57 protein-coding genes (1 of these 57 cut by a window edge) are annotated in these 55063 nt (G+C 73.3%); 26 read left to right on the top strand and 31 right to left on the bottom strand.

All coding sequences use genetic code 11. From position 1 onward, the window contains the following. The 3 genes from IE329_RS28100 to IE329_RS28090 all read left to right on the top strand — a co-directional run. Positions 1-186 carry the 3' end of an RICIN domain-containing protein gene (locus IE329_RS28100; RefSeq protein ID WP_190213795.1) on the top strand. The gene continues 1749 nt to the left of window position 1, outside the view, so 186 of the gene's 1935 nt are visible here — the last part of the coding sequence; its start codon lies beyond the left edge, outside the window; its stop codon occupies positions 184-186. Positions 187-690: 504 nt separating this feature from the next. Beyond that, entirely contained in the window at positions 691-2232 is a 1542-nt protein-coding gene (locus IE329_RS28095) for an alkaline phosphatase D family protein (RefSeq protein WP_190213794.1), read from the top strand. After that, positions 2225-3487, top strand: a complete 1263-nt coding sequence (locus IE329_RS28090; RefSeq protein WP_190213793.1) for a hypothetical protein — start codon at positions 2225-2227, stop codon at positions 3485-3487. Before IE329_RS28095 ends, IE329_RS28090 begins: the two co-directional genes overlap by 8 nt. Before the next feature lie 188 nt (positions 3488-3675). Here IE329_RS28090 and IE329_RS28085 read toward each other — a convergent pair whose 3' ends face one another. Then, on the bottom strand, positions 3676-4212 hold the full coding sequence (locus tag IE329_RS28085; protein WP_190213792.1) for a hypothetical protein: 537 nt from the start codon (positions 4210-4212) through the stop codon (positions 3676-3678). A 670-nt stretch (positions 4213-4882) separates the two neighbouring features. On the opposite strand from IE329_RS28085, the gene IE329_RS28080 reads away from it, so the two are divergent. Genes IE329_RS28080 through IE329_RS28070 form a run of 3 tightly spaced genes read left to right on the top strand, consistent with a single transcriptional unit; the run spans position 4883 to position 6992 of the window. Next, positions 4883-5662 (top strand): DUF2071 domain-containing protein, encoded by a 780-nt coding sequence (locus tag IE329_RS28080; protein WP_229927822.1) that lies wholly within the window; start codon positions 4883-4885, stop codon positions 5660-5662. After that, positions 5659-6528, top strand: coding sequence for a class I SAM-dependent methyltransferase (locus IE329_RS28075; RefSeq protein ID WP_190213791.1), 870 nt, complete (start codon positions 5659-5661; stop codon positions 6526-6528). Before IE329_RS28080 ends, IE329_RS28075 begins: the two co-directional genes overlap by 4 nt. After that, complete coding sequence (locus IE329_RS28070) at positions 6525-6992, top strand: hypothetical protein (RefSeq protein WP_229927821.1); 468 nt, start codon at positions 6525-6527, stop codon at positions 6990-6992. The genes IE329_RS28075 and IE329_RS28070 overlap by 4 nt, the downstream gene beginning before the upstream one ends. A gap of 159 nt (positions 6993-7151) precedes the next feature. Here the strand turns inward: IE329_RS28070 and IE329_RS28065 are convergent, their stop codons facing one another. Further along, on the bottom strand, positions 7152-8474 hold the full coding sequence (locus IE329_RS28065) for a helix-turn-helix domain-containing protein (protein WP_229927820.1): 1323 nt from the start codon (positions 8472-8474) through the stop codon (positions 7152-7154). A gap of 325 nt (positions 8475-8799) precedes the next feature. Between IE329_RS28065 and IE329_RS28060 the strand changes: the two genes are divergently transcribed. Continuing rightward, the gene (locus IE329_RS28060) at positions 8800-10080 is read left to right on the top strand and encodes a L,D-transpeptidase (RefSeq protein WP_229927819.1); all 1281 of its coding nucleotides are present in this window, start codon (positions 8800-8802) and stop codon (positions 10078-10080) included. Between the two features lie 178 nt (positions 10081-10258). Here IE329_RS28060 and IE329_RS28055 read toward each other — a convergent pair whose 3' ends face one another. After that, the gene (locus tag IE329_RS28055; protein WP_190213789.1) at positions 10259-10714 is read right to left on the bottom strand and encodes a MarR family winged helix-turn-helix transcriptional regulator; all 456 of its coding nucleotides are present in this window, start codon (positions 10712-10714) and stop codon (positions 10259-10261) included. 115 nt (positions 10715-10829) lie between these two features. Between IE329_RS28055 and IE329_RS28050 the strand changes: the two genes are divergently transcribed. Continuing rightward, positions 10830-11222: a nuclear transport factor 2 family protein gene (locus IE329_RS28050; protein ID WP_190213788.1), complete on the top strand. Its 393-nt coding sequence runs from the start codon at positions 10830-10832 to the stop codon at positions 11220-11222. A 169-nt stretch (positions 11223-11391) separates the two neighbouring features. On the opposite strand, the gene IE329_RS28045 is transcribed toward IE329_RS28050, so the two are convergent. Continuing rightward, positions 11392-11892 (bottom strand): DinB family protein, encoded by a 501-nt coding sequence (locus IE329_RS28045; RefSeq protein ID WP_190213787.1) that lies wholly within the window; start codon positions 11890-11892, stop codon positions 11392-11394. 125 nt (positions 11893-12017) lie between these two features. On the opposite strand from IE329_RS28045, the gene IE329_RS28040 reads away from it, so the two are divergent. Further along, positions 12018-12779 carry a hypothetical protein gene (locus IE329_RS28040; protein ID WP_190213786.1) on the top strand — a complete coding sequence of 254 codons (762 nt, stop codon included), beginning with the start codon at positions 12018-12020 and terminating at the stop codon, positions 12777-12779. Positions 12780-12839: 60 nt separating this feature from the next. Here the strand turns inward: IE329_RS28040 and IE329_RS28035 are convergent, their stop codons facing one another. Together IE329_RS28035 and IE329_RS28030 are read right to left on the bottom strand one after the other, a co-directional pair. Further along, a complete protein-coding gene (locus IE329_RS28035; protein WP_190213785.1) occupies positions 12840-13664 on the bottom strand; it encodes a hypothetical protein in 825 nt (274 codons plus the stop codon). 214 nt (positions 13665-13878) lie between these two features. Beyond that, positions 13879-14328, bottom strand: a complete 450-nt coding sequence (locus IE329_RS28030; RefSeq protein ID WP_190213784.1) for a hypothetical protein — start codon at positions 14326-14328, stop codon at positions 13879-13881. Between the two features lie 224 nt (positions 14329-14552). On the opposite strand from IE329_RS28030, the gene IE329_RS28025 reads away from it, so the two are divergent. Continuing rightward, the gene (locus IE329_RS28025; protein ID WP_229927818.1) at positions 14553-14957 is read left to right on the top strand and encodes a hypothetical protein; all 405 of its coding nucleotides are present in this window, start codon (positions 14553-14555) and stop codon (positions 14955-14957) included. Between the two features lie 216 nt (positions 14958-15173). On the opposite strand, the gene IE329_RS28020 is transcribed toward IE329_RS28025, so the two are convergent. After that, positions 15174-16595, bottom strand: coding sequence for an MFS transporter (locus tag IE329_RS28020; RefSeq protein ID WP_229927817.1), 1422 nt, complete (start codon positions 16593-16595; stop codon positions 15174-15176). Positions 16596-16696: 101 nt separating this feature from the next. Here IE329_RS28020 and IE329_RS28015 point away from each other — a divergent pair, with 101 nt between their 5' ends. Both IE329_RS28015 and IE329_RS28010 read left to right on the top strand, forming a co-directional pair. Beyond that, positions 16697-17260 (top strand): winged helix-turn-helix transcriptional regulator, encoded by a 564-nt coding sequence (locus tag IE329_RS28015; protein WP_190213781.1) that lies wholly within the window; start codon positions 16697-16699, stop codon positions 17258-17260. Between the two features lie 361 nt (positions 17261-17621). After that, a complete protein-coding gene (locus IE329_RS28010; protein WP_229927816.1) occupies positions 17622-18272 on the top strand; it encodes a LysE family translocator in 651 nt (216 codons plus the stop codon). Between the two features lie 122 nt (positions 18273-18394). Here IE329_RS28010 and IE329_RS28005 read toward each other — a convergent pair whose 3' ends face one another. Further along, positions 18395-19378, bottom strand: coding sequence for an aldo/keto reductase (locus tag IE329_RS28005; protein WP_190213780.1), 984 nt, complete (start codon positions 19376-19378; stop codon positions 18395-18397). Then, positions 19375-19761: a MerR family transcriptional regulator gene (locus IE329_RS28000; RefSeq protein WP_190213779.1), complete on the bottom strand. Its 387-nt coding sequence runs from the start codon at positions 19759-19761 to the stop codon at positions 19375-19377. The genes IE329_RS28005 and IE329_RS28000 overlap by 4 nt, the downstream gene beginning before the upstream one ends. A 108-nt stretch (positions 19762-19869) precedes the next feature. On the opposite strand from IE329_RS28000, the gene IE329_RS27995 reads away from it, so the two are divergent. Next, entirely contained in the window at positions 19870-20337 is a 468-nt protein-coding gene (locus IE329_RS27995) for a GNAT family N-acetyltransferase (RefSeq protein WP_190213778.1), read from the top strand. A 421-nt stretch (positions 20338-20758) separates the two neighbouring features. On the opposite strand, the gene IE329_RS27990 is transcribed toward IE329_RS27995, so the two are convergent. Both IE329_RS27990 and IE329_RS27985 read right to left on the bottom strand, forming a co-directional pair. Next, positions 20759-21646, bottom strand: coding sequence for a hypothetical protein (locus tag IE329_RS27990; protein WP_190213777.1), 888 nt, complete (start codon positions 21644-21646; stop codon positions 20759-20761). A gap of 606 nt (positions 21647-22252) precedes the next feature. Beyond that, complete coding sequence (locus IE329_RS27985) at positions 22253-23191, bottom strand: GlxA family transcriptional regulator (protein ID WP_190213776.1); 939 nt, start codon at positions 23189-23191, stop codon at positions 22253-22255. Positions 23192-23404: 213 nt separating this feature from the next. Here IE329_RS27985 and IE329_RS27980 point away from each other — a divergent pair, with 213 nt between their 5' ends. From IE329_RS27980 to IE329_RS27955, 6 genes are all read left to right on the top strand, one after another. Beyond that, on the top strand, positions 23405-24094 hold the full coding sequence (locus IE329_RS27980) for a DJ-1/PfpI family protein (RefSeq protein ID WP_190213775.1): 690 nt from the start codon (positions 23405-23407) through the stop codon (positions 24092-24094). A gap of 55 nt (positions 24095-24149) precedes the next feature. Further along, positions 24150-24476 (top strand): hypothetical protein, encoded by a 327-nt coding sequence (locus tag IE329_RS27975; protein WP_190213774.1) that lies wholly within the window; start codon positions 24150-24152, stop codon positions 24474-24476. Then, positions 24473-24928 (top strand): hypothetical protein, encoded by a 456-nt coding sequence (locus IE329_RS27970; protein WP_190213773.1) that lies wholly within the window; start codon positions 24473-24475, stop codon positions 24926-24928. The genes IE329_RS27975 and IE329_RS27970 overlap by 4 nt, the downstream gene beginning before the upstream one ends. Then, a complete protein-coding gene (locus IE329_RS27965) occupies positions 24925-25257 on the top strand; it encodes a hypothetical protein (RefSeq protein WP_229927815.1) in 333 nt (110 codons plus the stop codon). Before IE329_RS27970 ends, IE329_RS27965 begins: the two co-directional genes overlap by 4 nt. A gap of 360 nt (positions 25258-25617) precedes the next feature. Next, positions 25618-26115 carry a YfbM family protein gene (locus tag IE329_RS27960; RefSeq protein ID WP_229927814.1) on the top strand — a complete coding sequence of 166 codons (498 nt, stop codon included), beginning with the start codon at positions 25618-25620 and terminating at the stop codon, positions 26113-26115. A gap of 127 nt (positions 26116-26242) precedes the next feature. Continuing rightward, positions 26243-26656 (top strand): DUF6086 family protein, encoded by a 414-nt coding sequence (locus IE329_RS27955; RefSeq protein WP_190213772.1) that lies wholly within the window; start codon positions 26243-26245, stop codon positions 26654-26656. 131 nt (positions 26657-26787) lie between these two features. Here IE329_RS27955 and IE329_RS27950 read toward each other — a convergent pair whose 3' ends face one another. After that, entirely contained in the window at positions 26788-27210 is a 423-nt protein-coding gene (locus IE329_RS27950; RefSeq protein ID WP_190213771.1) for a DUF6188 family protein, read from the bottom strand. A 551-nt stretch (positions 27211-27761) separates the two neighbouring features. Here IE329_RS27950 and IE329_RS27945 point away from each other — a divergent pair. Next, positions 27762-28697: a hypothetical protein gene (locus IE329_RS27945; protein ID WP_190213770.1), complete on the top strand. Its 936-nt coding sequence runs from the start codon at positions 27762-27764 to the stop codon at positions 28695-28697. 276 nt (positions 28698-28973) lie between these two features. Next, on the top strand, positions 28974-29972 hold the full coding sequence (locus IE329_RS27940) for a HEAT repeat domain-containing protein (RefSeq protein WP_190213769.1): 999 nt from the start codon (positions 28974-28976) through the stop codon (positions 29970-29972). Between the two features lie 33 nt (positions 29973-30005). Here IE329_RS27940 and IE329_RS27935 read toward each other — a convergent pair whose 3' ends face one another. The 4 genes from IE329_RS27935 to fdxA form a co-directional block, all read right to left on the bottom strand. Further along, entirely contained in the window at positions 30006-30704 is a 699-nt protein-coding gene (locus IE329_RS27935) for a DUF6193 family natural product biosynthesis protein (protein ID WP_190213768.1), read from the bottom strand. Between the two features lie 166 nt (positions 30705-30870). After that, positions 30871-31056 carry a hypothetical protein gene (locus IE329_RS27930; RefSeq protein ID WP_190213767.1) on the bottom strand — a complete coding sequence of 62 codons (186 nt, stop codon included), beginning with the start codon at positions 31054-31056 and terminating at the stop codon, positions 30871-30873. A 193-nt stretch (positions 31057-31249) separates the two neighbouring features. Further along, the gene (locus IE329_RS27925) at positions 31250-32212 is read right to left on the bottom strand and encodes an SCO2583/SCO2584 N-terminal domain-containing protein (RefSeq protein ID WP_190213766.1); all 963 of its coding nucleotides are present in this window, start codon (positions 32210-32212) and stop codon (positions 31250-31252) included. 106 nt (positions 32213-32318) lie between these two features. Further along, positions 32319-32642: a ferredoxin gene (fdxA, locus tag IE329_RS27920; RefSeq protein ID WP_190213765.1), complete on the bottom strand. Its 324-nt coding sequence runs from the start codon at positions 32640-32642 to the stop codon at positions 32319-32321. A 94-nt stretch (positions 32643-32736) separates the two neighbouring features. On the opposite strand from fdxA, the gene soxR reads away from it, so the two are divergent. Next, complete coding sequence (soxR, locus tag IE329_RS27915; protein WP_190213764.1) at positions 32737-33201, top strand: redox-sensitive transcriptional activator SoxR; 465 nt, start codon at positions 32737-32739, stop codon at positions 33199-33201. 77 nt (positions 33202-33278) lie between these two features. Here the strand turns inward: soxR and IE329_RS27910 are convergent, their stop codons facing one another. Continuing rightward, a complete protein-coding gene (locus tag IE329_RS27910) occupies positions 33279-33782 on the bottom strand; it encodes a pyridoxamine 5'-phosphate oxidase family protein (protein ID WP_229927813.1) in 504 nt (167 codons plus the stop codon). 260 nt (positions 33783-34042) lie between these two features. Next, a complete protein-coding gene (locus IE329_RS27905; protein WP_190213763.1) occupies positions 34043-34417 on the bottom strand; it encodes a winged helix-turn-helix transcriptional regulator in 375 nt (124 codons plus the stop codon). 139 nt (positions 34418-34556) lie between these two features. On the opposite strand from IE329_RS27905, the gene IE329_RS27900 reads away from it, so the two are divergent. After that, positions 34557-35126: a carboxymuconolactone decarboxylase family protein gene (locus tag IE329_RS27900; RefSeq protein ID WP_190213762.1), complete on the top strand. Its 570-nt coding sequence runs from the start codon at positions 34557-34559 to the stop codon at positions 35124-35126. 126 nt (positions 35127-35252) lie between these two features. Here IE329_RS27900 and IE329_RS27895 read toward each other — a convergent pair whose 3' ends face one another. The 11 genes from IE329_RS27895 to IE329_RS27845 form a co-directional block, all read right to left on the bottom strand. Then, entirely contained in the window at positions 35253-36470 is a 1218-nt protein-coding gene (locus IE329_RS27895) for an aminotransferase class V-fold PLP-dependent enzyme (protein ID WP_229927812.1), read from the bottom strand. A gap of 324 nt (positions 36471-36794) precedes the next feature. Next, a complete protein-coding gene (locus IE329_RS27890; RefSeq protein WP_190213761.1) occupies positions 36795-37772 on the bottom strand; it encodes an ROK family protein in 978 nt (325 codons plus the stop codon). A 271-nt stretch (positions 37773-38043) separates the two neighbouring features. Further along, a complete protein-coding gene (locus IE329_RS27885) occupies positions 38044-38946 on the bottom strand; it encodes a carbohydrate ABC transporter permease (protein WP_190213760.1) in 903 nt (300 codons plus the stop codon). Beyond that, on the bottom strand, positions 38943-39824 hold the full coding sequence (locus IE329_RS27880; RefSeq protein WP_229927826.1) for a carbohydrate ABC transporter permease: 882 nt from the start codon (positions 39822-39824) through the stop codon (positions 38943-38945). Before IE329_RS27880 ends, IE329_RS27885 begins: the two co-directional genes overlap by 4 nt. A gap of 189 nt (positions 39825-40013) precedes the next feature. Next, entirely contained in the window at positions 40014-41282 is a 1269-nt protein-coding gene (locus IE329_RS27875) for an extracellular solute-binding protein (protein ID WP_190213758.1), read from the bottom strand. A 226-nt stretch (positions 41283-41508) separates the two neighbouring features. Continuing rightward, entirely contained in the window at positions 41509-42372 is an 864-nt protein-coding gene (locus IE329_RS27870) for a class II fructose-bisphosphate aldolase (protein WP_190213757.1), read from the bottom strand. 30 nt (positions 42373-42402) lie between these two features. Next, positions 42403-43320 carry a 1-phosphofructokinase family hexose kinase gene (locus tag IE329_RS27865; RefSeq protein ID WP_190213756.1) on the bottom strand — a complete coding sequence of 306 codons (918 nt, stop codon included), beginning with the start codon at positions 43318-43320 and terminating at the stop codon, positions 42403-42405. Between the two features lie 136 nt (positions 43321-43456). Continuing rightward, entirely contained in the window at positions 43457-44341 is an 885-nt protein-coding gene (locus IE329_RS27860) for an SIS domain-containing protein (RefSeq protein WP_190213755.1), read from the bottom strand. Between the two features lie 273 nt (positions 44342-44614). Beyond that, positions 44615-47161, bottom strand: coding sequence for a phosphocholine-specific phospholipase C (locus tag IE329_RS27855; RefSeq protein WP_190213754.1), 2547 nt, complete (start codon positions 47159-47161; stop codon positions 44615-44617). A 176-nt stretch (positions 47162-47337) separates the two neighbouring features. Then, positions 47338-49143 carry a ricin-type beta-trefoil lectin domain protein gene (locus IE329_RS27850; RefSeq protein WP_190213753.1) on the bottom strand — a complete coding sequence of 602 codons (1806 nt, stop codon included), beginning with the start codon at positions 49141-49143 and terminating at the stop codon, positions 47338-47340. 366 nt (positions 49144-49509) lie between these two features. Further along, positions 49510-50613, bottom strand: coding sequence for an ROK family protein (locus IE329_RS27845; RefSeq protein WP_229927811.1), 1104 nt, complete (start codon positions 50611-50613; stop codon positions 49510-49512). 126 nt (positions 50614-50739) lie between these two features. On the opposite strand from IE329_RS27845, the gene IE329_RS27840 reads away from it, so the two are divergent. Next, on the top strand, positions 50740-51525 hold the full coding sequence (locus IE329_RS27840; protein WP_190213752.1) for a DeoR/GlpR family DNA-binding transcription regulator: 786 nt from the start codon (positions 50740-50742) through the stop codon (positions 51523-51525). Between the two features lie 133 nt (positions 51526-51658). Here the strand turns inward: IE329_RS27840 and IE329_RS27835 are convergent, their stop codons facing one another. Then, positions 51659-52312 carry a TetR/AcrR family transcriptional regulator gene (locus tag IE329_RS27835; RefSeq protein ID WP_190213751.1) on the bottom strand — a complete coding sequence of 218 codons (654 nt, stop codon included), beginning with the start codon at positions 52310-52312 and terminating at the stop codon, positions 51659-51661. 144 nt (positions 52313-52456) lie between these two features. Here IE329_RS27835 and IE329_RS27830 point away from each other — a divergent pair, with 144 nt between their 5' ends. After that, complete coding sequence (locus IE329_RS27830) at positions 52457-53083, top strand: SRPBCC family protein (protein ID WP_190213750.1); 627 nt, start codon at positions 52457-52459, stop codon at positions 53081-53083. 79 nt (positions 53084-53162) lie between these two features. Here IE329_RS27830 and IE329_RS27825 read toward each other — a convergent pair whose 3' ends face one another. Next, on the bottom strand, positions 53163-53771 hold the full coding sequence (locus IE329_RS27825) for a TetR/AcrR family transcriptional regulator (protein ID WP_190213749.1): 609 nt from the start codon (positions 53769-53771) through the stop codon (positions 53163-53165). A gap of 68 nt (positions 53772-53839) precedes the next feature. Here IE329_RS27825 and IE329_RS27820 point away from each other — a divergent pair, with 68 nt between their 5' ends. Then, complete coding sequence (locus tag IE329_RS27820; RefSeq protein WP_190213748.1) at positions 53840-55012, top strand: FAD-dependent monooxygenase; 1173 nt, start codon at positions 53840-53842, stop codon at positions 55010-55012. The last annotated feature ends 51 nt before the right edge of the window (positions 55013-55063 follow it).

Here is a 55063-nt window from a genome sequence, read left to right as displayed (position 1 = left end):
GGCGGCGGCGCCAACCAGCAGTTCAGGCCCACCCGGCAGGCCGACGGCAGCTACACCCTCGTCGCCCGCAACAGCGGCAAGTGCCTCGACGTGACGGACGTGTCCACCGCCGACGGCGCCCGCCTCCAGCAGTGGACCTGCACCGGCGGCCCCGCCCAGTCCTTCCGCCTCACCGTCACCGGCTGAGTGCGGACGCGCGCGGTGGCCGGTCCCCGGTCGGCCGGCCGGCCACCGGCGGCCGCTGCTGCCGGGCACGACACGACGGAGGAGGGGGCCGTGCAGACGAACCCGTCGATCCGGCGCGCGTCGCCGTGCTCGGCTTCGGGGACGGCGGGCACCTCGCGCCACCACGGGTGGGGGCGCCGGGTCCGTCCGCCCTGCGCGGTGCGCCCTGACGGGCCCGCCGGCTCCGGGTGAGCGGCCCGCCCGTCGGCCCGCCGCCGGGGTGCCGTGCGGGTGCTGTCGGGGTGCTGTCGGGGTGCTGTCGGCGGCGGCGGGCGGGACCAGGATCCCCCGGGTGCGGCCCGCCTCCGGTGACGCGACCTTCACCGTCTCCTCCGTCGACCTCCTCGACATCACCACGAGGTGGACGGTTGCACCAACACTCAGCAACTCGCGCCGTTCACCCGTCACTTGACGGTCCCTGCGGCAGGGGCGGCAGTTCACCTGGGCCCGCGAGCATGAGCGGCCATGAGAAACCTCAGTCGCCGCATCTTCATCTTAGGCGGGCTCACCACCGCGGGCGCCGCCGTGCTCCAGGTCGGGGCGCTGGCCCAGTCGTCGGCCGCCGCCACCACTCCCTTCCCCTTCACGCTCGGCGTCGCCTCCGGGGAGCCGGACGACACCAGCGTGGTGCTCTGGACGCGTCTGGCCCCCAGCCCGACCAACGCGGACGGCCAGGGCGGCATGCCCAACTCGGACGTCGTCGTCGACTGGCAGGTGTCGACCAGCCAGAGCTTCACCACCCTCGTCAGCTCCGGCACGTTCACCGCCCGCTACGCGCAGGCCCACTCGGTGCACGTGCTCGCCGGCGGACTCGCGCCGGACGCGGAGTACTACTACCGTTTCCGGGCCCAGGGATTCATCTCCCCGGTGGGCCGGACCCGCACCGCGCCCGCGCCGGGCACCGTCGGGCGCGACTTCACGATGGCCTTCGCCTCGTGCGCCCACTACGAGAGCGGCTACTACACCGCCTACCGGCGGATGGCCGACGACCGCCCCGACCTGATCCTGCACCTGGGCGACTACATCTACGAGGGCGGCGCCGGCACCGGCGGGGTGCGCCAGCACCTCGGCAGCGAGATCGTGTCGCTGGCCGACTACCGCCGCCGCTACGCGCTCTACCGCACCGACCCGGACCTCCAGGCCGCGCACGCGATCGCGCCGTGGCTGGTGGTGCCGGACGACCACGAGGTGGAGAACAACTACGCCAACATGGTCCGCGCCGACAGCAGCCCCGTGCTGACGGCCGCCCAGTGGACCGCGCGCCGCACCGCCGCGTACCAGGCGTACTTCGAGAACATGCCGCTGCGGGCCGCCGCGACGCCGTCCGGCAACAGCATCCAGCTCTACCGCCGGGTCCGCTGGGGCACCCTCGCCACGTTCCACATGCTCGACACCCGCCAGTTCCGCGACGACCAGGCCTGCGGCGACGGGACGAAGGTCTGCGCCGACGCCGACCTGACCAGCCGTTCGCTCACCGGCGCGGCCCAGGAGGCCTGGCTGCTGGACGGACTCGGCCAGCACCTGAGCACCTGGGACCTGATCGGCCAGCAGGTCTTCTTCGCCCGCAACGTGAACTCCGCCGGCGCGATGAACATGGACGCCTGGGACGGGTACCGGGCGAGCCGGTCGCGGATCCAGCAGGGCATCGTCGACCGGGCCGTACGCAACCCGGTCGTGCTCACCGGCGACGTGCACGCGTCGTGGGGCAACGACCTCAAGGCCGACTACGCCGACGCGTCGTCGGCGACGATCGGCTCCGAGCTCGTCTGCACCTCCATCACCAGCGGTGGCAACGGAAGCACCACCACGGCGATTCCCAACGGGTCGCTCAACCCGCACCTGCGCTTCTACTCCAACCAGCGCGGCTACGTCCGCACGCGCATCACGCCGTCGCAGCTCACCGCCGACTTCCGGTCGGTGGCGACGGTGACCGAGCACGGCGCTGCGGCGACCACCGCCCGGACCTTTGTCATCCACGACGGACAGCCGGGGTTGGCCGATGCGTAAGCTCTCCGTACTCGGCGCGGCGGTCGCCGGCCTCGCCGCGGTCCTCGCCATGGTCACCCCGGCCTCGGCGGCCGGGCCCTCGTCCTGGGTGACCGCGAACAGCACCTCCACCGGCGACCAGGACAGCTCCTCGATCGCGGCCAACCGCCTCGGCGACGTCGCGGTGGTCTGGGAGGACGACCGCGACTCGACCGACCCGGCCGACAACGCGCACAGCGACGTGTGGGTGCGGGTGTTCCGCAACGGCGTCCCCGCCTACGAGTCGAAGCTCTCGGCCGGCGGGACCGCGGGCGTGGCCTGGCGGCACCTCCAGCCCGACGTGGGACTCGACGACCGCGGCAACGCCGTCGTGGTGTGGGCGGAGGACCCGGACGGCAACGGGCTCTACAACATCACCTACCGGGTGCTCTCCCCGGCCGGTGCCGTCCTCGGCTCCGGCCAGGCCAACGCGAGCGCCGACGGCCAGCAGATCCATCCGCGCGTCGCGGTCGACCCGGACGGCGCGCCGGGCAGCACCACCGCGGTCGCGTTCTCCGTGGTCTGGGAGGACATCCAGGGCACCGCGGCGGCGACGGTGAAGGCAGCCGGGTTCACCGGGACCACCACCAAGGCCTACGAGGTGACGGTCAACGCGGCCGGCGGCGCGCACCACAACCCCGACGTCGCGACCTCCGCCTCGGGCGACGCCGTCGTCGTCTGGGACGAGGACACCGACGGCAACGGCTACTACCAGATCGGTCTGGTGAAGCTGGCCAAGGCGAACGGGGCGGTCGCACTCACCCGCCGCAGCGCCAACAGCCTCGGCGGCGGCCAGCAGCAGCGCCCGGCCGTGGCCGCCGACTTCAACGGCGACTTCGCCGTGGCATGGGAGTCCGACCACACCGGCACCCGTGGCGTCTGGGCCCGGTCGTTCACCGCGACCGGCACCCCCGGCTCGGCCGAGGCCGAGATCTCCACCGGCGCCGGAGCCGGCAACCCCACCGTCGGCATCGACGACCAGCGCGACGCCGTGGTCGGCTGGAGCGTCGCCGGCACCGATCCGGCGGTCTGGGCCCGGGGCCTCAACCCCGACGGCACCTTCGCCGGCCGGCTGCCGGCCCAGTCCGTCAGCCAGGTCACGGCCGGCCGGCAGGAACAGGCCGCGGTGGCCTCCTCCCCGTTCGGCTCGCTCGCGATGTCGTACACCGATGACAACGACGGCAACACCTTCGACCAGGTCCTGCTGAGTCTGGGCGCGACCAACTCGGACTGGTGACGTCCTTCCGGGCCGTGGACGTCGCTCCGGGCTGACCCCGGGGGGTGATCCGACAGGCGGTTCCGGAACCGCGCGGGAGCGCGGTTCGCCGGCACCCCTGTCGGATCACCCCCGTACGGCGCCCCCGCGTCGGGCGGTCCTGCTCGGGTGGCCTGCGTCGGGCGTCCGGGGCCGGTGTGCCCCGCGGCTCAGCGCGGGCCGGTCGGCTCCGGCACGCCGAACGCACGCTCGGCCGTCGTCGTCACCCACATCGGGAGCTGCGCCACCGCTAAGGCGGGAGAGGCGGGGTGGGCGGGGTCGACCGCGCCCTCGGGGAAGAAGGCCACCCGGCACCGCCGGCACAGCCAGGCCGCCTGCCAGACCCGGTGGCACCGCTCCCAGACCGCTTGCCGCGCCCCGGCAGCCTCCTCGGCCACCCGGACCCGCCGCTGCCGGGTCGCGAGTTGCACGACCAGCCCGACCACCGCCAGGGGGACGGAGAGGAGCAGCGGGCCCAGGATGTAGCCCAGGCGGTAGGAGGCGTCGGCGACCTCCGGGTCCGGGATGCCCTTGGCCAGGTTCATCAGGCCGAGGACGGTGATCACGCCTGCCACCGTGTAGAGCACGGAGGCGGGCTGGCTGCGCGCGGTCTTCGCCGGCACCGGCGGCGGTGGCGGCAGGAGCAGGGCGCGCTCCGGCGCTCCGAGCGGGAGACCGGGGTCGGAGGAGGCGCGCGGCACGCTCACGGCCTGGTCGGACTCGGCGCATCGGGGGCATTCAGCGTTCATCGGCCGGTACTGCTCCCGGTTCTGAGGCTGCACTCGCAGGTGGTGCGTGGACGGCGTGACAGCGCATTGGAGCACAGGGGGCCGATCCGACGTCAGATGATTCCGGCAGGCGGGACGGGACCGCGGCATCGGCCCTGCGCACCCGGCGGGTCGGGGCGCTGCTGCGCCAGCGTCGCCGACCGTGACGACTGCCGGGTACGGCGACGGGTGGACGCCGGCCGGTGCGCCGCGCGATTCCGGGCCCCCTCGCGGGTGTCGTCGTCGACACCGTGGCGTACGGGTACACCGTCCTCGCGTCGCAACGCCGTCGGGCCGCCGAAGGGCGTTGCCGGACCCGCGCGGGGCTGGGACCACGGGTTTCCGAAGGCCCGCCGTGGCGCGGTGCCGGGTGGACCACCCGGTGCCGCCGCCGGCCGGGCAGGCCCTGACGGCCTTGCCCGCGGAGGTCTCCGCGAGGGAGTTGAACATGTTCAAATTGTTCGCCATGATGATGCCCGGCAGGGCAAGGCCCCCCGGAGACGGGTGGTCCGGCGCCCTGCGGTGCCCCGGCGCGTCCCGCGCCGGCGCCCCGGACGGTCGCCGAGGACCGCCCGCGGCCCGCGCACCGACCCGACCCGAGGAGCCGGCCATGAGGCACCTGCTGCAACGTCACCCCTTCGCCATGCGGACCCGCTTCGCACACTCCCTGGTGCTCACCTACGCGCTCCCGCCGGAGCTGCTCGCCCCGCTGGTGCCCCCGGGCCTGGAGCCGGACACCTACACCGACCCGTGCGGCACCGAGCACGGCTTCGTCGCCGCGGCCCTGGTGGACACCCGGGCGCTGCGCCCGACGGGCCTGCCGGCCCGGCTCGGCGGCGACTTCGTACTCACCGGCTACCGGGTCTTCACCCGGTTCCGCACCCCCGGCGGGCGGACCATGCGGGGCCTGCGCATCCTGCGCAGCGACACCGACCACCGGGTGATGGCCGTCGGCGGCAACGTCTTCTCCCGGTACAACTACCGCCTCGCCCGGATCGGCACCCGGGTCGTCGGCGACAGCCTGGAGTTCAAGGTGCTGAGTGCGGACGGCCGGGCCGACCTCCGGGTCCGCGCCGACCTGTCGAGCGCCCCGGCGCCGCTGCCCGCCGGCAGCCCGTTCGCCGACCTGCGCGCCGCCCGCCGCTTCGCCGGCCCGCTGCCCTACACCTTCGAGTACGAGCCGCAGACCCGGAGCATGATCGTGGTGAAGGCGGCCCGCACCCACTGGGATCCCGTGCCGGTGGCCGTCGAGGTCTCCCGGCTGACGTTCTTCGAGCACGGCCCGTTCACCGGCAGCCGGCCCGTGCTCGCCAACGCCTTCCACGTGGCGGACGTCGAGTACGGCTGGGCGGCCGGCACCCGCCGTGACCTGACGGGAGCGCTGCTGTGACCCGCACCCCGGACGCCGCCGCCATCGCCGCCGCCATCGCCACCGCCACCGGCACCGGCACCGCCACCGGCACCGCCGGCGCGGCGCTCCCGCACCCGGTCCCGCACCTGTCCTCGTCGCCGCAGAGGCTCTCCGGCGCGGCCGAGGTCGCCCGCTACAACTGGCCGCTGTACGCCGCCGGATCGCTCACCGCGGCCGTCGGCCTCGCGCTGTCCCGGCGGCTGACGGGCACCCCCGCCGTCGTCGCCCGGATCGGGGCGCTGGCCGCCACGGGCCTGCTCGCCAGCAGCACCCTCGCCACCTGGTGCGTCTACGACCGCTCCGAACTGCGCTCGCTGGACTGGCTGCCCGACCTGCTGCCGGACGGCCCCGGCGACCACCTGATCGTCTCCACCGGACTCGACGAGGCCAGCCTGCCGTTCGCCGCCCGCTGGCCGGGCGGCCGGCAGCTCACCGCCGACCTCTACGACCCCGACCGGATGACCGAGGGTTCGATCCGCCGGGCCCGCCGCAAGGTGGCGCCCGCCCCCGGCACCCTGCCCGGGCGACCGGACGCGCTGCCCGTCGACGGCGCGGACCTGGACACCGTCGTCTGCCTGTTCTCCGCCCACGAGCTGCGCCGCCCCGTCGACCGGGCGGCGCTGTTCGGCGAGTGCGTGCGCGTCCTGCGCCCCGGCGGCACGCTGCTGCTGGTCGAGCACCTGCGCGACACCGCCAACGCGGCCGTCTACGGGCCGGGCGCCTGGCACTTCCAGACCCGCCGCACCTGGCTGGACCACGCGGTCGGCGCCGGGCTGCGGCCGGCCGGCGAGCGGCGGATCGCCGGACTGGTCACCGCCTTCGCCTTCCGCCGGAGCGCCGGGTGAACGCGCTGCCGGCGCTGGACGGACTGCTCCCGGCTGACGGACTGTTCGCACTGGAGGGGCAGTTGCGGCTGGTCGGCGCCGTCCTGGTCGGCATGGGGGCGTTCCACGCGCTGCTGCCGAAGGTGGTCGGCTGGCCCGCCGACCTCGCCGGGGTGAGCCTGCTGACCCGCCAGGTCTCCTACGCCCACCTGTTCTTCGTCGGGCTGGCCTGCTTCCTGTTCGGGCTGCTGGCGCTCTGCCTGGCACCGGACCTGCTGGCCGGCACACCGCTCGGCACCGCGCTGCTCGCCGGGCAGGCGCTGTTCTGGGGGGCCCGCTGGTTCTTCGAGTTCGCCTACTTCTCGCCCCGGCTCTGGCGCGGCGACGCCCTGCGCACCACCGGCCACGTCGCGCTCTCCGTGCTGTGGACGTGGGTGACCGCCGTCTTCGCCCTCGCCCTCCTGCACGCCCTGCGCGCGGGCTGACCCGCGGCCGCCGGGTGACCGGGGGAGACGCCGGGCAGTGCCCCCCGCCTTCGGCCGGGAGCGGCCCCGGCCCGGACGCACCCCCGAACCGCCCGGGTGCGTCCGGCCCGAGGGCGAGCCGGCCCCAGGGCGTCCGGGCACGGCGCCGCCGGACGGGTCCTAGAAGGGGCTCGGCTCCCAGGCCTGTCCGTCGATCGGATGGACGTACAGCGGCCGGCCCTTCACCGCGCTGGTGCGGAACGGCTTGCCGTTGCCGAGGTCGACGCGGAGCGTCCCCTTCCGGTCGCCGCTGGACCACTCCAGCTCCAGGTACCAGGACACGTCGTGGGCGGTGGTCCTGGCGGAGACCTCGATGACCTCCGGGTCGCCCTCGCTCACCTTGAGCGGCAGTCCGATGCTGCCCTCGCTCAGGACCGGCCGCGGGCGGGCCGCGTCGAGGTCGAGATTGTAGGAGTGGACGTCGACCCCGCCGCCGCAGCCCTCGCCCATGGAGTAGGCGTTCCAGGCGAGTGGGGCCGCGATCCGGGCGACCCGGACGTTGAGGCCGGACAGCACCACGGTGTCCCTGCCGGTGCCCTGCACGACGATCTCGATCGACAGGTACTGGCCGGGGACGGCGCCGAGCCGGGAGGCCCAGGCCGTCACGTCCGCCACCTGGGGCGGCCGGGGCACTTCGGACGGCGGACGGTCGACCAGGTACTGGTCGCAGGCGCTGTCCCACCCCGAAGGCTTGACCGAGACCTTGACCGGAGCGCTCGTGTCCGAGCCGCCGGCCGGCCCCGGCGAGCCTGCGCCTGGGCCCGTGCCCGGGTCGGCCGAGGCGGGCGCGGGCGCGGAGGACGACGGCGAGCCGGGGCCGCCCGGGGCCGGGGACCCGGCGGACGGCACGCCGTCCGCGCTCCGCCGGGCGTCGGTGTCACCGCCGGGCGGCTTCAGCCCCGTGGCGACGGCCCCGATGGTGGCCAGCGCCACGGTGACCGCCACCGCGGCCATGACCGCCCGGCGGCGGACACGCCGCCGTTGCCGCGCGGCCCCGGGCGCAGGGTCCTCCTCGGCAGGGGCGGCGAGGACCGGTCCGGCCTCGACACCACCGATCCTGTCCGGTGTCGCATCCGCCTCCGCCTCGGCCTCCGCGGTCGCCTCCGCCGTTGCCCTGGCCTCCGACGGACCCGACGGTTCGGCCGCGTCCGACGCGTCGGACGCGGGCGATGTCCTGTTCCCGCGCGCCGCGCGGACGACGACCCACAGCCGGTACAGCTCGACGAGTTCCTCCGGCGTCGCCCTGCACAGCCGCGCGAGCTGGTCCAGCGGGGCGAACTCGGCCGGCAGCACGTCGCCGCTGCAGTAGCGGTGGAGCGTCGAGGTGCTCAGATGCAGCCGCTTCGCCAGCGCGCCGTAACTGAGCCCCGACCTGCTCTTCAGCTCCCCGAGCAGCCGCGTGATCTCGTCCCGCTCCGTCAACTCCCCGAACCCCTCCGACACCGTTCCTCCACCCCGCTCGTGCATCCCGCGGTGATCGCGCCCCGCCGTCCCGGCCGCCGTGGGCGGGCGGGTTCGGCGCGGTCGCGTCCCCCTGCGGCCGGACCACCGTGAAGCGATCTCCGGGACAGAAGCACGCCGCTCACGCTCCGGCGGTTCCCGCCGCCGGCCACGCCGTTCCTCCGTCCCATGGACGCGTCCCAGGAAGGTTACGTCTTCCCAGCTCACGGTGGGTAGGGGCGTCCCGGCGTCCCGTATCGGGCGCGGGCCGTTGCCGCTGGGACGAACCGGCCGACAAGCTCTCGGTGATCACCCAGAAGGAGCAACAGTGAGCACTGTTCAGGCGGCCCGGACCGCGATACGTACCGGCGACCGATTCCAGCGCGGCGCGGTGGCGCTGACGATGGGCGGCATCCTGCTGATGACCGCGGCCTGCGGCGACCCCCACAGCGACGTCGCCGAGGCCTCCCGCGCGACGGACAGCGCCGCCGCGGGCGGCCCGGCGGCCGGGACGACGGCCGGGGCCGCGGCGGGGACGACGGCCGGGACCGCGCCGAAGACCTCGGCCGCCGTGCTGGACGTCGAGCCCAAGGACGGGGCCCAGGGCGTCGCCCCGAACGCGCTTCAGGTGTCCGTCTCCCACGGGAAGCTGACCACCGTCGACGTGACCGACAAGAACGGCAGGCCCGTGCCCGGCGCGCTCAGCCCGGACGGCACCGGCTGGAAGCCCGCCGCCGCCCTCGCACCCGGCACGGCGTACACGGTGAACGCCCAGGCGACGGACGCCGACGGCCTCGCGGCCGCCGCCACCACCGCGTTCACCACACGCGCGCCCGACAAGCAGGTCTCCACCAACGACAACATCGGCGACGGCCAGACCTACGGCGTGGGCATGATCGTCAAGGTGGAGTTCAGCGCGAAGATCGTGAACAAGGACGCCGTCGCCAAGGGCATCACCTTCACGACCGACAACGGCACCGAGGTGAAGGGCCACTGGTTCGGTGACGCCCGGCTGGACTTCCGCCCGGCCGAGTACTGGAAGCCCGGTACCAAGGTCACCATCCACTACCGGCTGAAGAACGTCGAGGTCGCGCCGGGCGTCTACGGCGACGTGGACAAGGACGAGCCGTTCACCATCGGCCGGTCGCAGGTGTCCACCGCGGACGCCGCCGCGCACCAGCTCACGATCGTCCGGGACGGCAGGACCACCACCGTGCCCGCCACGCTCGGCGACGAGAAGCACCCGTCGTGGGGCGGCACCATGGTGATCATGTCCAAGGAGAAGGTCACCCACATGAACTCCCGGACGGTCGGACTCGGCGACGAGTACGACATCCCCGCCGTCCCGCACGCGATGCGGCTGACCGGGAGCGGCACCTACCTCCACGGCAACTACTGGTACAAGGGCGACCCGTTCGGCAAGGCCAACACCAGCCACGGGTGCGTCTCGCTCAAGGACGTGGAGGGCGGCAGCGACACCTCCGCCGCGGGCGCGTTCTTCAACAGCTCGCTGATCGGCGACGTGGTCAAGATCGTCAACTCCAAGGAGAAGACGGTCGCCCCCGACAACGGGCTCGGCGGCTGGAACCTCACCTGGGCGAACTGGTAGGCCGGCCCGCCGAGCGCTCCGCCCGCGACGGGTCCAACGGGACGCCCGGGACGCCCGGGGCACCCGGGATGAACAGGGCCGTCAGGCCGGGCGACCGCCCGAGCGGTTCCCGCGGGCAGGCCGGGCGGCCCTCACCGCGAACCGTGCCGAAGGAGAGGCCCGGCCGGGCCCGTGACGGTCACTCGTCGCCGGCGGCGAAGGGCCCCTGGCCGACGAAGCGGTGCAGGAGGCGGGCGAAGGCGCGGGCCTCGGCCGGCGGCCAGCCGGCGAGGGAGTCCTCGACGGCGTCCGTGAGCCGCTGCCGGGTGACGGTCACGACGGCGTGGCCGTCGTCGGTGAGGGCGAGCAGGGTGGCGCGGCGGTCGTCCGGGTCGGGCCGGCGCTCCAGCAGGCCGGCCTGCTCCAGGCGGCCGGCGCGCCGGCTGACGGTGGTGCGGTCCAGTCCGACCTCGCGGCCGAGGTCGGCGGCGCTGCGCGGGCCGGTCCGGGCCAGGCCGCTGAGGACGGGGTAGGTGAGGTCGTCGACCGCCTTCCCCAGCCCCTCGGTGAGGCGGGCGTGGAGGCGGGTGCGGGTGCTGCGCCGCAGCAGCAGCCCGAGGGTGTGGGCGATGTCCTCGCCGGCCGTGGTCGTCATGCCCGCAGATTAGCGTGCGCGAAGCACGCGTTTCCGGTAGAGTCATAAGCGTGCTCAAGGCACGCATCTCTCCGCCCGCCGGGCGGGCCGCCCCACCACACCCGGAGGAACTCCCATGAGCCGCACCGACATCCGCGCCGCCCTCACCGACCTGCTGCTCACCCCGGGCCTCGGTCTGGACGAGGCCGCCGAGCGGCACTTCGCCCCCGACTACCGTCAGCGCACCGACGGCAGCTGGGCGGACCGCACCGGGTTCCTCGCCCACATCGCCCACCTGCGCACGGTCGTGGCGGGCGGCTCGGTCACCGTCCACGACGAACTCGTGGACGGCGACCGGTACGCCGACCGCCACACCATGGAGGTCGTCAAGACGGACGGGTCCACGGTCCGCATGGAGGTCTACGTCTTCGCCGAGTTCGCCCCCGACGGCCGCTTCCGCCGGATCGAGGAGACCACCTTGCTGCTCGAAGGCTCCGAGGCCGACCGCGACCTGGGCAGCGCCCGCTGAACACCCCGCTGAACACCCCGCTGAACACCCCGCTACCGATCCCCGGCACCGTGGGGACCGACGTCGGAGCCGAGAACGTGGAGCTGCACCCCTGCCTGCTCCGCGAGGTGACTTCGCCGCCTCGTCACCTGCGTCGGGCGCCCGGCCGAACCCGCAGGCGGGACAGGGCCTACACGCCGCGGCTGCCGTCGAGGCTCTCCCGGACGATGTCTGCGTGGCCGGCGTGCCGGGCGGTCTCCTCGATCATGTGGAGCAGGACCCACCGCAGATTCCGGTGGGCGAGCTTGGGCCGGCGGCACGGAGCCTCCAGGTCCAGGCCCGCGGTGATGTCCCGCGAGACGGCCGCCTGTTCCTCGAAGTAGGCGGTCCAGCGCTCCACGGTGTCCTGCTCGTCGACGCGGAAGTCGTCGTCGGCCCAGTCCTGGACCTCCGCCTCCGGCCATTCGCCGGGGAACGTCCGCCCCGCCACGATGATCTGGAACCATCTGCGCTCCCAGAGCGCCGAGTGCTTGAGCAGGCCCAGCAAGGACAACGAGCTCGCCGTCGGAGTCCTGCGGGCGTCCGCGTCGGAGACACCCTCGACCTTCCGGAGCAGAGCGGCGCGCTGCTTGTCGAGAAAGCCGCAGAGGGCCTCCCGCTCGGTGGAGGTGGAGAACTGATCGGTGGTCATGCCGCGGACGCTACCGGATCACGAGGTCCGGGCCCTCGGCCGGTCCTGGCCGCAGTGGTTCCGCACGTCCTCCGGCCGGGCGAATTCACCTGACAGCCGTGAGCCGGCTGCGCGATCATTGGCCGATGACCACGGGACCGGACCTGCTGAGCCTGAGCATCGTGTGCCCGCCGCCCGACGAGGGCGGTGCGGAGGTCCGCCCGGTCGTCAACGGCCGTGACCTGCTGGCCGAGGCGGTCCCCGGCGGCGTGGGAGGCTCCCGGTACCTGGGCGTGGGCCCCCGGTACCTGTTCGGCGCGGAAGGGTCGTTGCGGGCCGGGGCGACGCCCCACGAGGTCCGTCTCGCCTGGTCCGGCTGCGGCGTGGAGGAGTGCTGCGGCGCCCTGTACGTGACGGTCCGGCGTGACGGGGACCGGGTGGTCTGGGCGGACTGGCGCGACGCGGCGAACCAGGACGTCGACCTGCCCGAACTTCGGTTCGCCGCGGACGAGTACGAGGCCGAGGTCCTGCGGGCCGGAGCGGACCGCCGGTGGGAGTGGCCGGCGGGGGCGGTGGCGCGACTGCTTGAGGCGGGGCTGAGGAGACGTGGGGACTGGCTCGACCGGTGGGAGTGCGAGCTGGAGTTCGTCTGGTCCTCCCGCGGGCAGCCCGACCGGATCCACGTCGTCCTGAGGCATCCCGCCGGCCGGGCCGGCACGGATCTGCCCTGGCTCCAGTTCGGGACGACCCTCCCGGTCTCCGCGGACGCCCCGTCGGACCAGGCCGAGCGCCTTGAGGCCCGGCTGACCGCCGGCGATCCCCGTGCCACCGCCGAGGTCTGGGGAGGCTCGCACGACGCCGGGCAACTGGGCTACCCCTGGCCGCCGGTGGACCCGCCGATCGGGTGAACGGCGGGGCGGGGTGAGCCCTCCCTGCATCCGGCATCCACCCCGTTCCGGCGAAGTCCGTCAGGAACGGCCGAACCAGGGGCGTTTGGCCCGGGGGCGGGGACCGGCGCCGTCCGCCGGGGCCGGCTTCGGGTCGTCGTACTCGCGCGAGATCACCCGGACCTGGCCCGACCCGACGTCGTGGCGCACGGTGTCCAGGCCCGCGTGGTCCAGTTGGTCGATGTGTTCGGCGTGGGTGGTGGTGTTCAGGGCGATCATCCCGACCTTCGGGTGGTGGCTGCCGAGCTTCACCTCCTCGCGGAGCAGGGTCTGCAGCAGCCGGTCGGCGGAGGCCGAGGGCAGGTCCTCGTCCACGGCGACGTGCAGCATCAGGTGTTCTTCGCCGCCGGCCTGCCACCGGACCTGTGCCACCCACACCGAGCGGACGGCGGGGAACTCGCGGATCCGCCGCACCAGTGCGTCGCGCAGGGCGACCGCCACCGGGTCGGTCGACCAGGAGAGCGTCATCTCGGCCCCGGGCCCGGGCCCGTGGGTCGCCCAGTCCCGCAGCGCCTGCTCGGGAATGATCGCCTGCCCGTCGCCGGAGCGGACCCCGAGCACGGCGACGCCGGTCTTCTCCAGGATGTCCCGCAGCCGCGCCAGGTCGCAGTGCACCATCCCGGCGGCCGCCGGCAGCAGTCGCGTGCCGAGTGCCGCGTCGGTGAACCCGAGCAGTGTGGGCGGCTGTTCGTCGTCGGGGAGGAACAGCACCGCTCCGGCGTGGGTGACGGGAACGAACATCCCGCCCTCCGACAGCGCGGCGAGCACCGCCTGCGGCGCGGGCTCGTGCCCCTCCGCACGGCGGTCGAGAAGGTCGGCGAGACGCACGTTCGGATTCTCGATCACGCGTGCAGCGTAGCGCCGGACGGCCGCGCCCGGGCCCGCTCATCGGCAATCCGGCATCCCTCCACCGGCTTCCGGCCGCCGGTCCGGGCGGGCCCCGGCACAGCGCCGACCGGCTTGACCGTGAGCGCCGGCCGTCCCGACCCGTGCCGCAGGTCCCGTCCTGATCCGGTCGTGCTGTGCGAGCACCACCACCTCAGCCGCGGCGGCCCTGGCGTCAAACCTGGCAGCAGGGTTCGTTCGGATGGCGGTCGATCGCGGCGAGCAGGTCCTGTGCCGCTGCCCTCACCACGGGATCGCTGTCGTCGGCGAGCCGGTCGGCCGTCGGCCGGCGGCTCAGTACGGCCTGGTGGGCTTCCAGTTGTACCTTCGGCCGCGGTGGGTTGCCGTGTTCGAGGATCGTCTGCAGCAACTCGATCACTCCGGCCCGGGAGTTCACCGTCGTGGTCGCCGCGAGGTCCCACAGGAAGGGAACCGCGGCGACCGTCGCGTCGAAGACCGCCAGTTCACCGATCGACAGACCGAGATCACTCAGAGCTGTCTCGCTCGTACGGGCGTCGCCCCAGGCGATCCGGGACAGCAGGCCGGGAACATCGGCCGCCGGTCCGTACGCATGCCTCAACTCGTGCCAGCGCACGCGGCTCACGCCCTTGAGAATCGTCCCCATCCACGCACTCCAGTCCCATCGTCGGACCGGTGGCCCGATCGAACTCATTCCACCTCACTGATCGTCACCACCGCGAGTCAGGGCCATTCGCCGCAGGCGCGCTCCCGGCCGGTGGCAGGCCGACGGCCCGAGGTGCCGAGCCGCGCACCCGCTCGGGCGGCCCCGGGGCGGCCCGGCCCGGGGGGATCACTAGGATCACGGTCCCCGCAGGACCGTCGAAGGGCATGACGATGGAGAGACCGCGCATACGACTTGGCAACAAGAACGCATGGGTGGAGCTGGCGCAGACCGGTGAGGACGACTGGCGGATCAGCGCCGACTGGTGCTCGCTGCTGAAGGCCGACTTCGCCGCCTGGCTCAGCAGGGAGGAAGCCGTGGGCTTCGCCACTCGGATGCTGGCCCAACTGGACGCCTCGTCGGGCGCCCGCTTCGCGGTGGCGGTGACTCCCGGCCGCAACAACCCGCTGACGCTGAACGCCGATCCCGTCGGGGACGGCTACGCCTTCTACGCCTGGCTGACCCCCAACGGTGACGACGAGGCGGCCCACCTCCAACTGGACATGAACCCGGTCCCCACGGCCGAACTCCGGGACGTGTTCCGGACGTTCCGCGCGTCCTTGCTGCGCTGAGCGGGAGGCTCATCGGCCGGGAGCCGCCCGGTGTGCAGGGGACCGCGCCGTCGGGCGCGGTCCCGTTCCGCCCACTGTGCCGAGCGCCGGCCGGTCGCGCCGTGGCGTCCCGTTCCGCCCGCACCTGCCGGGACGAACCAATGCGGCGACGAGGGACGTTGTGCTCCTGGCCGGTGCCGAGACCCTGGCCGCCCGCGCGGAGGCCGTCCCGTCCCATCAGGCGGTGCCGGCCTTCACCGCCTTCGCAGCCCCGGCGACGTCGGCCGCCGCGGTGTCGGGCGTCCGGCCCGCGGCCGGCCGTGGTGCGCGGACGAGCGGGACGGTCGCGCACGCGGCGAGCAGGGACGCGGCGGCGACGGCGAACCAGCCGTGGCGGAACGCGGCGACGGCGTGTCCGGGGGCCGGGGTGCCGAGGATGCCGATGAGGATCGCGACGCCGAGGACGGCGCCGATCTGGCGGCCCATCGAGGTGATGGCCGATCCGGTGGCGAAGCGGGCCGGCGGCAGGGCGGCCGCCGACGCGGCGGTCAGGACCGGCACGGTGAGGCCGACGCCGAGGCCGGTCAGCATCATGCCGGGCAGGAGCGAACCTGCGTAGGCCGAACCGGTGTCGAGCGTCGCGGCCCACCACAGGACGCCGGCCGCGAACAGGACGGTTCCCGCCAGCGCGATCCGGCCCGCGCCGAACCGGGCGACGGCGGGCCCGATCCGCAGGGCGACCGGCGGCACGAGCAGGGGCCCCGGCGCGATGGCGAGGCCGGTGAGCAGGGCCGAGTAGCCCCGCACGCCCTGGCACCACAGCACCGCGCCGAGCAGCATGCCGGCGAACGCGACGGTGAACAGCGTCAGGGCGGCAGCGGCGGATGCGAACGCCGGGACCCGGAGCAGCGGCAGCTCGACGATCGGCACGGGGTGGCGGGCGGAGCGCAGGACGAACCAGGCGCCGAGCAGCACCGCGCCGGCCAGGCCGCCGAGGGTGCCGGCGCTCGTCCAGCCCCACTCGGGAGCCTTGACCAGGGCGAGTGCGAGGGTGGCGATCGATCCGGTGAGAAGGGCGGCGCCGAACAGGTCGGGCAGCGGACTACGCTGCGCCCCGGTGCGTCCGGGCGACGCCAGCACCTTGGCGCCCAGGGCGAAGGCCGCGATCCCCACCGGCAGGTTGACGATGAACACCCAGCGCCACCCGGCCTCGACCAGCAGTCCGCCGGCCACGGGCCCGAGTCCGGCGGCGATCCCGCCGATCGACGCCCAGGCCCGCACCGCCCCGGCGCGCTTCTCGGGCGCCGTCGTGTCGAGCAGCAGCGCGAGTGACGTCGGCATCAGCAGTGCGGCGCCGGCGGCCTGCACGAGCCGGGCCGCGACCAGCGTCCCGACGTCGGGAGCGAGGGCGCAGCCGGCCGAGGCGAGGGTGAAGACCGCCAGGCCGGTCAGGAAGACCGGCTTGTGGCCGGAGCGGTCGGCGACGCGGCCGGCGACCACGAGGAGGGCCGCGAAGACGATCGCGTAGCCGTTGAGGACCCAGGAGAGGGAGCCGAGGCCGCTGCCGCCGAACGACCGGCCGATCGCCGGGAGGGCGACGTTGACGATGAAGAGGTCGAGGTTCGACATGAAGACCGCGGCCGCGACGGTCGCGAACACGGCCCGGGCCGCCCTTGGTGGGTTTGAAAATCCAACTGTCATGGACCGGAGGCTAGCCCCGTGGGTTTGAAAACGCAACGGACTCGGGGGAGGATGGGCACATGACCTCGAACAGGAAGCAGGGCGAGCACGCGGTGCCGCACCCCCGGGTGCCCGGCCGGCCGTGCTCCGCGGCCGCCGCGCTGCAACTCGTCGGCGAACGCTGGGCCCTCCTGGCGATCCGCGAGATCTTCTACGGCAACCGGCGGTACGAGCAGATCGTCCGCAACACCGGCGCCCCCCGCGACCGCCTCGCCGCGAGACTCCGCGCCCTGGAGGAGGTGGGCGTGGTCGAGCGCCACGCCTACAGCGAGCGCCCGTTGCGCTTCGAGTACCACCTCACGGAGGCCGGCCGCGATCTCGCACCGGTGATGCACGCACTGCTGGCCTGGGGCGACCGCTGGGCGGTGGACACCCCGCCGGTCGCCTTCCGGCACCGCGTCGATCCCGCTAGCTCGCACGCCTCCGATCCCGGCACCGCGTACGCCGCCGCACACGAGTCCGAGCACGACCTCGACCTGATGTCGACGTGCCGGACCTGCGGTGAGGAGGTCGGGTCGGGCAGTCTCACGATCGACGTGCGGGCGCCCGGATGGGACCGGGCCGGGCCCGTCGAAGCCCCCTGAGCGAAGGGCTCGGCGGCCACCGTTCGGCCGGGGGCGGGTGAGGTCACCCGCCCCGGCGGCCGGCCCTGGCGCCACTTCGCAGGCCTCCGCTCCCGTCCCGCACCGCACTGCACTGAGCCGTCCCGCACCGTCCTGCCCCGCGACGGTGCCGCAGGCGTCCCCGGAGGCGCCCATGGCGGGTCGTCACCGTCAGAGCGGCCCGGTCGCACCGCAGGGGCCCGTCCCGGCGGGCGGCCTTGTGGCCGGCCGTCAGCAGGACCGCGCCCTCACCGCTTTGCGGCGACGCGGCTCGCGGCTCAGCGGGTGATCCTCTCCGGAGCTGCCGGGATAGGGTCGGCACACTCCTCGAAGGCAGGTGCGAATGATTGTCTCCCCCGGCGCGGTCGCCGGAGTGGCCGCGATGGAACTGGGCATGGCGCTCATCCCCGGCCCGAACATCATCTATCTGGCCTCACGGTCGATCACCCAGGGCCGCCGCGCCGGGCTGGTCTCGTTGGCCGGGGTCGCGGTCGGTTTCCTGGTCTACCTCGCCGTGGCCACCGCCGGCCTGGCCGTGGTCTTCGCCGTGGTGCCGGCCGTCTACACCGTCCTCAAGCTCGGTGGAGCCGCCTACCTGCTCCACCTCGCCTGGCAGGCGGTCCGGCCCGGCGGCGCCTCGGCGTTCGCGCCCACGGAGCAGGCCGCCGACCGGCCGCGCCGGCTGTTCACGATGGGGCTGGTCACCAACCTGCTCAACCCCAAGATCGCCATCCTGTACGTGTCGCTGCTCCCGCAGTTCATCGAACCGGAACGCGGGCACGTGGCCGCGCAGAGCTTCCTGCTGGGCCTCGTGCAGGTCACGATCGGGATCACCGTCAACTGCGCGGTCATGCTGGCGGCCGGCACGATCGCCGCCTTCCTCGGCGAGCGGCCCGCCTGGCTGCGGATCCAGCGGTACCTGATGGGCACCGTGTTGGCGGGGCTGGCCGTACACATCGCCGCCGACCGGTCCAAGGCGCTGGTCCCGGCCTGACTCCGTCCGCGGACGCCGAGGTGCAGAAGGAACACCGCCCGGCGGTGTCGAGGCCGAGCACCCGGACCACGTCACGCCGGCGGGGCCCGCACACTGCCGGTGCGGGCCCCGCCGGCGTGACGTCAGCCGCGGAGCAGGGACTCCACCTGGGCGAACTCGGCCGGGGTGAGCGGGGACCGGCGGCCGAGGTTCTCCTCGACCTGGGCGACGGTGCGGCAGCCGGGGATGGGGACGACGGCATCCGTGCGGGCCAGCAGCCAGGCGAGGGCGCCCTGGGCGAGGGTGCGGCCGTCGGAGGTGAGCACCTCGCGGACGGCGTCGATCCGGGACAGGTGCTCGGTGCTCCCGGTGCCGTCCTCGCCGAAGTAGGGGATCCACGGGTGGCCCTGGGCGCGGACGTCGTCGGCGGCCACCCGGTGGCCGTCGTGGTACTTGCCGGAGAGCAGGCCCATCGCGAGCGGGCCGCGGGCGATCGAGGCCAGGCCGAGGGACTCGACCACGGCGACCATCCCGGCCGCCGGGTTGAGCACGGAGAAGTCGTGCTGGACGGCGACGCAGTGGGGGGCCTTCGCGGCGAAGCCCTCGGCGTTGGCGGCGTCGTCGGTGGACCAGGCGTAGGCGCGGATCTTGCCGGTGGCGACCAGGTCCTCAAGGGTGTCGACCAGGTCGAGGGCGGCGGACAGCGGGGCGTCGGAGATGTGGAACTGGTAGAGGTCGACGTAGTCGGTGCCCAGCCGGCGCAGGCTGCCGTCGATCGCGGCCCGGAGGTAACCGGGGGTGGCGTCCTGGCCGGTGGCCTCGCCGGTGGCCTCGTCGAAGGTGTTGCCCCACTTGGTGGCGATGACCACCTGGTCGCGGCGGCCGGCGAAGGCCCGGCCGAGGACGGTCTCGCTGTGGCCCGCACCGTAGTTGCTCGCGGTGTCGAAGAAGGTCGCGCCGAGGTCGAAGGCGCGGTGCAGGGCGGCGGTCGACTCCGTGTCGTCCACCGCGCCCCAGCCGAACTGCTCGCCCCCGGCGTGCAGCGGGCCGCCGATGGCCCAGCAGCCCACGCCGATCGGGCTCACCTCGATGCCGCTGCTGCCGAGTGTGCGCGTTGCTCCGGTCATGCCGAATCCCCCTGCTGGATGCTGATCTGCGCCTGGTACCAGGCGATCTTCTCGTTCAAGTGCTGCTGCTGGCGCATCAGTTCGTCGATGGTGCGCTGCGCCCTGGTCGCGTGCTCGGTGAGCAGCGCGAGCCGCTCCTCCAGCGTGCGGTCGCCCTCGCGGGCGGAGGCCGCGTACCGCTGCATGTCGGCGATGGGCATGCCGGTGTCGCGCAGGCAGCGCAGCACGCCCAGCCATTCGAGGTGGTCCTCGCTGAACTGCCGCCGCCCGCCGGTGCTGCGCGCGATCCGGTCGAGCAGCCCGATGCGCTCGTAGTACCGAAGGGTGTCGATGCTGAAGCCGGACCGTTTCACGGCCTCGGCGGGAGAGAGCAGGTCCGCCATGCCGACGACTCTCGCACCTGGAGCGCGCTCCAGGTCAAGGAGGCTGGAGCAAAGGGGCGGCGCCGTCCCGGGATTCGGGACAACATCCGGTGCGATAGCCTGTTGATCATGGTGGACTGGGAGATTCGGCCGGCCTCGGCAGCGGACGTCGAGGCGGTCGCCGAGTTGCGGGCCGAGGTGCTGCGGGCGGATCTGGAGCGCCTCGGGCGGTACGACGAGCAGCGGGTGCGGCAGCGGCTGCGGGACGCCTTCGCCCCGGCGCACACCTGGGTGATCGAGGTGGGCGGCGCGTTCGCCGGCTGCGTGTCGCTGCGGCCGGCCGAGGACGCCCACTGGCTGGAGCACTTCTACCTGGCCGCGCACCTCCAGGGCAGCGGCATCGGCACGGCCGTACTGCGCGGGCTGCTGGAACGGTGCGACCGCGTAGGCACCCTGGTCCGGCTCAACGTGCTGCAGGGCAGTCCGGCCAGGCGGCTCTACGAACGGCACGGATTCACACCCGAGTCCGAGGACCCGGTGGACGTGTTCATGGTGCGGGAGCCGAACCGCGACGCTGCGCGAGAACCGGTCGCCTGACGGGGCCGGCGAGAGTCCGCGCTCCGAGCACGGTGCGATCGCCGCGCTCCGCGGGGGCGGGCGTCGTCGCAGACGTGGGCAGCCCGACCAAGCTTCCTCGGCGGCCCCGGGTGCCGCGACGGGGGCACTCCTCGGTCATGCCTGCGAGCCGGTGCGTGCGGCCGTCACGCGGCAGGCTCCAGCGCGGCCGTGAGCCAGACCTTGACGCCGTGAAGAGGCCAGGTCGGGTGCACCAGGGGTGGTGCGAGAGATCCCGCGTCACTGGCGGCTGTCCACGTCAGCCGCCGGGCGCCGGGGGAGAAGGCCTGCCATGGCAGGTCCGATCTGTGGCGGGATCCTAGGCGTCGCGGGCGTCCCCACCGCCGCTCGTCGTCCCAGATCCTTGCGCCTTGCAGCGTCTGGGGAAGCAAGGAGAGCAGCGTCAGTTCTGCCGGGCTCTTGTCGCGGCGATGCCCCGAGCGAGGTCGAACGCCGCGACGGGGTCGCGCTCCTTCGTCCACGGCTCCGCGCCGCACCAGGGGCCGATCAGGCGGAACTGTTCCAGGGCAGCGTCGTAACGCCGTGCCTTGACCAGGTAGTGAGCCAGGAGGTGCCGGAGCGGGGGCGCCTGCTGGTCATCGTCCGGGACTTGGTTCAGCGACCGGGCGACGCTCTCCAGCAGGTCCTTGGCCGCGGGCGAGGACGGGAGCGCCGAGGGCCCGGAGCGTCGGGTGAGCTCGTGCAGCGCGTGCAGGTAGATTCCGGCGAGCGGGCTGCCGGCCGGTACGTCGTGCGCGGCGCGTTCGGCGAACTCCATCATCAGCTTGTTCGTGCCGGCCCACTTCGCGCACCAGTACTCCATGGCCTGACGGTGGCCCGCGTAGTGGTGCGGGGCGCGCGTGACCAGCTCCTTCCAGAGCGGGCGGAACTCGTCGCGCTCGTACCTGAGTCCGCGGGCGGCCGTGACCATGACCACCCACGGGCCAGGGTCCTCGGGCGCGAGCGAGGCGGCCGTCCGCGCGGCGTCCATCGCGGCGTTCAGCTGAACCATGAACCGGGCCATCCGACCGGCGGGAACACTGTGCGCGTAGCCGTCTCCACGTATCGCCCACGCGCGATGCACGAGCAGCTGGGCGTGGACGGTGGCGGCGGTGCCGTCGTCCGGTTCGGCCCGGAGCCAGTCGTGCAGCCAGGTGTCGCCCCGGTCGGCGATCTGCTGCAGGACTTCCAGCCGGGACCAGCGTTCGTCCCATTCCTGGCCGGCGGCTTCTGCATAGGCGGCCGCCGGCCGCCAGTGACCCTCCCACGCGTCGTGGGCGATGGCCGTCACTTCCTTGGAGCGGTAAGCAGGCAGAGGCGGCCCGGCCCGGTGCGCGTCGACTTCTTCACGGGGTGGGAGGCCATGGACGGCCGGGTCGAACCGGGCACGGACCCAGAGTGCCGGGCCGACCCGCCTCAGGTGAGGGGCGACCCGGAAGCCAAGCGGGACAGCGACGGCCAGGGCGACCAGGAGGAGGAATGTCACGGCTGTGATCATCCTGGGAGACACCACAGATGACAACAGCCGTCATCGAGGAGCCCCGCCAGTGGACGGGGAATCAAGCCGAGCAGGTCTGGCCATCCACGTGCACGGCGCCCAGCAGGTGTCCGCCGCTCGGGCGGGCCGGAGCCTGTGGGTCGGCCGCGCCGATGGCCGTTCCGGGCGAGCCGCGGGCCGAGGAACTCGGACTTGGCCCGGGCGACCAGCCCACTCGGTCGCCGGCTTCGCGGACCCGGTCCCGTGGGGCGTCGTGGTCCGCTCGACCGTGCCGGCGTCGTGCCACCACGGGGGGCTCCAAGGCACACCTCCGGGTGTGCTGAGGGGGAGCCCCCAGACGGTGTATCGCAGCACTGGTGGTGGAGCGCCGGGTCGGTGGGAGCGGCGCGATGGGCCGGCTCAGCTGAAGCTTCGGCGATAGGCGTGCGGGCTGACGCCGGTGGTCTTCTTGAACCGTTCGCGGAAGGCGGTGGGTGAGCCGAATCCGACCTGGGCGCCGATGCGTTCGACGGAATGACGGGTGGTCTCCAGGAGGTGCTGGGCTTGCCGGATGCGTGCGCGATGGAGCCACTGGAGCGGGGTGGTGCCGACCTGATCGCGGAAGTGCCGGATCAGGGTCCGGGTGCTTGTGCCGGCGTGGGCGGCGATGTCGGTGAGGGTGAGTTCGGCAGCAAGGTTGTCCTGCAACCAGGCCAGCAACGGCTCAAGTACTGATCCCTGGGGGGCGGGTGCGTGATGGTGGACGATGAACTGCGCCTGTCCGCCTTCACGTTCCAGGGGCATGACGGACAGCCGGGCGGCGTCGGCTGCGACGGCTGAGCCGTAGTCGCGGCGGATCATGTGCAGGCACAGGTCGAGGCCCGCGGCGGCGCCGGCGGAGGTGAGGATCTGGCCGTTGTCGACGTAGAGGACGTGCGGGTCCACCTCGATGTCCGGATGGGCGGCGGCCAGGAGATCGGCGGCGCTCCAGTGGGTGGTGGCGCGCAGGCCGTCCAGGAGTCCGGTGGCGGCCAGGGGGAAGGTGCCTGAGCAGATGGAGGCGATGCGCGTGCCGTTCGCGGCGGCCGCACGCAGCGCGTCGCCGACGGCGGGGGCGAGCGGGGCCATGGGGTCGGCGGTGCCGGGAACGATGATCGTGTCCGCGGCTTTGAGGCCTTCCAGCCCCCAGGGCACGCGAACGGTGAAGGCGCCGGCATCGATCTCCGGCCGTTCGGCGCAGACGCGGATCTGGTAGCCGGGGCGTCCGTCCGGGAGGCGGGTGCGGGAGAAGACCTCGATCGGGGTGGACAGATCGAAGGGGATCACCCGGTCCAGAGCGAGTACGGCGACGGTGTGCATGGCCAGAAGATACCCGTCCACCGTACCCGATGCCCTGTTCCGGCACCGTGATGTGCGCTGTTCTCACAGATCAGGGCCCTGACCGCAGCCGTGGCGATTTCCCGTTGGGATGTGTCACTCATGCCACTGGGGGGCGGGCCGGCGGCCGCTTAGCGTCGGGGTGCGACTCCGGCACGGGCCGGATGCCGACCGCTCCCGAAAGGACTCTCTTCCGTGCACGCCCAGATCATCCTGTTCGACGGCTTCGACCCGCTCGATGTCATCGCCCCCTTCGAAGTGCTGTACGCCGGAGGCACCGCCTCCGGCGGCGCGGTGACGGTGGAGCTGGTCTCCGCGGAAGGACCGCGTGACGTGGTCAGCGGCATCGGGGGCCTGGTGCTGCGTGCCACCGCCGCCCTGGACCCCGCGCGTGCGGGCCTGATCCTGGTTCCCGGCGCTGCGGGCCGCGTGGGTGAGCCCGGCGACGTCCCTGACCACGACGCGCAGGCCGGGCAACGGTCGCAGGACGAGTTCATCCCCGTTCTGCTGGGCAGCACCCTGACGACCGAGCTGCCCACCCTGCTGAAGGCGGCGAGGGACAACCCCGAGGTGACGCTCGGCGCGGTGTGCGGCGGCTCGCTCGTCCTCGCCATGGCCGGCCTGTTGGAGGGCCGCTACGCCACCACCCACCACTTGGGCCTGGACATGCTCGACGCCACCGGCGTCCACGCGGTGAGCGCCCGCGTCGTCGACGACGGTGACCTCGTCACCGGGGCCGGCGTCACCTCCGGCCTCGACCTGGGCCTGTACCTGCTGGAGCGCGAGGTGGGCCCCCGGGTGGCCCACGCCGTCGAGGAACTGTTCGCCCACGAGCGCCGCGGCGTCGTCTGGCGCAGTGAAGGCCTCGCGCCCACCGCCCTCTGACCACACACTCCGCCCCGCCCTCCCACCGCACGGCACTCGTAGGAAGAACGGCGTCATGACCGCAGAAGGCATCTGGGACCTGTCCGTCTCCACCCCGATCGGCAGGATCGAAACCGTGATCGAACTTGCCCCACAGGCCGGTGTCCTGACCGGGTCGGCCCACGGGGCGGGAGAGAACGTCCCGCTCAGCGACATCACCCTTGACGGCGACAGGCTCACCTGGAAGCAGGCCGTCACCAAGCCCCTGCGCCTCAACCTGGCCTTCGCGGTCACGATCGACGGCGACACCCTGACCGGCACGTCCAAGGCCGGACGCCTGCCGGCCTCGAAGGTCACCGGCCGGCGCCGTGCCGTCCCGGCGGCCGCGGAGCACCGGGCATGACGAAACTCCTCCTCCCCCTGCACGTCCTGGCGGCGGTACTGGCCGTAGGGCCTGTCACGGTCGCCGCGAGCATGTTCCCCCAGGCGCTGCGTCGCGCCCACAGCGCCCCGGACGACCGTGAGGCGCTCGCGGCCCTGCGAACCCTGCACCGCATCTGCCGCGTCTACGCCGGCATCGGCATCGCGGTTCCCCTCTTCGGGTTCGCCACGGCCGGCAGCCTCGACGTCCTCGGCAACGGATGGGTGATCACCTCGATCGTCCTGACGGCCGCCGCGGCTGCCGTCCTGGGCCTGCTGATCCTTCCCGCCCAGGACAGCGCCCTCACCACCGCGCGGTCCCTCGGCCCCGGCCCCGCTGCCCGACTCGCCACGCTCACCGGCGTCTTCAACCTGTTGTGGGCAACCGTCACCGTCCTGATGATCGTCCGCCCCGGCTCCACCACGGGAGCGTGACCGTGCACCTCCGCCCCCTGCGCATCGCGGCACACGTCGAACTCGTCTCGTTGGTCGTCATGCTGGCCAACCTCGCCACCGCCCACCTCAAGCCCGTCTCCTCCTTGGCAGGCCCCACCCACGGCTGCGCCTACCTGTTCGTCGTCATCGCGACCTGGCGCCTGACGCCGGCCACGACCACCACCCAGGCCGTTGCCGTCCTTCCCGGCATCGGCGGCCTCCTCGCGCTGCGCCGGCTCGACCCTCCCGGCGCCACCGGCCACCGCACCGAGGGCGCGGTCCCGCCCCGAGGGACCGCCCCCTTCGGAGCCGCGCCAGACAGGAGGTAGTACGCCGATCGCGGCCGGCCGGAGCGGCTGCCACCTCGGCTCCGGCACCTGACCGGTCGGCACCCGGAAAGGACCGGCGCCCCCGTCGTGGTGGCCGCCCGCCGTCGCGCCCGCCGTCGCGCCCGCAGCACCCCGCAGCACCCCGCAGCACCCGTGAGTCCCGCTACCGGAGCCGCCCCGGCCCCGGTCGCCCACCCGGCTCGAAGAACAGCCGCTTCGCGACCCGCTCCGACGTGGTCCTGCTCCTGGCCACCGGCGGGCCCTGTCGTCGACCGACCCACCACAAGGCCGGCACCGGATCACGGCGAGCGGGATGAGCAGCCGGAGCTCCTGTCGGAGCCGCTCCGTAAGCTGCCGCCCATGAGCATGAACGGCGAGTACCTGCGCGTCACACCCGGAGAGCTGGCGCGAGCCCTGGAGGACCCCGAGTGGGCCTTGGACTTCGCCTCCGACGTTCAGGACCAGGAGGACGAGGAGACGGCACCGGCTGAAGCGCGGCATTTCACCACGCACCAGACCTGGAATCTGCTGGGGTTCCTCCTGAAGCGGTCGGCCTTCCCGGTCGACATCGTCTTCGGTGAGGAACCCGTTCCCGAGGCCGATGACTGGGGCTACGGCCCGCCGCGGTACCTGACCGCCGACCGGGTGCGGCTGGCCGCCGACAGGCTGAACCGGATGACCTACGACGATCTGGTCCACGGCGTCGACCACAACGAACTCGCCACTGCCGAGGTCTATCCCCGGATCTGGGACTCGCCGACCTCCCTGGACTGGGCCCGTGACCTCTTTGTCCCTCTGACCGAGTTCTTCCGGGCCGCAGCCTCCGCCGAGGACGCCATGGTGATCTGGCTCGACTGACCTCCCACAGAACGGACTTGTGCGGCAAGGTAGCTGGCTTTCTGGGAAGCCGGGTTCTGGCTCACCGTCCGTGGAGGGCTGGCTGGCCGTAATGTCGAGTCCCTAGGGCAAGCAGTGAGAGGTTGACGTGAGCCAGTACTACAAGGTGGGCGACCAAGCCCTGTGGAACCCGTCCAACGGGGCGTTCCGGCTGTTCATGAGTCATGTCGCCGTCTATCAAGAAGCAGTGGGTCTGCCGTCCGGCATCGGCCCGATGGAAGCCGACGAGTGCCAGATCGACCCGATCGCGTTCGCAGTGTTCGTCGACGCCCTTCTCGCCTGGCACAGCAAGACCAGGCACGCCGTCATGGCCACTCTGTCCGAGGGGTTCGTCGCCGCAGTGCTGGCCTTGGCTGAGAAAGCCAACACTGAGGTCGATTGGCAGGCTGCCGAGCGTACCGAGAGCGGCTGTCTCAAGACGGCTTCGGATCCCCATGCGCGGGAGTGGACAGCCGCACTGCGGCAGAAGTCACGCGAGCTCACCCGGCACATGGCGGTCTGAGGCTCGTCTGTCAGCACCCGTGGCTGGCTTACAAGGGTTGTCCTACACGACTGGACGCGATGCGGCGCGTCGAGCCCGACGGGAACCGGTCGTACCGGCGCTTGCCTGCCTACCCCGCCGTCGGCGGTCCGTCAGGAGGGCATGGATTGCCCGGACCAGACCGCGAGCTGCCCACCCGGCATCGAGATGACCCGCCAGCCTCCCGGTCCCAGCACCTCCCATGCCTCGAACGACGGGTCCGCCCGGCTGTTGAGGTGGCAGCCGTTGTCGAAAACCAGCCGCAGCGAACCAGTCTTGAAGGCCACCGCGGACAGAACCTTTGCCTCGAACAGCCCGAGTGCCGCCGCCACATCCTGTCGTCCTGGGTCGAGGAGGACGTGCCGACGGTCGTCAACGACACCCTGGGTGAGCTCGAAGGGGCATCCAAGGACCACGCGGGCATCCGAGCCGAGGCGCAGCGACAGCTGGTAGCCAACGCTGATCTCGGTAACGGCCAGGCCCCGAAGATTCATGATCCAGCGGTCTTCGTGCTCGGCCGACAACGATTCATTCACCACCGCACGATGCACCGTGGAGCACCGACAACGCCAGTCGAACAGATATCGACGGCCTCGTGCAGATGTGCAGCTCGTCGCTGATGCTGACCGTCCCGTATCGGTCGGCGAACGCCCGATGGTCCGCGGGTAGCTGGAGACCGAGCACCCCGGGCCCCAACTCCCACGGATCCGGGACCACCCCGTCCGCAGGCGGCGGCCCGATCACCGCGCGAGCCGGTCCAGCATCTCCTCGATCTCTCGGAGCCCGCTCGCCGGACCCGAACCTCGAACGACTCACCCGGCAGCGACGCCGGTTTGCGCCCCGGCCGAGGATCAGGGCTGGTTCGGCAGGGCCAGGCTGACGTCGCGTCAGTTCCTTCACTGGTCGGCCCGGGCTGGCACCGGGACGTCCGCCCGCTGTCAGCGTCCGGCCGCAACGCTGCCGCAAGCTTGTTCGAATCCGGGCCGCCCGGCATGCACGGCTTGAGGCCTGTGTCTGACTCGCGCATGTCACTGGCTATGTGGGGCTGTCAGAGTGTCGTGGCACCATCCCCGTTGTGGTTGATCACATGGATGACGTGGACTGGTCCGGGCTGTTTCACGCGTTGGGGCCCGCCGGGGACACGCCGCGGCATCTGTCGGCACTCCTCGGTGACAGCGACCGGGCCTTCGTCGACGGGTACTCGCACCTGTGGTCGGCGACCCTTCGCCGTGAGGGCAAGGCCTGGCCCGTTACGGCACCCACCGCGATGATTGCCGCCACCCTCCTGGACGATGCGTCGCTGTGGCCCGACGATCCCACGATGGCGGACGCGATGCTCGCCTACCTGTACGCGGTCGGCACGGCGGCGGACCTCGGCGACGGGGCTGAGGAGATCCGCGCCCGGGTCGAGGGCCGCGCACCGCAGCTTCGAGCGTGGACCGGCGACTACCTGGCCGCCGAACCCGGGGCCCGGTCGCGGATGTGGCAGGACGGCACCGGCCTTGGCGAGCTCGTCCTCGACCAGGCGGCGCTCGCCTGCTTCGACCTGGCACCCACGCTCCTGCGGCGGGCACTGCCGTACCTCACGTCGGAACGATCCGGGCGTAGGACGTGCGCCGCCGCGGCCATCGGTTCGCTGGCCCGCCATCCTTTCGCCTCGGCGCAACGCCCGGCGCTGCTGGCGCAGCTGGCATCGATGGCCCGGGCGGCTGCCTCCGCGCATGAGAGGGCGACGATCGTGGTCGCCATCGGCGACCTCGGCGGCGACACCAGCCCCTGGCTCAGCGACCCCCACGCGGGCGTGCGGGGCAGCGCGGCCCTCGCGCCCGCCCTGGCCGGCGACGACACCGCGGACCATGTACTACGGGAACTGGCCCGCTCCCCAAGCGCGTTCAACAACTCCTTCGCCGACATGGCACCCCCGCTGCAGTTCCAGTCGAAGCCGCACCTGGACCTGCTCACGTCCGAACTGCGCCGGCGAACCGACGAAGCAGCGGGGACCGCACCCGACGCCCCGGCCTGACCGCTCCCCACCGCGTCCGCCCGGGTCGCCCTCCGGGGCGGTGCTCGGGGTGCCGGCCCGATGGTCGAGTCGACGTCCGCCGCGTTGACCTGCCCAGAAGGCCCACGGAGCCGGACGACCTGGGCCGCGCCCACTCCCGCGTGCCGGAAGCAGGCCCGCTGCAGGTTCCGCGGCTCGCTGTCGGAGGCTGTTGCTACGGTGTGCCGTCACGGAGGCTGAGGATCTTGACCGGTAGAGCGGGGCACGGATGGGCGGCGGCCGGGAAAGGGAGTTGTCGTGAGCTGGCGGGGCGGGGACGGTGTCCCGGCGATGTGGGAGGAGGACGGGCCAGGGTTCCACGCGGGCACGCCGCAGGACGTGCGGGTGGTCGTGGCCGAGATGACGGCCGAGGTCAAGGACGGTCTGGACTACGACGCGGTGCCGTGGGAGAGGTTCCACCACGCCTTCGGTCCCGGCAGTGACTTGCCCGGAAGGCTGACACGGATCCGGTACGGCGACGTGCGAGCGGCCGGCAAGGAGCTGGAAGCCGTCTGGGACGCCGTCTGCCACCAGGGCACCCCGAATGCGGCCGGGGCCCTCACCGTCCCCTTCTTGATCCGTATCGCGCTCACCCACCCCACTCCACCTCCTCGCGCCCTTCGCCTGGTCGGGGCCCTCGCACGCCGCCCCCACCTGCGGGACGGCACCCGTACGGGGCTCCTGCGCACCTGCACTCCCGCCGGCAGCCTGATCTTCGAGCCCAGCGGCTACGTCAGCACCTGGTCCGTCCAGGCCGCGCGGCAGGCCCTCACCGCGGACGCGGACCTGCTGCTGCCCCTGCTCGACCACCCGGCCCCAGTCGTCCGGACCGCCGCGGTCTACGCCCTCGCGGCCGCGGCCTCCCCCGCGCGCGGCCGGATCACAGCCGCCCTGCACGCGCGCCTCGACGCCGAGGACGACCCGGTGGCACGCGCGAGCCTGGTCCTGGCGATCGGCGAACTGGCCTGGGAGGAACGCGACGCCGCCACGACCGCATGCACCCTCGCATGGTGGCAGGACCTCACCCGCCCCGCCGAGGTCCGGATGGCCGCGGCCCTCGCCTGGCTCTGCCTCGTCGACGACCCCGTTCCCGCCCACCTCGACGCCTTCCTCGACGCCGAAACCACCGAGCAGCTCGCCACCCTCCTCACCCCCGTCCCCTGGTTCCAGGACCTCGCCGAGAAGGAAGGGCTGCGCACCGCCCTCACCCAGATGCGCAACCCCGACGACTACGCCTGGATCGCAGACCTGTACTGACGAACGGGGCCGGACGGTCGTCCGGCGGTCGCCTCAGGTCGCGGGCCCGAGTCCCTCCGGCAGCCGGGCCACCACGAGGGCGACGGCCTCCTGCGGGGTCCGGGTGCGGGCGAGCAGTTCGCCGTTGTTCCACACCGCGTACAGTCCCTCGTCGTTCGGGTCGATGACGTACCCGACCCCTGCTTCCGAGGGATTCGCGACGCTGGTGGAGAACCAGAGGTTGAAGTGGCTGTTGACCGGCATCAGCCGGCGGAGCACCGGTTCGGCGTGGGCGGCCGCCAGCAGCGCGTGGGCGCGGGGATGCCGGTCGTAAGGGGGCAGGTGGACGCGGTCGAGCTTGGTCCACCACGTCAGCTCGACGCGGCCCAACGGCTCTCGCTCGTGGACGAGGGCCCACGGTCTGAACGCGATGAACGGGGCGGCCTCCCGGGTCTCTTCGAGTCCCGCGCCCCCCGTCCAGGCCGCCGGCACCCGGAGCACCACGGCCAGGTCGGTGGTCAGCCCGCCGGCCAGGCGCGCGCCACGGCCGTAGAGGTTCACCTCGAAGGCGAGGCCGTCGTCGTGCCGGGACACGGACACCCGCCGATCGCTGCCGGCGTCGACGAACTCCGCGAGGTGCGCGTACCGCGCCCGCGATTCGGGCAGGTCGATCCCGAGTTCCTCCGCCGCACGCCTCAGCTCGGCCGCGAGGCTCTCCTCGGCCTCCTCGTTGGGTTCCACCTCAGGGTCCATCGGTCCAGTCTGCCCGGGGCACACCGCTGACGTCCCGCCTTTCGGGTGATGCCCGGCTGCCGGCGGACCGGCGGCGGGCCGGGGGACCGCAGCGTCGGTCCGGTACGGAGGTCCGCTCCTTGGTCGAGGAGCCCCGGACGCCTTCGGCTTCGGCCCGTGCCTCGGGCTAGGCGGCGGGGCTGTCGGGGGCGTGCGTGATGATCTCGTACCGGCCCGGGGCCACCTTGCGGAAGCGGCCGCCCACGGCCTGGGCCAGGCGGGCCCGCTCCAGGTACGTCCGGTCGATCGCCAGGCCCGGCGGGATCTCCACGAAGTCGCGGACCAACGCGGCGTCCTCGGGGGGGCAGCGCATGATCGGGCATCCGTCCACCTCCGGTCCGACGGGGGTACCGGTCTACCAGTGTCCGGAGCCGGACGGCAGAATTCCAGGCGCGGCGGTCGTGCGGCGATTCCGCCGTAAGCCCGTAAGCCCGTAAGCCCGTGAGCCGGTCAGCCGGCCAGGCGTCCGTTGGTCGGCCGCTCGCCCGCCCGCCGTCGACGGTCCGTCAGTGCAGCAGGTTGTCGGCGGTCAGCACATCGCCCGCAACGGGCGCCCCCGAGGCCCGCCGGAGCGCGCCGACGGCCGGGTCGGAGAGCGACACGTGAAGCGTGTAGGGCGGCGGGCCGGTGATGGTGCTGTGGGCGTCGACGGGCATCGTCATCCCCTGGGCCACGGCCATGCCGCCGTAGCCCGGGCACAGGGCCGCCGCGGGCATCGTCACCCGGGCCGTCAGGGCCCGGATCCGGCCCTCCGGGGTGCGCGCGTCGTCGCTGTCGAGGGTCACCGGCAGGTGGTGCGCGGCCGCGATCAGTCCCTCGGGGCCCTCGATCTCCACGGCCACCCCCTCGGGGCCGAACGGTGCGGAGAGTTCCAGTGCCCCGGCCGTGCCCGGTGAGATCAGCAGGCCGAAGGTGAAGACGCCGGGGTCGTCCGCGGACAGCGAGGCGAACCCGTGCGAGCCGAGGTCGAGCCGCGGGCCGGGGGTGGGAGTCCCGAGGTCCCCGCCCGCGTCGGCGGGCGGCAGGGCGAAGTGGTGGAAACCCTTGCTGCCGCACTTGCTCCCGGGGAAGATCCCGCCGCCGGGGAGCGCGGCGTCGACCGGCTGCCGGAGGGTGTGCGGTGCGGACCGGCCGGCCGGGCCCGGGCTCCGGCCGGTCCAGTACGTCACCGCGGCCAGCAGGGCGGTCAGCCCGCACAGCACCGCCATCGCGATCCGCCCCCGGGAGTCCAGCCACTGCGACCATCGCGCCCAGAGGGTCCGGGGACCGCCCGGCGACCAGCGGCGGCCGCCGGGGTCGACCGGCTCCTGGAGCCGCCACCGCGCCGACAGCATCCGGGTGCGCGCGGACGGTTCCTTGACGGCGGCGCCCCGGACGAAGTCCTCGTCCAGGAGCAGTCCGTCGAACGGGTCCGCGCCGTTCGGCTCCGGACGGTGGGGCGGCTGGTGGGGATCATCGGCTATCGGCACGGCCGCCAGTATGCCCGAACCGTGATCATGCCCGGACGCCCCCGCCCCCCGTCAGCCCCCGTCCCCCCGTGGCCACCTGCTGCGCCGTGACCCGCGATTCGCCGGCTCAGTCGGTCCGCTGCGGCGGCAGCGCCGCGACGACCGGATGGTCCCGCCCGGTAGGACCGAGCTTCGCGCTGCTGCCGGGGGAGCCGAGCCCGTCGAAGAACTCCGCGTTCACGCCGGTGAAGTGCTGCCATTCCGGCGGGCTGTCGTCCTCGTAGAGGATCGCTTCGACCGGGCAGACCGGTTCGCACCCGCCGCAGTCGATGCATTCGTCCGGGTGGATGTAGAGCATCCGCTCGCCCTCGTAGATGCAGTCGACCGGGCACTCGTCGACGCATGCCTTGTCCTTGACGTCCACACAGGGCAAAGCGATCACAAAGGTCATGGGACTGTCATCCTCTTCGGGTCGTTGCTGCTCGCCGTTCGATGCAGCCGAACGTACGGCCTCAAGTAAGCTTGAGGTCAAGAGGAGGCTCCGCATGACGAGCGATCACCCCGGCGGCGCCCGGGCCACCCCGGACGACTGGCTGAGCATCGGCGAGGTGAGCGCGCGGACCGGGGCGGCCGTCTCCGCCCTGCGCTTCTACGAGGAACTCGGCCTGATCGCGTCCGAACGCGACGAGCGCAACCAGCGCCGCTACCCCCGGCACATGCTGCGCCGGGTCGCCCTGGTCTCGGTGGCCAAGCGGATCGGCATCCCCTTGCAGGACCTGCGGGAGGCCTTCGCCGATGTGCCGCTCGACCGTCCGCCGAGCCACCAGGAGTGGCAGCGCGCCTCGCGGGGCTGGAAGCATCGGCTGGAGGAGCGCCGGCAGACCATCGAACGCCTGGAGGCCGAGCTCACCGGGTGCATCGGCTGCGGATGCCTTTCGATGAAGGCCTGCGCCCTGCTGAATCCCGGCGACGCGCTCGCCGAGGACGGTGCCGGGCCCCGGCGGCTGTGAGCGGCGGTGCCCGGGCCGGGCGTCCGCCGGGCCCGGGACGGCCGCGCCGCCGGTCGGCGAGGGAGGCCTGGACGCTTCTATTCCGCGCCGTGGGTCAGGGAGTTGACGGCGGCCGGCGGCGGGAAGCGGGTGTCGAAGTCGCAGACGGTGACATGGGTCGGAACGATGGTGATCAGCGCCATCTCGCTGGTGTTGGCGCGCTTGTGGCGCTCCCACTCCGCCATCCTGTCGTCCCCCACGCTGCGGCGGGAGGCGTCGATGTGCTCCTGGGGGATGCCCGGCCGGATCTCGACCGAGGCCGTGCCGCGGACCAGCATGATCAGCGGGGTGAAGTCGGTGGTGTCGACGGTGAAGGACACCTGGGGGTGCGCCGCGATCGCCTTCACCTTGTACGCGCCGGTCGGGGTGGCGAAGACGAAGGCTCGGCCGTTCCACAGGTAGGCGACCGGGACGGTCCGCGGGTGGCCGTCCAGGCCGACGTACCCGAGCCGCATCGGGATCGGTGCTTCCAGGAGGGTACGGATCACCGGGTCGGTGTTCACCAGGTGCACGATCTTCGAGTGGTCCACGGTGACCCCCATCTGAACGGGCGGAGCCGTGGCTGACCGCGCCCGTTCCGTCGTGGTGCGTTCGCTCCGTCGCGGGCGGGTGCGCCCGCGTCGTCGGAGTGCCGGACCGGCACCCGCGCGCCCCAGTCTGGCAAGCCGGGGGCCACGCCGGTTCTCCTGTCGTGCTCCCTGGCACCGGCCGCCGGGCCCGGCCCCGGGGGTACGGGCCGACGGACCGGGCCGGAGGTCAGGATCGCGCTTCGGGGCCGGGCCCGCACCGGCCCGACGCTGCCTCAGTCCCCTTGGCCGGCCGGTGGCGGGTGGCCGCCGGCCTGCCCTGCGAGGGTGTCGGCCCAGTTCTCGGCCCAGCGGGCGAGCGGGCCGAGGGCGTGGTGGGCGTCCTCGCCGAGGGCGGTGAGGCTGTAGCTGCTGTCGTCCTGTTGCGTGACGAGTCCGGCCTCGGTGAGTTCGACGAGGCGTTGCCGCAGGACGCTGGAGGACATGCCGTCGCAGCGCTGCTGCAGGGGGCGGAAGCCGGTCGGGCCCTGGTGCAGTTCCCAGACGATGCGCAGGCTCCAGCGACGTCCGAACAGGTCGAGCGCCGCCATGATCGGGCGGCCGGTGGTGGAACCGCGGACCGGGCGCCCCGGTGCGGGCGTGGCCGTCATGTCGTCCGGCACCTCCTCTGGTGCTTCGTTTTCCGAAACGTTAGCATCGGCCCGTGCTTCGGAAACAGAAGCAGAGGGGCGGTGCTGCCGGTGCGGTCCACCGGTCCGGCCGCCGCGATCGACGAAACGGAGCGAGGACATGGCCGCGCGCATCTCTCCCGCACCCGAGCCCTATCCGGACTTCGCCCGGGAGCGGCTCGCACGCCTCTCGCCGGGAGGCGAGCCGCTCGTCCTCTTCAGGACCCTGGCCACGGACCAACGGCTCTTCGAGCGGTTCTTCGGCGGCGGCCTGCTGGACCGTGGGCACCTCACCCTCAGGCAACGCGAGATCGTCATCGACCGCGTCACCGCCCGCTGCGGCAGCGAGTACGAGTGGGGGGTCCACGTCAGCACCTTCGCGGAGCGGGCCGGACTGACCCGCGAGCAGGTCGCCTCGACCTGCGGCGGCGGCCCGGAGGACGACTGCTGGACCGAGGAGGAGGGCCTGCTCCTGCGGCTGTGCGACCGGATCGACGCCGGGGGCGGACTGGACGACGGGGACTGGAACGACTGCCTGAGGTTCTTCACGCCCCACGCCGTCCTGGAGATCCTGATGCTCTGCGGCTTCTACCGCACGGTTTCCTACCTCACCAACGGCCTGGGCCTTCCGCTGGAGACGTGGGCCGCCCGGTTCTCGCAGTACGGCGGGGCGCACGACGGCGCACGGTGACCCGCGTCCGTTCGTCCGTCCGTCGCAGGCCCGGCGGGGGCGAGCGGTCGCCCCCGCCGGGGCGTGGCAGGAAGGAGTCTGGTGGCGTCGGCCCCTGCGCTCGCGTTCAGCGGCCTCCGGCCGGCCTCACCGGCGCTGGCCGGCTTCGCGCGCCCAGGCGCCGAGCGCCGGCACGCAGCGCTCGGCGAAGTCCTCGAAGTCGGCGGCCGTGTTGTAGACGTGGGTGGAGATCCGGAAGTAGCCGACGCCGTCGAAACTGGTGAAGGCTGCCTCGGTGCCCAGCTCCGCCGCGACCCGGTCGCGCAGGGCGTCGGCATCGGCACGGGTGGCCGCCAGGCCGTCGGGGAGCCGGACCAGCCGCAGGGCGTTCACCGGCATGCCGACGTCGACGGCGGCGCTCTCGCCGGTCAGCCCGGCGAAGGCCTCGCCGACGATCCGCTCGGCGTAGTCGGCCAGTTCGTGCAGGTAGCCGCGGGCCGCCTGCCAGCCCCAGGTCCGCTCGACGAAGCCCAGGGCGGCCGGCGCCGCCAGGTAGCTGGTGGCGTCGATGGTGCCCTGGGTGTCGAACCGCTCGGGGAAGGGCGCCTCGGCCGCCCAGGAGTCGATCAACGGGTAGAGCTGGTCGCGGAGCCCGCTGCGCACCACCAGCGCCGAGGCGCCGCGCGGGGCGCAGCCGAACTTGTGCAGGTTGCCGACCCAGGCGTCGAACTCCAGCCCGGCCAGCGGGTCCTCGGCCAGGCCCGGTACGTGCGCCCCGTCGATCAGCAGCGGGATGCCCAGCTCCCGGGCCGCCGCGCCGACCTCTGCCACCGGCATCCAGCGGGCGGTCGCCGAGGTGATGTGGTCGAGGACGATCAGGGCCGTCCGGTCGGTGATCCCGGCCAGCACCGCCGCGCAGGCCTGCTCGGCCGTGGCGTGGAGCGGCACCCTCGCCGTCCGGACGCTGCCGCCCCAGCGGCGGGCCAGCCGCTCGGCGCCCATGGTGACGGCGCCGTAGCCGTGGTCGGTGACCAGCACCTCGCCGCCGGGCCGGGCCGGGAGGCTGCCGTAGACGACACTGGCCCCGCCACTGGCGTTGGGCACGAGGGCGAGGTCGCGCTCCTGGACCCGCAGGAACCCGGCGATCTCGGCCCGGGCGGCCGCGACACGCCGCGGCAGGGCCGGGAACCACACCACCGGCGCCCGGTCCATCTCGGCGCGCAGCCGCTGCTGCTCCTGCTGCGCCGCCTGCGGCACGGCGCCGAAGGACCCGTGGTTGAGGTGTCGCAGGGCCGGGTCCAAGGTCCAGGCGTGGGCGGCGGGGCGGCCGTCCGGCAGCAGCAGGGGGAGCGGTGCGGAACTCAAGGTCGTCTCCGTTCGGAGGCCGTCGGGCAGCGGGGCAGCGGGGCAGCGGGGCAGCGGCCGGCAGGTGCCGGTGATCTGCCGGGAACGGGATCCATCCTGCCGTCCGACGGCCGCCGCCCCCACGGCGGGCTCCGGTTCGGCCCGCCGGGCCCGTCCGTCCGGCCCGACCGGCCCGACCGCGCGGCCCGTCAGACTGCCCGGCTGACAGACCACCCGGTCGTCCACCCGGCCCGTCCGGTCGTCGCGGTGCGGCCCGCGCGGTCGGGCGAGGGACGTCCGCGGGTTCAGGCCCGGGCGCCGGCCCCGGTGACCGGGCCGGCCCGGTCACCGGGGGATGCTTCGTCCGACGGGCAGGCAGGGCGCCTCCCTCATCACGTCCGCCGCGTCCCAGGCGTGCAGTCCGGCACCGAGGCAGCCCGCGCGGTCGCCCAGCGCCGCCGCGACCAGGCGGGGCCGCCGCTGGAAGGTCAGCTTCGCGTCCAGCCGCGCCCGCAGCGGGTCCAGCAGCAGGCCGCCGGACTCCGCGAGGCCCCCGCCGAGGACGACGACCTCGGGCGCGAGCAGGGTGACGGTGGCGGCGAGCGCGGTGGCGAGACCTTCGACGGCGCGGGCCCAGACGGCCCGGGCGTCCTGGTCGCCCCCGGTCAGCCGCGTCGCGACCTCGTCGGCCCCGGTGACGGGCTGCCCGGACAACGCCGTGTAGGCCATGGCGATCCCGGCCGCCGACGCGACGGTCTCCAGGCAGCCGGCGCCGCCGCACGGGCAGAGCCGGCCGTCGGGCTCGACGACGAGATGGCCGAGCTCGCCCGCATAGCCGCCGGCCGCCAGCAGGCGGCCCTCGGTGACCAGGGCGGCCGAGATGCCGGTGCCGATCGCGACGAACAGCGCGTCCCGGGCGCCGCGGGCGGCGCCCAGCCGGACTTCGGCCAGCGCGCCCGCCCGTACGTCGTGGCCGAGCGTGACCGGCAGCCCGGTGCGCTCCTCGATGACCCGGGCGAGCGGCAGGTCGCGCCAGCCGATGTTGGCGGAGTAGACCGCGAGGGACCGCTCGGCGTCGACGATGCCGGGCACCACCACACCGGCGCGGCGGACGGCGAGACCGCGCTCCGCGGCCTGCCGGGCGAGGGAGCACAGGGCCGCCACGATGGCGTCGACGACGGCCTCGGGTCCGTGCGCACGGGGGGTGGGCCGCCGTTCGGTCACCAGGAGGCCGGACCCGCGGTCGAGCAGGGCGCCCTTCATGCCGGTGCCGCCGACGTCCAGGGCGATCACGCACTCGCCGGGCGGCGGGCCGTCAGTCATTGCGTCCCTCCGCGGCGGTGGAGCGTTGGAGCGCTGGAGCGGCGGGGCCGGTGCGGGTGGGCCGGCCTGCCGGGCGGTGTCGGCCCCGGGCCGGCCGGGGCTGCGGCCGGGGCCTGCCGGGCGGCGCGCTCGGCGCTCGTCCGATCCGGTGGTGTGTCGGACATGGGCGGCTTTCTGGTCGGTGGTGGGTGACGGCGGCTGCCGGCTCCGGGGCCTCCTTGCCCTCGGCCGGCAGCCGCCCGGACGCGGCCGGTGGTGGCCGGCCGCCGGGCTACTTGACCGATCCGGCGGTGAGTCCGGAGACGACCTGGCGCTCGATCAGGGCGAAGAGCACCACGACCGGGACGATCGCGACGACGGACCCGGCGAAGAGGTAGTTCCACTGGACGGTGTAGTTGCCGATGAAGCCGTTGATGCCGACGGTGAGCGGCTGGGACTCCGGGACGGTCGACAGGGTCAGGCCCATCACGAACTCGTTCCAGGCCGCGATGAAGGTGAAGATCACGGCGGTGACCACGCCGGGCAGGGCGAGCGGCAGGGTGACCCGGATCAGGGCCTGGAACCGGCTCAGCCCGTCGATCATCGCGGCCTCCTCCAGCGCGACGGGGATGGAGGAGATGTAGGCGGTGAGGATCCAGATCGCGAACGCCAGGTTGAACGCCGCGTTGCAGATCATCAGCGTCCAGACCGAGTTGAGCATGCCCAGCTGGTAGAACTCGCGGTAGAGGCCGACCAGCAGCGAGGTCGGCTGGAACATCTGGGTGACCAGGACGAGCAGCAGGAACAGCTTGCGGCCGCGGAAGCTGATCCGGGCCGTGTAGTAGGCGGCCGGCAGGGCGACCAGCAGGACCAGCACGGTGGAGCCGGCGGCGACCAGCAGGGTGACCCGCAGGTTGCCGCCGAGGGTCGACTCGCGCCAGACGTCCACGAAGTTGGACCAGGCGAAGTGCTCGGGCAGGTAGGTGCTGTCGCGCAGTTCGTCGGCCGGGCGCAGGGCCGTGATCACCATCTGGAGGTACGGCAGCAGGAAGACGGCGGCCAGCAGCCAGGCCACCGACGCGATGACCAGCGTGCGCGGGCGCAGCCGTCGGCCGGGCCGGGGAGCGGCGGCCGGGGCGGCGGTGCGGGGGCGGCCCGGGCCGGTGCGGGGCCGGTCGAGGGTCTGCGGGCTCATCGGTTGTCCTCCTCGTTCCAGCGGCTGACCTTGAGGAAGAGCAGCACCATGATGACGACCAGCGCGAAGTTGACCACCGACATGGCCGCGCTCTCACCGATGTCGGTGTCCTTCAGCTGGTACATGAACACGGTGGTGGTGGCGGTGTCGCTGCTCGGGCCGCCCCGGGTCATGCCCCAGATGACGGGGAAGGAGTTGAAGACGTTGATCAGGTTGATCACCACGCCGACGAGGAAGGCGGGGCGCAGCAGCGGCAGGGTGATCAGCCGGTAGGTGCGCCAGGTGCCCGCACCGTCGACGTCGGCGGCCTCGTAGAGCTCGGCGGGCACGGTCTGCAGACCGGCGAGCAGGGTGTACGTGGTGAACGGCAGCGAGACGAAGATCGCGACGAACATCATCCACGGCCAGGCGGTGGACGGGTCGCCCAGCCAGTCGCGGGGGCTGTCGATGATCCCGAGGTCGACCATGGCGGTGTTGAGGACGCCGGCGGTCTGGTTGAGCATCCACTTGAAGCTGATGGCGGTCATCAGCACCGACGCCGCCCAGGGGGCGATCAGCGCCCAGCGGGTGAGCCGCCGTCCGGGGAACTCCTGGTTGAACAGCTGGGCCAGGGCCAGCGAGAGGATCATCGTGACGCCGACCACGACGAGGGTCCAGACCACGGTGACGGTCAGGACGTGGACGAGGTCGGTCTCGCCGAGGAGCTTGCGGTACTTGTCCAGGCCGGCCGGGCCGCGGACGAAGCCGCTGGGGCTGATCCGCTGGAACGAGGTGTGGATCATCTCGTAGACCGGCCAGACCACGACGGCGAGGATCAGCAGGACGGCCGGGCCTATCCAGGGCAGCGGTCCGAGACGTTCGAAGCCTGGGCGGCGCACGGTCTTCGGGCTCGGGCCGGGCCGGTCGGGCCGGTCGGTCTCGGAGCGGGAAAGGGTGAGGGACACCGGTGGTGCCTTCCGTACGTGTACGGCGGTGGTGCCGCACGGAGCGGGATGGTGCCGGCGCGGGGCGGCGGAGGGAGGTCGGGGTGCTCCGCCGTCCCGCGGTCCGGGGGGCCTGCGGGGCGGCTACCTGTCGGCGGCCGCGGCCTCGGCCTTCTTCTGCAGGTCGCCGAGCACCCTGGCCGGGTCGTCCTTGACGGCGGTGCCGATGCTCTTCTTGATCTCGGCCGAGACGTTGTCCCAACTGGTCTTGCCGAGCGGGTAGAAGGAGGCCTGCGGGAGCAGCGCGAAGAAGGGCTCCAGGTCCTTGTGCCGGCCGCTGGAGGTCATCTCCTTCAGGGTGTCCTGGGTGACCGGCATCAGGTTGTAGAGCTCGTCGAACTTCAGCGTGTTCTCCTTGCGGTACGCGAAGTCGAGGAACCGCTTGATCTGCTCCTTGTGGCCGTTCTTCTTGAAGGCCATGGTCCAGTCCGCGACGCCGAGGGTGGACTTGAGCGCGCCGTCCTTGCCCGGGATGGCGGCGACGCCGTAGTCGACCTTGCCGTCCTTGGCCATCTGGATCAGCGAGGGGTGGCCGTTGAGCATCGCGGCCTTGCCTGCGGCGAAGTCGGCGAACGCGGTCTTGCGGTCGGTGGCGGCCGGGTTGGCGTAGGTGAGTCCGGTGTCGACGAGGCCGGACCTGAGCCACCTGAAGGTGTCGACGTTGGCCGGGCTGTCGAGGCTGTAGCCGCCGGAGGTGCCGGTGATGCCGCCGCCGTTGCCCAGCTCCCACATCACGCTCTCGCCCTGGGCCTCCTCGGGGCCGAGCGGCAGCGCGTAGGGGGTGATGCCGGGGACCTTGGCCTTGAGCAGTTCGGCGTCCTTCCTGACGTCCTCCCAGGTCTTGGGCGCCTCCGTGATGCCGGCCTGCGCGAACAGGGCCTTGTTGTAGAAGAACGCCCGGGCGGAGGAGACGAAGGGTATGCCGTACTGGACGCCGTCGACCTGGCCGGCCGTGGCGAAGGTGGAGATGAGGTTGGCCTGGGTGGCGACCGGGAGCACGTCGTCGACCTTGTAGAGGAGGTTGTCGGCGACCTTGTCGGCGTAGCCGCCGGTCTGCAGGACGTCCGGCTGGTTGCCGCTCTGGACCATCGTCCTGACCTGCTTGTCGATGTCGTTCCAGTTGACGACCTGGACATCGATCCTGATCTTCGGGTTGGCGGCCTGGAACCGCGTCGCGAGGTCGTCCCAGTAGGCCTTGGAGCTGTTGCCGGCCTTGTCGCCGTAGTCGGCGGCGACCAGCTTGAGGGTGACCGTGCCGTCCGCGGACGTGCCGCCGCCGGTGCTGCCGCAGGCGGTGAGCGCCAGCACGCCGGTCGTGCAGGCCGCCACCAGGGCGAGGACGCGGTTCTTCATGGGATGACCTCCTCGGGCCCCGGGGGGTGCCGGGCGCCGGACGGGTGTGCTGGGCCACGGAACGACACGTCCGGGCGCTGGGGGAGGACCGTCGCCGGCCTGCGCGGCCGGCGGAGACTTCGCCGATGATGCTGCGCGAATGTGCGCAAATCTAGCAGGTTTCAATCATCATTTGGCGTCTGGTCCACCCCCGATGTTCATCGCGGGTTCGCTCCGGCCGGGCGGGTCACCGGGCCGGCACGGCGGCGACCGTGCCGAGGAGCTGGACGACGGCCTCGGTGACGGCCCGCCGGCCCGCGGCCAGGTACCGGCGCGGGTCCACCCCCTCGGGGTCGGCGTCCAGATGGGCGCGGATCGCACCGGTCATCGCGATGCTGAGGGCCGTCCCGATGTTGACCTTGCTGATGCCGCCCAGGACGGCCCGCCGCAGTTCGTCGTCCGGGACGCCGGAGGAGCCGTGCAGGACCATCGGGACCTGGAGGCGGTCGTGGAGCGCGGCGAGCAGGGCGTGGTCGAGCACGGCGTCGCGCGAGGTCATCGCGTGCGAGCTGCCGACCGCCACGGCGAGCGCGTCCGCGCCGGTCTCCTCGACGAACCGCCGGGCCTCGCCCGGCTCGGTGCGGGCCCCCGGGGCGTGGGCGTCCAGCGGGCCCCTGCCGTCCTTGCCGCCCACCTCGCCGAGTTCGGCCTCCAGCCAGAGGCCGTTGGCGTGGGCCCAGTCGGCCGCGCGCCGGGTCGCGGCCACGTTCTCCCGGTAGGGCAGGTGCGCGGCGTCGAACATCACGGAGCTGAAACCGCAGTCGGCGGCCTCCCGCAGCAGTGCTTCGTCCTTGACGTGGTCCAGGTGCAGGGCGACCGGCACCGCACTGGCGTGCGCGGCGCTCACCGCGGCGGCGGCGATCGGGTGCAGACGGCCGGTACGGAACTTCACGGCGTTCTCGCTCACCTGGAGGACGACCGGCGCGCCGACCGCCTCGGCGGCGGCGACGACGGCCTCGATGTGCTCCAGGGTGATGACGTTGAAGGCGGCGACGGCGCCGCGGTGGGCAGCGGCCTCGGCGACGAGTCCGCCCGTGGTGGTCAGCGGCATGAGGGCTCTTCTCTCGGTGCGGCCGGCGGGTCAGGCCGGGAGGATCTGGACCTGGGTGAGGTAGCGCTCGTAGGCGCGGCGGTCGAACATCCCCGCGTAGGGGGCGTGGACGGTGGCGGCCGACAGCGCGACCGCGTGGTTCAGCGCCTGGGGCAGCGGCGTCCGGTCGGCGAGGCCCATGGCCAGAGCGGCGACCGCCGCGTCGCCGGCCCCGGTGGGGTTCCCGCGGATGGCGGCCGCCGGCGACAGGAAGGCCCGCCAGGTGCCGGCCGGCGTGACGGCCAGCAACCCGTCCGGTCCGAGCGAGGCGACCACGGTCCGGGCACCGGCCTTCGCCAGCTCCCTGGCCGCGGCCGGCGGGTCGTCGATGCCGGTGGCGTCCCGGAGTTCGGCGGCGTTCGGTTTGATGACGGCCGGACCGGACCCGAGCGCCTCGGTGAGCGCCGGACCGGCCGCGTCCAGCACCACCGGGACGCCCTGCGCGCGGGCCAGGCGCACCAGTTCGCCGTAGGCCTCCGGCCGGACGCCCCGGGGCAGGCTGCCGGACAGCACCAGCGCCTGCGCGGTCGGCAGCAGGCTCCGCACCCCGGCGACCAGGGCGCCCCACTCCGGGCCGGACAGCTCCGGGCCGGGTTCGTTGAGCATCGTCGCGTCGTCCCGGTCGACGGCGGCGACCGTGCGCCGGGTCACCCCGCCGGCCAGCGGGATCGTCAGGCTGCTCAGGCCGGCCCGGTCGAGGTCGGCCTTGACCGCCGCGCCCGACGCCCCGCCGAGCGGCAGCACGGCCGCCGTCCGACGGCCGAGGGCCTGCAACACCCGGGCCACGTTGGCGCCCTTGCCGCCGGCCTGCTCGTGGACGGTGTCCACCCGGTGGCTGGCGTGCGGCCGCAGTTCCGCGAGGGTGTAGGTGATGTCGAGAGCCGGGTTGGGTGTGACGGTGACGATCACGGTTGAGGTCTTCCTTCCGGCGCGTGCCCGGCGGCGGCGATGCCGGCGTTGGTGTCTCCGGCGGCCGCGGTCCCGGCGGCCGTGGTCCCGGCGTTGGCGGGCCCGGCGCGGCGGGCCCCGGCCGGCGTGGGCGGGGTCATGCGTCGGCGAGGATCACCGAGCGGGTCAGGGCGCGCGGCCGGTCCGGGTCCAGGCCCTTCGCGGCGGCGATCGCCACGGCGAGCCGGTGGACGCGGACCAGTTCGGCCAGCGGGTCGAGCGCGCCGGCCACCCAGCGGGCGCCGGTCGCCTCCACCTGCTGCGCCAGGCCGGCCGGCGCCTCGCCGAACATCCAGGTCGCGGTGGTGGGCGCCGCGATGCTGATCGGACCGTGCCGGTACTCCATCGCCGGGTACGCCTCGGTCCAGGCCAGGGCGGCCTCACGCATCTTCAGGCCCGCCTCGGCCGCCAGGCCGACCGTCCAGCCGCGCCCGAGGAAGGTGAACTGGGTGCATTCGGCCAGGCCGGCCGGCAGCGGCTCGGCCAGCGCGCGGCGGCCGTCCTCCTCCACCGCCTCGCTGTGCAGGCCCAGGTGCGCCCGCAGCAGGGTCAGGGCGCTGGTGGCGAACCGGGTCTGGACGACCGACTGCTCGTCGGCGAAGTCCAGCACGACGACGTCGTCGGCGAGCGACATCACCGGGGTGTCCGGGTCGGCGGTGACGGCGAGCGTCCGGACCTTCCCGCGCAGCGCCCCGACCAGCTCCAGGACCTCGGTCGTGGTGCCCGACCGGGTCAGCGCGATCACCCGGTCGTACTCGCGCGTCCCGGGGAACTCCGAGGCCGCGAACGCGTCGGTCACGCCCTGCCCGGCGGCCTCGCGCAGCGTCGCGTAGGCCTGCCCCATGTAGAGGGACGTCCCGCAGCCGATGATCGCGACCCGTTCGCCGGCCCGGGGCAGGACGTCCTGCCGGTTCGTCGCCAGGTCGGCCGCGCGGCGCCAGCACTCCGGCTGGCTGGCGATCTCGGTCTCCACGTACGTCATGACTGGCCTCCGTGATGATCATTTGATTGAAGCTGATCTCCAATGCGGCTATTCAATCATTTCTGCGCATCGATGGACAGTGTTGGTGCGCGGTTTCTGGCATCACCACCGGGGCGGGGCGGGGCGGCGGTCCGCGGTCGGGAGCCCGACGGCCCACCGCCGGCCGCCGCGGTGCGACCCGGACACGGGAACGTCCGGCAGCCGTGCGGGCTGCCGGACGTCGCGGGGTCGTCCCGGCTGCCGGGGCCTTCGTGGCCCCGGCAGCCGGGCGGGTCACCAGCCGAGCGGGGTGAGTTCGGCGGCGGAGGTCCACTGGCCGCGGTTGCCCGCCTCGGTGAGGACGCGCAGCCGCAGGTAGCGAGCGGTGGTGGGCGAGCAGCGGATGCTCTTGGGCGCGGAGGTGTCGGCGAGGGTGCCGGTGGCGACGGGGGCGCCCCACCCGGTGCCGTCGGTGCTGAGGGAGAGTTCGTAGCGGCCGATCCGGCCGTTCGTCCCGCCGTCCTGACGGGGGAGGTAGGCCAGGCCGGTGACGGTGCGGTCGGCCCCGAGGTCCAGCTGGATCTCGTGCGGGAGCGGGTCGACGGCGCCGGACCACCGGGTGTGCCAGAGGGTGCCCGGCCTGCCGTCGACGGCGTTGACGGCGGCGCCGTTCTCGCCGGTGATCTCCTGGCTGTCGAAGTACTTCACGGTGGCGGCCAGCGGGCTCGATCCCATCACCGGGTCGCTGGTGCTCTCGGCGCCGTTCTCCAGGTGCCCGGCGAAGCGCCGCAGGAAGCCGTCGCGGGTGTCGGCGGTGGCGGTCAGGTCGTACCAGCCGTTCAGGCCGCCGGCGGTGGAGAAGTAGTCCTCGGTACCGGCGCCGGCGGCGAGCGGGTAGGTCCAGGGGCCGCCGCTGCGGTTGTTGCCGCGGACGGTGACGGTGCAGGCGGCGCTGCCGCTGTTGGTCATCCTCAGCCACACCAGGCCGTTGGCGGGGTCGTGGCGCAGGGTGACCTCGGGGTTGGCGTTCCCGGCGGTGGTGGCGGTGACCCGGTTGCCGGTGAAGCGGCGGACGAAGCCGTTGGGGCCGACGGCGCTCAGGTCGTAGGCGCCCGTGGGCGTTCCCGCCGTCCAGGTGTCGCCGACGGACCTGCCCGGGCCGACGGTGTAGCGCCAGGGTCCGTCGGTGCGGAAGGCATTGGCGTAGACGTAGAAGTGGGCGCCGGCGGCGCCGTCGGCGGTGAAGGTGATGCCCAGCGAGGTGGCGGTGACCTGGGCGGAGACGGTGAGGTCGTAGGGCAGTGGCCGGGCGGTGCGGGTCCCGGCCTCCTGGACGGGCATCACCTGGGTGCCGGGCGGTGCGGGGTTGGTGCCGAACGGGCCGCTGGTGGGGACGGGGGCGGGCAGCGGAGGATAGGCGGGAGTGCCGGCCGTGGTGTCCAGGGCGGCGGTGAGGTCCCCGCAGACCGCGCGGCGCCAGGGGGAGATGTTCGGCTCGGCGATGCCCGTCCACTTCTCCAGGAACTGCAGGACGGAGGTGTGGTCGAACACCTGGGAGCAGACCTTGCCGCCCCGGCTCCAGGGTGAGACGACGAGCAGCGGCACCCGCTGGCCCAGGCCGATCGTCTCGCCCCCGTAGAGGTCCTCGCCGACCGGCGCCGTGGAGAGGCCGTCGGCGGCGGTCACCGGCGGCGCCGGCGGCGGGATGTGGTCGAAGAAGCCGTCGTTCTCGTCGTAGTTCAGCAGGAACACCGTCCGGTTCCAGACCTCGGTGTTGGAGGCGAGGGCGTCGAGCAGCTGCTTGACCAGGTCGGCCCCGGTGTTGGGACCGTAGTCCGGGTGCTCGCACTGGGCCTCGGGGGCGACGATCCAGGAGACCGCCGGCAGCCGCCCGGCGGCGACGTCGGCACGGAACGCGGCGGCCAGCTGCCCCGGCCGCAACCGGGCCAGCCCCCGGTCGTAGAGGCTGCGTTCGGCGGCGGTGAGGGTGGCCAGTCCCTGGTCGAGCTGGGCGAGCAGCTGGGTCTGCCGGGCGCCGGCGGCCGCCTGGAGCGCGTAGTAGAAGTACTCCAGCTTCGGGAACGCCTTGCCGCTGTCGTCCCTGGCGAAGGCCAGGGCCTTCTTGCCCACGTTCAGGAAGGAGGTGAAGTAGTCGAGGCTGTTGTCGCCGTAGTTGTCCCACTCCTGGTAGGTCTTCCAGCTGCGGCCGGCACTCTCCAGGCGCTCCGCGTAGCTGGTCCAGGTGTACCCCGTGTGGCCCGGGTTCTGCCAGGCCGCGTTGCCGACCGCGCGCTGGGTGGTGCTGCCGGGCTCGTAGCCGAGCTTGCCGGACCACAGGTAGAGCCGGTTGGGATTGGTGGGCCCCAACTCCGAGCAGTGGTAGGCGTCGCAGATGGTGAACGCGTCGGCGAGCGCGTGGTAGAACGGCAGCGCGGCCCGGTCGAAGTGGACCATCGTCCGGACGCTCTTCTGCGGGACCCACTGGTCGTAGCGCCCCTTGTTCCAGGCCGCGTGCCCGCTGCCCCAGTCGTGGGCGGTGCCGGCGAGGAACTGGTCGCCGATCCGGTAGGGCAGGACGTACCCGGCGCCGTTCGGCTGCCGGAAGACCGGGGAGCCGTCGGGCAGGGTGATCGCGGTCGGGTCGTTGAACCCGCGTACCCCGCGCAGGGTTCCGTAGTAGTGGTCGAACGACCGGTTCTCCTGCATGAGGACGACCACGTGCTCGATCGCCCCGAGCCCGCCGGCGGGCGCTTCGAGGGCCAGTGCGTTGCGCAGGTTCGGCGGGAGCACGGCGAACCCGGATGCCAGGGCGCCTGCTCGGAGCAGGTTTCGACGCTTCATGGGGGACTCCTTGGGACGAGGGAGGTACTGCTCGGCGGCTCGGCCGGGGTGGGGGTGGCAGTGCCGCTCCGGGCCCCCGCCGTGGGGGGCGGAGGCCCGGAGCGCGGCTCGTCGGGGCGTTGGTGCTACGCGGAGGGGAAGGGCGCCAGGGGGCGGGTGACGGCGCCGGACACGGCCTAGGCGGCGGGCGGGGTGTCGAAGGGGGCGCTCCAGGTCTGGTTGGGCTGGTGCGTCCCGCAGGCGTAGGTGTTGACCGTGGAGTTGGTGTTGGCGAAGTCCGAGCCGTTGACGTCGATGCAGACGCCGTTGGCCTGGCGGAGCTGGCCGGAGCGGTTGTAGGTCCACTTCTGCTTGCTGTCACCGGTGTTGCAGGTGGCGAGGGACAGGCCGGTGGACGCTCCGGAGAGGCACAGGGAGCTGTTCTGGAGGGAGGAGATCAGGCCGTTGCCCTGGCGCTGCCACTGCTGGTTGCCGTTGCCGGTGCAGGTGTAGAGGGCGACCTTGGCACCGGCCGTCGCGCCGCCGTAGGCGTCCAGGCACAGGCCGGAGGCCTGGAAGGCGCTCTGCGGGGCCTGGATCTGGCCGACCGGGACGGCGCCGCCGCAACTGCCGGGGTCGATGGTGTACATGGCCGTGTCGTGACCGGCGACGGTGGTGGTGATCGACGAGGTCACCGGCTGGTCGGTGTGGCTCCACAGGTCGCGGGCGGTGCGGGTGCACCCGGTGTTGCCGAAGCCGACGCGGGCCAGGTCGAGGGTGTAACCGGTCGCTGCGGTGTTCTTGTTGAGGACGGCCACGGCGCGGCGGCCGCCCGCGAGCGGCTTGACGACGACGTCGACCCCGGCGGTGGCGGAGGCGTTGTCGCGGGAGGCGAGGTAGCCGCCGGCGCCGAGGGGGTCCTGGTCCACGGCGATGATGTCGCTGTTCTTGAGGATGTTCAGCTGCGGCGCGTAGGTGACCGGGTCGGCGGCCATCCTGCGGACGTCGGAGCTGATCATGAGCGGGGAGCCCATCGCCGACCAGAGGGCGAACTGGCTGCGCTGTTCGGCGAGCGTGAGCTGGTTGTTGTCGCCGATGAGCAGCATGTCCGCGTCGTTGTGGTTGCCGGGGCCGTTGTAACGGGCCAGGGCCACGGTGTCGTTGAGGTTCTGGTAGACGCCGCCCTCGTAGTAGTCGCCGCCGTGCGGCCAGTTCCAGGCGGAGGCGCCGTCGCCGTGCCAGACCGCGATGTCGGGGCTGACCCGCCACATCTGGCCGAGGGTGCGCACCCAGTCCATCGAGTTGTACTTCTCCGCGCTGGTCGGACCGTAGCCGGCCGGCGCGGACTCGTTGAAGAGGATCTTGCGGTCGGTGCCGGCCGTCGCGGTCTTCAGGGCGTCGGCCATGGTGGTGAAGATCTGCCGGCGGTTGCTGATGTCGGTGCCGCAGTTGTCCACCTTGAGGGAGTCGATGCCCCAGTAGGCCAGCGAGTTGGCGTCCGCCTGCTCATGGCCCTTGACGCCGCCGGGCACGCCCTGACAGGTGTTCACGCCGGAGGTGCTGTAGAGGCCGGCCTCCATGCCCTGGCTGTGCACGTAGCCGGCGTAGTCGGTGAGTTCCCAGTCGAAGCCGGGCTGGCTGCTGCTGCCCCAGGTGGCCGCGCCGTGCAGGTAGCCGGCGCCGGTGCGCTGCATCCAGCAGTCGTCGACGGTGAGGTTGGTGTAGCCGGCCGCGACGAGGCCGGTGTCCTTCATGGCCTTGGCCTGGTCCTGCATGAACTGCTGGAAGGAGTAGCTGGTGCGGGTGCCGTCGAGGCGGGCCTGGGCGGCGCAGGTGAAGCGGGCCCAGTTGTTGAACCCCATCATCGGCTTCGCGCCGATCGGGGTGCTGGTGTTCGCGGCCACGGTGTCCGCGCTCGCGGTGGGGGAGGTGGCCGCGGCGAGTCCGGTGGTGGCCAGGGCGGCGGCGGACGCGAGTCCGACCAGCCGGCGGTGCAGTCTCATGAGAGCTCCGTGCACGTGGGGGAGTGAGGGTGCGCCTTGGTGATTGAAAGTGCTTGATTCGGCCATCGCCAAAGCAGAATTGCGCACACCGTGGCAGCTTGATGTAGGGAAGTCAAGAGTGGTGAGCGCCTGGACCGCGAACCGTGACTCACAGCCGCTGGTGGGCAGTTGCCGGAGCCGCTCCCGGCCCGCGCGCGCCCGCGCCGGGCGCGCGCGGGCCGGCGCGCAGATCTGGACGCGGGTCGTACGAGGGCGGAGCCCGCGCCGGGCGCGCGCGGGGCCGGCGGGCCGTCAGGGGCGGCGGTCCCGGCCGGACCCGAACGGCCCGCGGCGGGGCCCCGGCCCCGCCCGGAGCGGACGGGCGGGTCAGCGGCCTCCCCAGGCCGGCCGGAACCGGCCCGCGGCGACGGGCGTCCGCTGCCGCAGGCGCCGCGGAGGGGCCGCCCGGACGGCCCGGTACAGCTCCTGGGCCAGCAGCGCCGCGCCCAGGACACCGGACTGCCGGCCCAGACCGGAGGGGACGACGCGCGGTGCCTTCCGGAAGGCCGGCCGCTTCGACAACTCGGCCTGGAGCGCGTCGAAGTAGGCCCGCCCGGCCAGGGCCAGGGCGCCTCCGACGACGATCCGATCCGGGGCGGCGGGGCCGAACGTGGAGTGCAGAGCATCGGCGAGGGCCTCGACCGCCTCGCGCCAGACGCCGGCCGCGACCGGGTCGCCGGCCGCCGCCCTGCGCTGCACCTGTTTGGCCGTCACGTTCTGCTCGCCGGAGGCGAGCCGGTAGCGGCGGGCGATCGCCGCGGCTGATGCGACGGTCTCCAGGCAGCCGGCCGCTCCGCAGGGGCAGGGGTCGCCGCCGGGGCGGATCACCAGGTGGCCCAACTCGCCCGCCGGGCCGCCGTCCCCGGCCGACGGCCGGCCGTCCAGCACCATCGAGGCGGCGATGCCGCTGCCGACCGGGACGAACAGGAAGGACCGGCGGGCGCGGCCCGCACCGAGCCTGGCCTCGGCCAGGCCGCCCGTCCGGGCGTAGTGGCCGAAGGCCACCGGGATCTCCAACTCCTCGGCCAGCCAGCGGCGGACGGGGACCCGGCGCCAGCCCAGGTGCGCGGCGAAGACGGACGTCCCGGTCGCCTCGCCGACCAGGCCGGGGACCGCGATCCCGGCCGCCGAGGGCGACCAGCGGCGGGAGAGCTCGCCGGCGTAGTCGAGGACGGTCTCCAGGACCGCGTCGGGGCCGCGGTCCGTCCGGGTCGGCCGGCCCCCGCTGTGCAGCAGGGACCCGTCGGCCGCCATCGCGACCGCCGTGATCCGCGTGCCGCCCACCTCCAGGGCGATCACCACCGGGGGGCCGGCCGCCCGGTCGGCCCCCCGGCCTTCGGCTGTGCGGTCCGGCGGGCTCGTGGAGTCCGGCCGGCGGGCGATCTCCTCGGCGACGTGCGGCAAGAGGTCCTCCTGAAGCGTGGTATCCACGCTCGTTTGATCGAAGCTGAGCTATATATAGCTTCTTCGCTCAAAAGTCTGCAACGGTGCTGGCGGTTTCGTCATGGTGCCCGCGATACCCTTCAGCTGCCGGTACGAGACGTAGAAGGAGTGGTCATGGGGACGCACGAGAGGTGGACGCGTCTGCTGGAGATCCTGGGCGACCGGGGGCGGATCGAGGTCGGCGAGGCCGTCGAGCTGCTGAACGTCTCCGCGGCGACCGTGCGTCGTGACATGGACGAACTCGCGAGCCAGCAGCTGCTGGTCCGTACCCGCGGCGGTGCGGTGCTGAGCGGCGTCGCCTACGATCTGCCGCTGCGCTACAAGACCGCGCGCCGTGCGGACGAGAAGCTCCGGATCGCCAAGGCCGCGGCCGCGCTGATCCCGCCCGGGGCGGTGGTCGGCCTGAACGGCGGTACCACCACGTCGGAGGTCGCCCGCGAGCTCGCGACCCGCGCCGACCTCGCCGAGCACAACAACGGGACGGCCCTGACCGTCGTCACCAACGCCATCAACATCGCCAACGAGCTGGCCGTCCGCCCGTACGTCAAGACGGTGGTCACCGGGGGAGTGGCCCGCCCGAACTCCTACGAACTCACCGGCCCGCTGGCCACCATGGTGCTGCAGGGGCTCTCGTTGGACTACGCGATCCTGGGCGTCAACGCGGTGGACCCGAAGAACGGCGCCGCCACCCACGACGAGGGCGAGGCCAGTGCCAACCGGGCGATGGCCGAGCGGGCGGACAAGGTGATCATCGTCGCCGACGCCACGAAGATCGGCCGGCGTGCCTTCGCCCAGGTGTGCGCCGTCCACGAGTTCGCGGTGCTGATCACGGACAAGGAAGCCCCGGAGGACGTCATCGAGCAGTTGGTCGCCCAGGGCGCGGAGGTGCACTGCGTCTGACCCGGTCCCGGGGCCGCGCCGGTGGCGGGGCGCCCGCTGGCGGGCCCTGAGTGCCGGGTCGGCCCGGGTCCTCCACGCCGGGACGGCCGGGCTCTTCGGGCGCGCGTCCCGGCCTGGTCCCGCCCCGGTGCTGTCAGCGCGGCAGTGCGAGCAGGTCGTCGAGTTCCGCGGCGAAGAGCAGGGCCGGGTCGAAGCCCATCCCGGTGAAGTGGCCCGCGAGTTCGAGGGACAGCACGCCGTGCAGGCGGGTCCAGAAGGCCAGGAACCGGCGGAGTGCCGCGGGCGGGGCGGGGTGGTCGCCGGCCCAGTCCCGGTGGTCGGCGAGGTGCGCGTCGAACGGTGTCGGGGGGCCGGCCGGCGCGAGGGCCGCGCACGCGTCGACCAGGATGGTCATGATCTCGGCGGACACGGCGGTGGTGTCCTCGGGCGCGTGGTAGTTGGGCACGGGCGTGCCGTAGACGAGGAAGTACCGCTGAGGGTCGGCCAGCGCCCAGTCGCGCAGGGCGTGTGCCAGTCCGGCCAGGTCGGCGCCCGCGGCGGCGGCCGCCCGCAGGGTGTCGGCGAGGCTCCGGTAGGCCTCCCGGACGAGTTCGGTGATCAGGTCGTCGCGGCTGGCGAAGTAGCGGTAGAGCGCCGGGCCGCTCATGCCCATCTGCTTGGCGATCGCGTTGAGGGAGAGCGCGGACGCCCCCGCCGTCGCGACCTGCTTCCAGGCCTGTTCCACGATCTCGGCGCGCACCTGGCTCCGGTAGCGCTCGCGCGGGGTGGTCGCGTCCTTCGTCACCACAGCCTGCTTTCCCCGGCCGCCCGGTCGTCAGCTACATGTTCATGAGTTAGTTAGAACTTATCACGATCCCCGTTGACCTCTCGCCCCGGGTTGCGTTACAACGTCTAACGAAAGAGAAACTATCTATCTGCCCAGGGGGCCTCCATGTCCAGCAGCCGCGTCGCCCTGTTCGCCGTCCCGCTCGCCGCCGGCCTCCTCTGCGCCACGGTCGCGCCCGCCACCGCCGTCGCACCCCACGAGGCCCGCCCCGGCGCGTCCCTGACCTGCCGGGGGCAGGGGGTCGACCCCGACGCCCTCGTCCGCCACCGGGCCGAGACCGTGATCCACGCGCCGCTGCGCACCGTCTGGCGGCTGCAGGCCGACGTGGAGGGCTGGCCGTCCTGGCAGGCCCCGGTCCGGAGCGCGGAGCGCCTCGACGGCGGCCCGCTCCGCGCGGGCTCGGCGTTCCGGTGGACGACGCCGGTGCCGCCCAACCCCACAACTCCCGCCACCGGCCTGCGGATCACTTCGACCGTCGAGCAGCTCCGGCAGGGCTCCTGCATCCGCTGGACCGGCCCGGCGGACGGCGAGGGGCTGCACATCGACGGCGTCCACGTGTGGAACTTCACCGAGGTCGAGGGTGGCGTCCGGGTGAGCACGGAGGAGACCCACACCGGCCCCCAGGTCGACGCCCACGTACCGATGGCGACCGAACTCCTCCGGCGGGGGCTCGACGCATGGCTGCGTGACCTCAAGACCGCCGCCGAGGCCCTCACCGGCGAACCGTGCTGACGAACGGCCGTGCCGGCACGTGCGCCGGGCCGTCCCGCCCGGCCCGCTGGCGTGGTTCGGCGTTTGACGGTCGGCGCCGTCAGCCGGCGGCGCCGTGGGAGGGGCGTGGGTCGAGTCCGTCCAGCAGGACGGTGAGGTAGGCGTCGACCAGGCCGGGCGAGGACGGTTCGGCGCGGGCGACGGCCAGCGCGGTGGTGCCGATGAGGGTCGTGGCCAGTGCGGGGTCGAGGTCGGCGCGGACCCGTCCGTCGCGGCGGGCGCCGTCGAGCATCTCCTCGACGGCGCCGACCAGGCCGGCGCGCAGTGCGGTGGTGGCGGGCAGGTCGAGGCCGGTGAGCTGGTCGTTGATGGCGTGGTGCGCGGCCTGAAAGGTGATCAGCTCGCGCAGGAAGGTGCGCAGGGCCCGGTAGGGCGCGGTCGTGGCGAGCAGCTCGCGGGCGCGCCGGACGACGGGTTCGAGCAGCCGGGCGACGGCGGCGTCCAGCAGGGCGTCCTTGCCGCCGAAGGCGCGTACGACGGTGGCGGCGCCGAGCCCGGCGCGCCTGGCGATGGCCTCGACGGTGAGGGTCGCGCCCGGTTCGGCCAGCAGCGCCATGGCGGCGTCCAGGGCGAGGTCCCGGTTGCGCACGGCATCGGCGCGGCGTCTCGGCGCGGGGGTGGGGCTCGGCTGCTCCGGAGGCGTTGACAACTGAAATGACCCTTCCACATAATTATCTGGAACGTGCGTTTCACTTGAGTCTAGCGGGCGGAGCCTCCATGAACGAGCGGATCCTGATCTCCGGGGCCGGCATCGCCGGACTCACCCTGGCCCACTGGCTGGCCCGGCACGGCATGCGGCCCACCGTCGTCGAGCGCGCCGCCGGACTGCGCAGCGGCGGCAACGGGGTGGACGTGCGCGACGACGCGGTCACGGTGGTGGAGCGGATGGGCCTGATGGACCGCGTCCGTGAACGGGCCGCCGACGTGCACGGCATCAAGTTCGTCGACGCCGCCGACCGGCCCGTGGCCCGGATCGATCTCCGCGACGACGCCTCGGTCGAGGTCATGCGGGGCGACCTGCTCGCGCTGCTGCGTGAGGCGGCCGGTGACGCGGAGTTCCTGTTCGGCGAATCGGTCCGGGCCCTGGAGCAGGACGACCACGGGGTGACGGTCGCCTTCGAGCACTCGCCCGCCCGCCGCTTCGACCTGGTGATCGGCGCGGACGGCATGCACTCGAACCTGCGACGGCTCGCCTTCGGTCCCGAGGAGCGGTTCCTCCGGCACAAGGACCACTACTTCGCCTTCGCCGACGCCGACGCCGGGCCGGGGGAGGACCGCTGGGTGACCATGTTCAACACGCCGGGCCGGATGGCCGGGATCTACCGGTCGGGCAACCACCCCCAGGCCAAGGCGTACTTCATCTTCCGCTCCGGGCGGCTGGACTACGACCGCGGCGACGTCGCCGCGCAGAAGCGGCTGGTCGCCGAGGCGTTCGCCGGCCAGGCGTGGCGGCCCACCGCGGGTCTGCTGGAACGGGCCCTGGCCGACCCCGAGTTCTACTTCGACGCCCTCGGCCAGGTGCGGATGGACAGCTGGTCCGCCGGCCGCGTCGCCCTGGCCGGCGACGCGGCCTGGTGCGCCTCCCCGGCCTCGGGCGCCGGGGCCGAACTCGCCCTGGTCGGCGCGTACCGGCTGGCCGGCGAGCTGGCCGCGGCAGGAGGCGACCACCGGGCGGCCTTCGCCCGCTACGAGGCCGCCCACCGGCCGCTGGTCGACCGCAAGCAGCAGATCGGCCCGAACGTACGCCTCATGGTGCCCAGGACCGAGGGCGGCCGGCGCCTGCGCGACGCACTGGCCAGGCTGCCGCTGCTGAAGGCCGCCGGGGCGATCGAGCGCCGCCTGCGGGCCCGCACCGCCGAACCCCTGCCCGACTACCGCTGCGCCGCCTGAGCTTGTCGTTTTACCTCCGGTGATCATTTCCAGAGTGTTCGAGCTGGTCAC

This window comes from Kitasatospora indigofera, from assembly GCF_014655955.1.
In the GTDB taxonomy this organism is placed as follows: domain Bacteria; phylum Actinomycetota; class Actinomycetes; order Streptomycetales; family Streptomycetaceae; genus Kitasatospora; species Kitasatospora indigofera.
Note: the sequence above shows the minus strand (reverse complement) of the source record. Positions and strands in the feature narration are given on the sequence as shown.

Excerpts from the sequence above, each read along its gene's own strand:
- IE329_RS27960 (WP_229927814.1), top strand. The coding sequence starts at position 25,618 with ATGAGCATGAACGGCGAGTACCTGCGCGTCACACCCGGAGAGCTGGCG.
- IE329_RS27970 (WP_190213773.1), top strand. The coding sequence starts at position 24,473 with ATGACGAAACTCCTCCTCCCCCTGCACGTCCTGGCGGCGGTACTGGCC.
- IE329_RS28055 (WP_190213789.1), bottom strand. The coding sequence starts at position 10,714 with ATGACGACCACGGCCGGCGAGGACATCGCCCACACCCTCGGGCTGCTG.
- IE329_RS27945 (WP_190213770.1), top strand. The coding sequence starts at position 27,762 with ATGGATGACGTGGACTGGTCCGGGCTGTTTCACGCGTTGGGGCCCGCC.
- IE329_RS27900 (WP_190213762.1), top strand. The coding sequence starts at position 34,557 with ATGGCCGCGCGCATCTCTCCCGCACCCGAGCCCTATCCGGACTTCGCC.
- IE329_RS28000 (WP_190213779.1), bottom strand. The coding sequence starts at position 19,761 with ATGGCGGACCTGCTCTCTCCCGCCGAGGCCGTGAAACGGTCCGGCTTC.
- IE329_RS28095 (WP_190213794.1), top strand. The coding sequence starts at position 691 with ATGAGAAACCTCAGTCGCCGCATCTTCATCTTAGGCGGGCTCACCACC.
- IE329_RS28040 (WP_190213786.1), top strand. The coding sequence starts at position 12,018 with ATGACCACGGGACCGGACCTGCTGAGCCTGAGCATCGTGTGCCCGCCG.
- IE329_RS27855 (WP_190213754.1), bottom strand. The coding sequence starts at position 47,161 with ATGAAGCGTCGAAACCTGCTCCGAGCAGGCGCCCTGGCATCCGGGTTC.
- fdxA (WP_190213765.1), bottom strand. The coding sequence starts at position 32,642 with ATGACCTTTGTGATCGCTTTGCCCTGTGTGGACGTCAAGGACAAGGCA.
- IE329_RS28090 (WP_190213793.1), top strand. The coding sequence starts at position 2,225 with ATGCGTAAGCTCTCCGTACTCGGCGCGGCGGTCGCCGGCCTCGCCGCG.
- IE329_RS27850 (WP_190213753.1), bottom strand. The coding sequence starts at position 49,143 with ATGAGACTGCACCGCCGGCTGGTCGGACTCGCGTCCGCCGCCGCCCTG.
- IE329_RS27935 (WP_190213768.1), bottom strand. The coding sequence starts at position 30,704 with ATGGACCCTGAGGTGGAACCCAACGAGGAGGCCGAGGAGAGCCTCGCG.
- IE329_RS27890 (WP_190213761.1), bottom strand. The coding sequence starts at position 37,772 with ATGACTGACGGCCCGCCGCCCGGCGAGTGCGTGATCGCCCTGGACGTC.
- IE329_RS28005 (WP_190213780.1), bottom strand. The coding sequence starts at position 19,378 with ATGACCGGAGCAACGCGCACACTCGGCAGCAGCGGCATCGAGGTGAGC.
- IE329_RS27820 (WP_190213748.1), top strand. The coding sequence starts at position 53,840 with ATGAACGAGCGGATCCTGATCTCCGGGGCCGGCATCGCCGGACTCACC.
- IE329_RS28015 (WP_190213781.1), top strand. The coding sequence starts at position 16,697 with ATGACCTCGAACAGGAAGCAGGGCGAGCACGCGGTGCCGCACCCCCGG.
- IE329_RS27910 (WP_229927813.1), bottom strand. The coding sequence starts at position 33,782 with ATGGGGGTCACCGTGGACCACTCGAAGATCGTGCACCTGGTGAACACC.
- IE329_RS28030 (WP_190213784.1), bottom strand. The coding sequence starts at position 14,328 with ATGGGGACGATTCTCAAGGGCGTGAGCCGCGTGCGCTGGCACGAGTTG.
- IE329_RS27885 (WP_190213760.1), bottom strand. The coding sequence starts at position 38,946 with ATGAGCCCGCAGACCCTCGACCGGCCCCGCACCGGCCCGGGCCGCCCC.
- IE329_RS27860 (WP_190213755.1), bottom strand. The coding sequence starts at position 44,341 with ATGACGTACGTGGAGACCGAGATCGCCAGCCAGCCGGAGTGCTGGCGC.
- IE329_RS27870 (WP_190213757.1), bottom strand. The coding sequence starts at position 42,372 with ATGCCGCTGACCACCACGGGCGGACTCGTCGCCGAGGCCGCTGCCCAC.
- IE329_RS28010 (WP_229927816.1), top strand. The coding sequence starts at position 17,622 with ATGATTGTCTCCCCCGGCGCGGTCGCCGGAGTGGCCGCGATGGAACTG.
- IE329_RS27985 (WP_190213776.1), bottom strand. The coding sequence starts at position 23,191 with ATGCACACCGTCGCCGTACTCGCTCTGGACCGGGTGATCCCCTTCGAT.
- IE329_RS27995 (WP_190213778.1), top strand. The coding sequence starts at position 19,870 with ATGGTGGACTGGGAGATTCGGCCGGCCTCGGCAGCGGACGTCGAGGCG.
- IE329_RS27875 (WP_190213758.1), bottom strand. The coding sequence starts at position 41,282 with ATGAAGAACCGCGTCCTCGCCCTGGTGGCGGCCTGCACGACCGGCGTG.
- soxR (WP_190213764.1), top strand. The coding sequence starts at position 32,737 with ATGACGAGCGATCACCCCGGCGGCGCCCGGGCCACCCCGGACGACTGG.
- IE329_RS27930 (WP_190213767.1), bottom strand. The coding sequence starts at position 31,056 with ATGCGCTGCCCCCCCGAGGACGCCGCGTTGGTCCGCGACTTCGTGGAG.
- IE329_RS28025 (WP_229927818.1), top strand. The coding sequence starts at position 14,553 with ATGACGATGGAGAGACCGCGCATACGACTTGGCAACAAGAACGCATGG.
- IE329_RS28045 (WP_190213787.1), bottom strand. The coding sequence starts at position 11,892 with ATGACCACCGATCAGTTCTCCACCTCCACCGAGCGGGAGGCCCTCTGC.
- IE329_RS27840 (WP_190213752.1), top strand. The coding sequence starts at position 50,740 with ATGGGGACGCACGAGAGGTGGACGCGTCTGCTGGAGATCCTGGGCGAC.
- IE329_RS27830 (WP_190213750.1), top strand. The coding sequence starts at position 52,457 with ATGTCCAGCAGCCGCGTCGCCCTGTTCGCCGTCCCGCTCGCCGCCGGC.
- IE329_RS27905 (WP_190213763.1), bottom strand. The coding sequence starts at position 34,417 with ATGACGGCCACGCCCGCACCGGGGCGCCCGGTCCGCGGTTCCACCACC.
- IE329_RS27975 (WP_190213774.1), top strand. The coding sequence starts at position 24,150 with ATGACCGCAGAAGGCATCTGGGACCTGTCCGTCTCCACCCCGATCGGC.
- IE329_RS28080 (WP_229927822.1), top strand. The coding sequence starts at position 4,883 with ATGAGGCACCTGCTGCAACGTCACCCCTTCGCCATGCGGACCCGCTTC.
- IE329_RS28050 (WP_190213788.1), top strand. The coding sequence starts at position 10,830 with ATGAGCCGCACCGACATCCGCGCCGCCCTCACCGACCTGCTGCTCACC.